General features: G+C 37.5%; 36 protein-coding genes and 1 pseudogene. 16 read left to right on the top strand and 21 right to left on the bottom strand.

The genetic code is table 11. The features are described from left to right. Positions 1–612 precede the first annotated feature (612 nt). Complete coding sequence (locus OCV67_RS01775; protein WP_147642149.1) at positions 613–1,941, top strand: aspartate kinase; 1,329 nt, start codon at positions 613–615, stop codon at positions 1,939–1,941. Positions 1,942–1,974: 33 nt separating this feature from the next. On the opposite strand, the gene pnuC is transcribed toward OCV67_RS01775, so the two are convergent. The 5 genes from pnuC to OCV67_RS01750 form a co-directional block, all read right to left on the bottom strand. After that, positions 1,975–2,679, bottom strand: a complete 705-nt coding sequence (gene pnuC, locus OCV67_RS01770; RefSeq protein WP_147642148.1) for a nicotinamide riboside transporter PnuC — start codon at positions 2,677–2,679, stop codon at positions 1,975–1,977. A gap of 165 nt (positions 2,680–2,844) precedes the next feature. Beyond that, positions 2,845–4,266, bottom strand: coding sequence for a pyruvate kinase (gene pyk, locus OCV67_RS01765; protein WP_147642147.1), 1,422 nt, complete (start codon positions 4,264–4,266; stop codon positions 2,845–2,847). Between the two features lie 54 nt (positions 4,267–4,320). Continuing rightward, complete coding sequence (locus OCV67_RS01760) at positions 4,321–5,874, bottom strand: hypothetical protein (protein WP_147642146.1); 1,554 nt, start codon at positions 5,872–5,874, stop codon at positions 4,321–4,323. 14 nt (positions 5,875–5,888) lie between these two features. After that, a complete protein-coding gene (locus tag OCV67_RS01755) occupies positions 5,889–7,235 on the bottom strand; it encodes a sugar transferase (protein WP_147642145.1) in 1,347 nt (448 codons plus the stop codon). Between the two features lie 159 nt (positions 7,236–7,394). Beyond that, complete coding sequence (locus tag OCV67_RS01750; protein ID WP_147642144.1) at positions 7,395–8,015, bottom strand: MntP/YtaF family protein; 621 nt, start codon at positions 8,013–8,015, stop codon at positions 7,395–7,397. 79 nt (positions 8,016–8,094) lie between these two features. Here OCV67_RS01750 and OCV67_RS01745 point away from each other — a divergent pair, with 79 nt between their 5' ends. The 12 genes from OCV67_RS01745 (at position 8,095) to OCV67_RS01690 (ending at position 24,951) form a co-directional block, all read left to right on the top strand. Then, positions 8,095–9,075: a biotin--[acetyl-CoA-carboxylase] ligase gene (locus tag OCV67_RS01745; RefSeq protein ID WP_147642143.1), complete on the top strand. Its 981-nt coding sequence runs from the start codon at positions 8,095–8,097 to the stop codon at positions 9,073–9,075. A 243-nt stretch (positions 9,076–9,318) separates the two neighbouring features. Then, positions 9,319–10,362: a heat-inducible transcriptional repressor HrcA gene (gene hrcA / locus OCV67_RS01740; RefSeq protein WP_147642142.1), complete on the top strand. Its 1,044-nt coding sequence runs from the start codon at positions 9,319–9,321 to the stop codon at positions 10,360–10,362. After that, on the top strand, positions 10,355–10,900 hold the full coding sequence (gene grpE / locus OCV67_RS01735) for a nucleotide exchange factor GrpE (protein ID WP_262644171.1): 546 nt from the start codon (positions 10,355–10,357) through the stop codon (positions 10,898–10,900). The genes hrcA and grpE overlap by 8 nt, the downstream gene beginning before the upstream one ends. Before the next feature lie 54 nt (positions 10,901–10,954). Next, complete coding sequence (dnaK, locus tag OCV67_RS01730) at positions 10,955–12,799, top strand: molecular chaperone DnaK (protein WP_147642141.1); 1,845 nt, start codon at positions 10,955–10,957, stop codon at positions 12,797–12,799. A 103-nt stretch (positions 12,800–12,902) separates the two neighbouring features. After that, the gene (dnaJ, locus tag OCV67_RS01725) at positions 12,903–14,075 is read left to right on the top strand and encodes a molecular chaperone DnaJ (protein ID WP_147642140.1); all 1,173 of its coding nucleotides are present in this window, start codon (positions 12,903–12,905) and stop codon (positions 14,073–14,075) included. Between the two features lie 184 nt (positions 14,076–14,259). Then, complete coding sequence (locus tag OCV67_RS01720) at positions 14,260–15,678, top strand: efflux RND transporter periplasmic adaptor subunit (RefSeq protein WP_147642139.1); 1,419 nt, start codon at positions 14,260–14,262, stop codon at positions 15,676–15,678. A 12-nt stretch (positions 15,679–15,690) separates the two neighbouring features. Continuing rightward, positions 15,691–16,377, top strand: coding sequence for an ABC transporter ATP-binding protein (locus OCV67_RS01715; protein ID WP_147642138.1), 687 nt, complete (start codon positions 15,691–15,693; stop codon positions 16,375–16,377). Continuing rightward, on the top strand, positions 16,374–17,978 hold the full coding sequence (locus OCV67_RS01710; RefSeq protein WP_147642137.1) for a biotin/lipoyl-binding protein: 1,605 nt from the start codon (positions 16,374–16,376) through the stop codon (positions 17,976–17,978). Before OCV67_RS01715 ends, OCV67_RS01710 begins: the two co-directional genes overlap by 4 nt. 13 nt (positions 17,979–17,991) lie before the next feature. Then, positions 17,992–19,251, top strand: a complete 1,260-nt coding sequence (locus OCV67_RS01705) for an ABC transporter permease (RefSeq protein WP_147642136.1) — start codon at positions 17,992–17,994, stop codon at positions 19,249–19,251. Between the two features lie 78 nt (positions 19,252–19,329). Continuing rightward, entirely contained in the window at positions 19,330–19,935 is a 606-nt protein-coding gene (locus OCV67_RS01700) for a DUF5067 domain-containing protein (protein WP_147642135.1), read from the top strand. A 109-nt stretch (positions 19,936–20,044) separates the two neighbouring features. Then, on the top strand, positions 20,045–21,319 hold the full coding sequence (locus OCV67_RS01695) for a chloride channel protein (RefSeq protein ID WP_262644169.1): 1,275 nt from the start codon (positions 20,045–20,047) through the stop codon (positions 21,317–21,319). Positions 21,320–21,489: 170 nt separating this feature from the next. After that, positions 21,490–24,951, top strand: a complete 3,462-nt coding sequence (locus OCV67_RS01690) for a pectate lyase family protein (protein ID WP_147642134.1) — start codon at positions 21,490–21,492, stop codon at positions 24,949–24,951. Positions 24,952–25,001: 50 nt separating this feature from the next. On the opposite strand, the gene OCV67_RS01685 is transcribed toward OCV67_RS01690, so the two are convergent. The 6 genes from OCV67_RS01685 to OCV67_RS01660 all read right to left on the bottom strand — a co-directional run bounded on the left by OCV67_RS01685 (position 25,002) and on the right by OCV67_RS01660 (position 31,165). Further along, positions 25,002–26,174 carry a 2-hydroxyacyl-CoA dehydratase gene (locus tag OCV67_RS01685; protein WP_147642133.1) on the bottom strand — a complete coding sequence of 391 codons (1,173 nt, stop codon included), beginning with the start codon at positions 26,172–26,174 and terminating at the stop codon, positions 25,002–25,004. Between the two features lies 1 nt (position 26,175). Further along, positions 26,176–28,527 carry a homocysteine S-methyltransferase family protein gene (locus tag OCV67_RS01680; protein ID WP_147642132.1) on the bottom strand — a complete coding sequence of 784 codons (2,352 nt, stop codon included), beginning with the start codon at positions 28,525–28,527 and terminating at the stop codon, positions 26,176–26,178. Then, the gene (locus OCV67_RS01675; protein ID WP_262644168.1) at positions 28,517–29,188 is read right to left on the bottom strand and encodes a methionine synthase; all 672 of its coding nucleotides are present in this window, start codon (positions 29,186–29,188) and stop codon (positions 28,517–28,519) included. Before OCV67_RS01675 ends, OCV67_RS01680 begins: the two co-directional genes overlap by 11 nt. Positions 29,189–29,191: 3 nt before the next feature. After that, on the bottom strand, positions 29,192–30,055 hold the full coding sequence (gene metF, locus OCV67_RS01670; RefSeq protein WP_147642131.1) for a methylenetetrahydrofolate reductase [NAD(P)H]: 864 nt from the start codon (positions 30,053–30,055) through the stop codon (positions 29,192–29,194). A 15-nt stretch (positions 30,056–30,070) separates the two neighbouring features. Next, positions 30,071–30,742 carry a uracil-DNA glycosylase gene (locus OCV67_RS01665; protein ID WP_147642130.1) on the bottom strand — a complete coding sequence of 224 codons (672 nt, stop codon included), beginning with the start codon at positions 30,740–30,742 and terminating at the stop codon, positions 30,071–30,073. A gap of 81 nt (positions 30,743–30,823) precedes the next feature. Continuing rightward, entirely contained in the window at positions 30,824–31,165 is a 342-nt protein-coding gene (locus tag OCV67_RS01660; RefSeq protein ID WP_147642129.1) for a helix-turn-helix domain-containing protein, read from the bottom strand. Between the two features lie 353 nt (positions 31,166–31,518). Here OCV67_RS01660 and tadA point away from each other — a divergent pair, with 353 nt between their 5' ends. After that, positions 31,519–31,992 carry a tRNA adenosine(34) deaminase TadA gene (gene tadA, locus OCV67_RS01655; RefSeq protein ID WP_147642128.1) on the top strand — a complete coding sequence of 158 codons (474 nt, stop codon included), beginning with the start codon at positions 31,519–31,521 and terminating at the stop codon, positions 31,990–31,992. Positions 31,993–32,348: 356 nt separating this feature from the next. Here the strand turns inward: tadA and OCV67_RS01650 are convergent, their stop codons facing one another. Beyond that, positions 32,349–33,257, bottom strand: coding sequence for an AEC family transporter (locus OCV67_RS01650; RefSeq protein WP_147642127.1), 909 nt, complete (start codon positions 33,255–33,257; stop codon positions 32,349–32,351). A gap of 316 nt (positions 33,258–33,573) precedes the next feature. Then, positions 33,574–34,842, bottom strand: coding sequence for a hemolysin family protein (locus tag OCV67_RS01645; protein ID WP_147642126.1), 1,269 nt, complete (start codon positions 34,840–34,842; stop codon positions 33,574–33,576). 235 nt (positions 34,843–35,077) lie between these two features. Between OCV67_RS01645 and OCV67_RS01640 the strand changes: the two genes are divergently transcribed. Next, entirely contained in the window at positions 35,078–35,563 is a 486-nt protein-coding gene (locus OCV67_RS01640; protein ID WP_147642125.1) for a GtrA family protein, read from the top strand. Next, positions 35,560–36,534: a leucine-rich repeat domain-containing protein gene (locus OCV67_RS01635; protein ID WP_147642124.1), complete on the top strand. Its 975-nt coding sequence runs from the start codon at positions 35,560–35,562 to the stop codon at positions 36,532–36,534. Before OCV67_RS01640 ends, OCV67_RS01635 begins: the two co-directional genes overlap by 4 nt. A gap of 107 nt (positions 36,535–36,641) precedes the next feature. Here OCV67_RS01635 and OCV67_RS01630 read toward each other — a convergent pair. The 8 genes and pseudogenes from OCV67_RS01630 to OCV67_RS01595 form a co-directional block, all read right to left on the bottom strand. After that, positions 36,642–36,854 (bottom strand): annotated as a pseudogene (locus OCV67_RS01630) (transposase); the annotation flags it as partial. A gap of 60 nt (positions 36,855–36,914) precedes the next feature. After that, positions 36,915–37,457 (bottom strand): hypothetical protein, encoded by a 543-nt coding sequence (locus tag OCV67_RS01625; protein WP_147642123.1) that lies wholly within the window; start codon positions 37,455–37,457, stop codon positions 36,915–36,917. After that, a complete protein-coding gene (locus OCV67_RS01620; protein ID WP_147642122.1) occupies positions 37,447–38,082 on the bottom strand; it encodes an ATP-binding cassette domain-containing protein in 636 nt (211 codons plus the stop codon). The genes OCV67_RS01625 and OCV67_RS01620 overlap by 11 nt, the downstream gene beginning before the upstream one ends. Next, a complete protein-coding gene (locus tag OCV67_RS01615; protein WP_147642121.1) occupies positions 38,063–38,893 on the bottom strand; it encodes a hypothetical protein in 831 nt (276 codons plus the stop codon). Before OCV67_RS01615 ends, OCV67_RS01620 begins: the two co-directional genes overlap by 20 nt. Beyond that, complete coding sequence (locus OCV67_RS01610; protein WP_147642120.1) at positions 38,880–39,719, bottom strand: hypothetical protein; 840 nt, start codon at positions 39,717–39,719, stop codon at positions 38,880–38,882. The genes OCV67_RS01615 and OCV67_RS01610 overlap by 14 nt, the downstream gene beginning before the upstream one ends. A gap of 65 nt (positions 39,720–39,784) precedes the next feature. Further along, positions 39,785–40,279, bottom strand: a complete 495-nt coding sequence (locus OCV67_RS01605; RefSeq protein WP_147642119.1) for a hypothetical protein — start codon at positions 40,277–40,279, stop codon at positions 39,785–39,787. 742 nt (positions 40,280–41,021) lie between these two features. Next, complete coding sequence (locus OCV67_RS01600) at positions 41,022–41,672, bottom strand: DUF5710 domain-containing protein (protein ID WP_147642118.1); 651 nt, start codon at positions 41,670–41,672, stop codon at positions 41,022–41,024. A 139-nt stretch (positions 41,673–41,811) separates the two neighbouring features. Then, a partial coding sequence (locus OCV67_RS01595) for a hypothetical protein (RefSeq protein ID WP_178084957.1) occupies positions 41,812–42,076 on the bottom strand: 265 nt, incomplete at its 5' end.

The following is a 42,076-nucleotide window of genomic DNA, read 5'->3' as shown; positions in this document are numbered from 1 at the left end:
CGGAGAACACAAGTGGCAAAAACGTCTCAGTACAGTTATGGGAGAGTACCTTGCGTGATAGTTTAAAAGGGCTACGCAGTCGTTACCTTTCTTTGCTTCTTTTACCCCTAGGGCATGGAACAAAGAAAGAAGGGCATTTCTTTTCGTTATTTTCTTTGGGCAATCAAAGAAAATGACAAATGTTTTTTACCTACGCTTTTACAAAGCGTAGAATGTACGAAACAAGAAAGTTAAGAAAAGGAAGTTTTATCAGCTTTTTAAAAAGCTGCTTTGCGAGTCTTTAAAAAGAAAATCAAGTTAATGAAGTACGGCATAAAAATTTTTGCCAAGCTTTTTTCAAAATTTTTATCTTCAATCCTCAGTTTATTAACCTGTCGAGCCTTATGTAAATTATATCATTAAACTAAATACGATATAAAAGTTTTTGCCAAGCTTTTTGAAAAAAGCTTGTTAAAAAAGTAAGTGTCTTTCACAGACGTACAAGCGTATTCGACAAAAGAACACCGATAAACTTACAATATTTTGTAATTAATTACACTTGATTTTTCTTACAAAATACCATATACTATTAAATATGTGATTACGGTAAAAAATCAAGAGGAGAATAACAGTATGAATGTTAAAGTTGTAAAATTCGGTGGAAGCAGTCTGGCTGACGCAAAACAGATCACTAAGGCTGCCGATATTATAAAAAGTGATGAAAAACGCAGATATGTTGTACCGTCTGCACCGGGCAAGCGTTTTTCTGATGATATAAAAGTAACGGATATGCTGTATAACTGCAATAGTCTTGCAATGGAAAATAAAAGTATAGATAATGCGTTCGGCGCAATTGCCGAAAGATACAACGGTATTATCAGCGATCTCGGACTCGATCTTTCAATTGACAATGAATTTGCTGAAATAAAGAAAAATATTTCCGCTAAAGCTGGCAGTGAATATGCCGCAAGCCGAGGAGAGTACTTAAACGGTATTGTTATTGCCGCACTTCTGGGATACGAATTTATTGACGCTGCAACTGTCATTGTATTCAATGAGGACGGTTCTTTCAACAATGAAAAAACACAGCCTAAGCTGAGAGACCGACTGAAAAATGTTGAAAGAGCAGTTATCCCGGGCTTTTACGGTGCTGATGTAAACGGCGTTGTAAGAACATTTTCAAGAGGCGGTTCCGACGTTACCGGTTCAATTATTGCAAGTGCAGTAAAAGCGGACGTTTATGAAAACTGGACTGACGTTTCAGGATTTCTTGTAGCAGATCCTAGAATCGTAGAAAATCCGAAGGCTATAAATGTCATAACATACAAGGAACTGCGTGAGCTTGCATATATGGGCGCTACCGTTCTGCATGAGGACGCTATCTTCCCTGTAAGAGCGGCGGGTATCCCGATAAATATCAAAAACACTAATGTTCCGGAAGATCCGGGTACTATGATTGTTTCCGAAGTCTCTGAAGACGAATTCAATAAGTACACTATAACCGGTATTGCAGGCAAAAAAGGCTTTGCCGCTATAAATATTGAAAAAGCAATGATGAACAGTGAACTTGGTTTCTGCCGAAAGGTTTTGGAAGTACTCGAAAAAAACGGTATATCAATTGAGCATATGCCGTCCGGTATTGATACACTTTCTCTTATCTTCCCTTACGGACAGATCGAAGGCAAGGAAGACGAGGTTATCGCACAAATAAGAAAAGCTGTTGCTCCTGACCATATTGAACTTGAAAAGGGTATTGCTATTCTGGCAGTAGTGGGACGAGGAATGATCCGTACCCGTGGTACTGCCGCAAGAATTTTCGCTTCAATGGCACACGCTAGGATAAACGTTAAAATGATTGATCAGGGATCAAGTGAGTTAAATGTAATCATTGCTATCGGTGAATCAGACTTTGAAGAAGCAATCAGAAAAATTTATGAAATGTTTATTAATTCAGCTGAATAACTAATATAAGCCGGTTTAATCCGGCTTTTTTCTTTATACATTACTGATAAATGTGCTTTCCTGTCTTTGTTTCATTCTTCTCCAATTAACAAATCCGTATAAATCATTGACCAAAAACATTGCAAAGCATATGACCATTGGTAAGTATGAAATGTTTTCAGCAGCGGCAAGAATCCACAAAACTATTAATACAATATCATTCGCAGCATAGCCTATAGCGTAAAACGGACTGCGAAAAAGAGTAAGATAAGACGCAATAAAGCTTGTGGCAACAGATACAGTACTGAAAAGCAAATTTGCATTTCCAAGATATTTCAGTATAAAATAAAAAATAACCGTAACAGCTATAACAGATACAATTAAAATATATATTTGCCTTCGGCTAAGTTTATTTACTTCTACCTCAGAAGACTTCTGAAAAGGATGCCTGATCCATGTAATTATTGAAAAAACTGCTATAGGAGACGTCATGCAAATATATGTTATCATTTCTCCGTAATACTTAAAATAAAACGATATAATACCGTAAAAAACCGCAAAAATTACTGTTAAAATCTGTCCAAAAACATACCCCTTAGCAACGAAAATAAGAGCTGTAACACCAATTAGTGAAGCTATAATCGTTAATATATCAGACGAACCTGACAGTACAAATGAACCTGTAACGACAACCACAGATATGGTCCATAAACACCATTCAAATTTCGTCAAACCAATAAAAGGATTTTTGAATTTCATAGTATAAAACCTCCAAAAAATAAGCATCCGCCAAACGTATCTTCTAAGACCTAACGATACGCCGACGAATGCTTTTTGCATTCTATCTGCCCGGTGGCAGTATTTAATTTTACTTATTATATCATGCGTAGACTGACATGTCAAGCTTAAAACATGCTTCCAGAATCATTTAACCGTATCTACCTTCATAAGATTAGTTGTCCCCGAAATTCCCAGAGGAACACCGGCAGTAATAACTACTCTATCCCCCTGTTCCACATAGCCATACTTCTTAGCTGCGTCCACAGCATGCTCAAACAGCTCATCGGTACTGGTTTCCTCATTGATTATAATCGGAGTAACCCCCCATGACATATTCATCTGACGGCATACTACCTCATCTGTAGTACAGCTTATAATCGGACAAAGCGGACGATACTTAGAAATAAGTCTTGCTGTGCTTCCGCCTTTGGTTACTGTAATGATAGCCTTCACGTCTAAATCGTGAGCAGTTGTAACACATGCGTGAGATATGGCATTTGCAATATTAGGATTGCTGTCAGTACCTCTTTTATGAAACCTTGATTTATAATCAATATTATACTCCGTAGTTTCTGCGATCAGAGCCATAGTACTTACCGCTTCTATAGGATATTCGCCTGCCGCCGTTTCACCTGAAAGCATAATAGCGCTCGTACCGTCATAAATAGCGTTTGCCACATCTGTAATTTCGGCACGTGTAGGACGAGGATTTGAAATCATAGATTCCAGCATCTGAGTTGCAGTTATAACCTGTTTACCGGCATTATAACCCTTATGAATCAGTTCTTTCTGTATAGCAGGGATCTGTTCAAAAGGTATTTCAACACCCATATCTCCTCTTGCTACCATTATACCGTCAGCAGCTTCAAGGATTTCGTCTATATTTTCAACACCCTCAAGATTCTCGATTTTTGCTATGATTCTAACGTCAAACCAACCGAGACTCTGTGTATATTTTCTCAGGTAATTTATATCAGCGGCAGTTCTGACAAAGCTTGCGGCAATAAAATCATACTTCATTTTTGCGGCGAATTCCAGATCGTTCATATCGGCATCGCTGAGATACGGCATAGAAAGCTTTACTCCGGGAACGTTGATACCTTTGTTATTTGAAAGCTTGCCTCCGTGAATTACACGGCATTCGATTTCTGTAGCAGTAACTTTTTCTGCAAGAAGTTCAATAACGCCGTCGTTTATAAGTATTCTTGTGCCCACTGAAACATCGGCAGGCAGCTTTTTAAACGTAATACTGCCTACCTTATCTGTACAGAGACAATCTTCGGTAGTCAGCGTATAAATATCGCCGTTTTTAATTTCTACAGGCTTGTCGTCAACAAATCTGCCCAGTCTTACTTCCGGTCCCTTGGTATCCATCATTGCAGCAACGGGAAGATTCAGTTCAGACGCAACTTTTCTTACCTTTTCAATGCAATCCTTATGGTACTCGTAGCTTCCGTGAGAAAAGTTGAATCTGGCAACATCCATACCATGCTCCATAAGCTTTTTTATCATTTCCTCACTTTGTGTTACCGGACCGATCGTACAAACAATTTTTGTTTTTCTCATTTAAATCCTCCTGAAAAAATCGCATTTTCCTCATAATTCCATTTTCAGCAACGGCTAAACCGTGACGCCGATAATCCATTCCGCAGGACTTTTTCTATATTTAGGCGGGAGCATGTCAAAAATACCTGTTCCTGCCGGAATAAGAAACTTAATTTTAAAACCGTTGTCCTCAAGCTCTGATATAAGCTGTTCTCTAGTCCAGAGCGCTTCATAAACCGGATATTCATTCCAACCGTTAATTGCACGAAGCTTTATTCCGATTACAGAATCAAAACCATTGATAATAAACAGACCATCTGTTTCCAGCATGGTTTTAACACGGGCATATATTTTTTTGCGGTGGCTGTAATCAAGGTGATTCACATAATTCAAGCCGTTGATGACGTCAAATATGCCTTCATGCGTATCGCTTATACGGCATCTGTTTATATTTTTGCCTGAAAAGTAGTAATTTTCTGCTGCATTGACCGCCGTTTTTTCCATTATGCTCAAACAGTTATAAGGATATTCACGGGATCTGAGTAAGGCTTCAGTGCCTGCTGTTTCTTCAGAGACGTCTGTAAATTTCTTTCCGGAAGCTTCAAGAACATGATTTAACTGACTGAAAGTAACCGCACCGGACGGTACTGACGTTTCCATACTCTTTTCAATCGTTCTGACGATTTTTCCGCTCATAAGCTTGTCAGCCGAAATGAGGGATACGCAGCGGAATCCTTTTTGAACAAAACTTCTATAGGTACTGTCTGACAGGGTGATATAGGTATGAAGCCCACAGTCGTTGAGAAACTTAAGATTTTCAAGTTCTTCATCAGATATATTCTCAAACGGTTCGTTGCCTGTTACAATAATTACAGCTGATTTCAGCGCCAGTTTTTTGGGTATCTGAAGGTTTTCGGTACAGATAATGCTGAAATTTCCCTGCGGTTCGCAATTGTCTTCCATACGATTTATTTTATAAATTGAGTTTCTGCTGAGATTACCGTACAATACAGCCGCATATCTGTCTTCCCCGTAAAAATCAATTACAACCTTGTCAAAAGCGCTCATTGCGGAAAATTCACGGCTTAATGCGTTATACAAAAATTTTTCAAGCTCGGTATTTTCGGACAGTCCGACAGAATTTCTTGCCGTTTCTATTTTTTCATAATACCCTATACAGTTGGAAATATCCGCCTCCTTGCAGCCTTTCGGACAATCCGCAAGCCTTGCGCCGGGAGAAATACTCAAGGCGTAATTTTCCAGCTTCTCCGTATATTTTCCCAGACCGCCGTCCATTTTTTCTATCTGATTGGAATTCAGCGTAGACCGCAGGCGCACTGAATCAAGTTCCTTTTTCATTGCAGAAAGAACCGCCGCCGTTTTATGTCGGGCATCGGTTTCTTTTTCCAGACGCTCCTCAAGCTCACGGCAGTATTCCTTCAAATCGGATACTGTCTGAATCAGCTGAAAATTAAGTTCATTCTGTCTTGCTCCAAATTCGCCTAGTGCATTGCCGCCCTTTTTCCTGCTCATTTTCTTTACAAATCCGGAATCGTTTTCCGATTCAGATTCATTATATGCAGGTTCGGCATTAATAAGATTTTCTATGTTGTTCTCCAGTTTCTTCAAATCAATTCACCGCTTTAATATTTTTCTTTATCCGCCTCGGAATTCATTTCTCCGGGAGATATCATTGTTTTTATGGTCATAAGAATTATCCGCAGATCCATAACCATTGAATAGCGTTCAATGTACATAAGATCCATTTTCAGTTTGTCATAAGGAGTCGTATCATAAACGCCGGTTACCTGTGCATATCCTGTAAGTCCCGCCTTTACTTTTAAACGGAATTTGAATTCCGGCATTTCTCTTTCGTATTTTTCAGTAAGCTCCGGACGTTCCGGTCTTGGTCCTACTACGGACATATCCCCTTTGATTATATTGAAAAGCTGCGGAAGCTCGTCCAGCCTGCATTTTCTCAAAAATTTTCCTACTCTTGTGATCCTTGAATCCGAACCGGTCGCCAGCTGAGGCACTCCGTTTTTTTCGGCATTAGGTATCATGCTTCTGAATTTATATACAAAAAATTCCTTTCCGTTAATGGTAAGTCTTTTCTGCTTGTAAATTATACTTCCGCCGTCGTCGATTTTTATTGCAGCTGCAATTATAAGCATAAACGGAGACAGAATAATCAGACCTATTACTGATACCACAATATCAAAAATACGCTTAAAAAGACGCTGTTCAAAGGAAAGTCCACTGTTTCTGCACAGCAGCAGCGGAGAGTCAAAAAGATTTATATCAGTACCTCCCCTGATAATAATATCGGAAATTTTCGGAGAAATATATATTCGCTTTGAATTTTCAAAACAATACTTTATAATATCGTTTCTTGTCTGACCGGTTATATCACAGATAATAGCTCCGTCAAATCTCAGTATTTCACTTTTTATTTTATCCATATCTTCATGAATGTTAATGGATTCACAGATCATATATTTATCTTCACGCCTGCTCATTTTATTGGTAAGCGTTTCCGCATTGCGGCTGCCGTATATTATTATAAGCTTCCTTGGAGGATAAAGCTTTAAGTATATTTTATTGTTGGCAGCTATCCACAGTGCAATAATTATTAAATCGGTAGCCGTCATTATAAACATAGGAAAAACCTTCATAAAGTCACGTCCGATAGCGCTTATCTGAAAATAAGTGATTATATTGACCGCTACCATGGAAATCGCCTGTGAATAGAGCATATCCGTCCGCTTCAGATATCCCATTGTAAGACCGCCGTAAGCCTTGAAAAAAATCATGGTAAGGATTACATAGATAAGAATTACCACCCAGTTTCCGCGTCTGTAAAACGGAAGAACTATCGCATCACTGTAATATTCGTACCATATATACATAAAATCCGCCGCCAAAGCGGCAAGTAAAATCAAACTTGAAAAGAATGATACTATTTTTTTATACTGTTCATTATTCTTCATCAGAAAAACTCACTTTAATATTCAAAGATTATAAGCAAGCAATCAGCTGCACTTACATTTATATCATTATAGCAAAATACGTCCTGATAGTCAATAGACGGAAAACTTTTATACTAAATTTGTAATAATTTATGCTAATACCTTTATAATTTAACAATTTTATCCTATTAACTTATATGCCGCCAACACTATAAGAAATACACCTGAAACCCAGGAAAGATCTGGCCCTTTTTTGCTCAGTCCTTCGCCGAGCTTTCCGCCGGCGGCTACTGCCATTAATCCGAATATAAAGCTTAGTAGACACACTCTTAATATATTTGCACCGGAAAGTCCCGCACCCAGTCCGCCGGATACGGAATCCACTGACAATGCCAGAGCAAGAGCCACGGCTTCTTTGGGAGACAATATTTTAGAACGGTCTGCGTCTGCTTTGGTTTCATCTAAATATACGCTTATGACAAATCCGATATTGAAACAACTAAAGGATACCTTCCCATTTCCCTTATGTTTTCTTAAAATGGATTTAAGACCGTTCTGACAAAAGCCGGTAATGCCTATTATGCCTAAAAGTACCGCCCCTGCGGTACGGCAGAAGCTTTCGGGAATAAACGCTCCGGCAGCAGCTGATATCAGCATTGAAGCCGTAAGAACCGCCGAGCTTATAATACTGATCACAAAGGCGGAAACGGCAGGTATTTTTATTTTTCCGGTACTGTAAGAAAGTGCGGCGAAAAATGCGTCGGTTGACATAGCCAGAACAAGGAGCATATCCTCAGTCACTTTTATTTCCTCCCTTGTTAAAATCGGGTTTATATGTTATTATTTATAATATGAATAAACTTAAGAAAGGGTGACTGAAATGTCCACTAAAGAAAAGGTAATGGAAGAGCTTCTTAATTCAGACGATTATATTTCCGGAGAAACACTTGCGCAAAAACTGGGTGTAGGAAGAAATTCGGTATGGAAAGCGGTTAAACAGCTTCAGGAAGAAGGCTTTGATATACAGGCAATCAACAACAAGGGCTACATTTTAAAAAGCACCGGAGATATTTTAAACCGTGAAATTATAAAAAGCTTTCTGGATAAAACTGATGACAGAGAAATAATCGTACTTGATGAAACAGATTCTACAAACAACTACGCAAAGGATCTAGCAAGAAAAGGAGCAAAAAATGCAACAGCAGTAATTGCAGACTGTCAGACTGCCGGTAAAGGAAGGATGGGAAGAAGTTTTTGTTCTCCTCATGGAACAAGTATTTATCTCAGTATTATTCTACGCCCTGAAACCGATATGGAAACCTGTCAGCTGATAACCTCCTGTGCGGCAGTCGCTGCGGCACAGGCAATCGACAAGGTGTGCGGCACAGACGTAAAAATCAAATGGGTAAACGACCTGTTTTTAAACGGTAAAAAAATCTGCGGTATTTTAACCGAAGCTTCGGTAAACTTTGAAACCGGACAGCCGGAATATGCAGTAGTAGGAATCGGAATCAATGTAAAATCCATTAAAAATATTTTTCCGGAAGAACTTATGAATGTTGCTACATCAATTGAAGACGAAACCGGAAAAGCTCCGTCAAGAGCTGAAATTATTGCTGAAATACTGAAAAATATAGATATACTGACAAAAAATCTTTCAGATACTTCCTTTCTGGAAAATTACCGAAAACGCTCATTTATTATAGGACAAAGAGTGTCAGTTTCCAAGCTCGGCAGTGAAAAAACCGCCCTTGCAATCGGTATAAGCGATAATGCCGGACTAATCGTCCGCTATGACGACGGCACTGAGGAAACTCTCAATTCCGGCGAAGCAAGAATTTTACCTCCCTTACATTTTTGAAAAAAAGTAAAATGTTACATCTAAAATTCACACTCGAGTAATATTGGTGCAGTTATTTGATTCAGGCAAAAATTCCACATTTCAGGTTGGCTTTTACAGCCGATTTTTGTGCATTGTGATGAAAATGCATAAACCCCTTGACAATTGAGCATAATAGTGTTAAATTATATTTAGCACTCCAAGAGGATGAGTGCTAACACTCAAAATCAGGAACTGCCAGCAGAACAAAGGAGGCGCCGGACTGTGAATGACAGAAAATTAAAAATTCTTGCAGCTGTCATAGATGAATATATAATGACCGGCGAACCGGTAGGTTCTAAAGCAATAGCTTCTCTGCCTGAAATAAACGTTTCCGCCGCAACGGTAAGAAACGATATGGCAATGCTTGAACAGCTGGGATACCTTGAACAGCCGCATACCTCTGCGGGACGCGTTCCGACGTTCAGCGGATACAGGCTTTACATTGACAAAATAATGAAAACTCAGACTCTTCCGGATGACGAAGTAAAACGCCTTGACAAAATGCTGGAGGATCAAGGCGCAGTTACCGAAGAACTCGTAATACAAAGCGCCGCTACTGCTCTTGCAGAGCTTACGCAGTGTGCGGTGGTCGCTTCAAACGCCGCTCCGAAATTTTCGGTAATTTCAAAAGTTGAAGTTATCCCTACAGGCAAACGGCTTTATGTGATACTTCTCATTACTTCAAACGGAAGTATAAAAAACAAGGCGTGCAGGCTCGAATTTGACCTCACAAACGAACAGCTTGAATTTTTTACAAATTATATCGAAGAAAATCTTCAGGGAATATCCATATCTGAGCTGTCAGATGAAATGCTTAACAGTCTGGTCGAAGCTCTGGGAACATATATGTTTACCCTTTCTCCTTTGGTTCAGGGAATTTATGAACTTTCAAAAGACCTGAGAAATAAGGAACTGACAGTAAAAGGTGAAAAAAATCTTCTCTCTTGCGATGAACTGGACAAAATGGATATAGTAAAATTCATGGACCGCAAATCCGAAATCGAAGGATTTCTGGACGATTCGTTCAGCGGTATTCATGTAATGTTCAGCGAGGAAAATGACGGATTCGTGATCGGAAATTCCAGCATGATAGTTTCAAATTATCAAAAAGGTGATAAAACAGCCGGTTCACTGGGTATAATAGGTCCTGTAAGACTTGATTACGCAAAAATAATTCCTTATATAGAATACTTTACAAATAAAATTTCGGATCTGATTTCCGAAGATGATGAAGCTACAGACAGAAAGGACAATGACAATGAGTGATGAAGAAAAAATAAAAGAACCTACAGAAACGACCGAAGCTCCCAATAAAAATATGGACATAGATGTTGAAATAAGCGAAGACGGTTCCGGTGAATTACAGGAAAAAATCGACGAGCTTACTTCTCAGCTTGCCGAAGCAAACGACAAATATCTGAGACTCTATGCGGAATATGATAATTACCGCAAGCGTACAACAAAGGAAAAAATGGAAGCCTACGGCGACGCAACTTGCAGATGCATTGCGGAGATTCTTCCGGTAATTGACAGCTTTGAAAGAGCAATTGAGGCGGAATGCACTGACGAATCCTATAAAAGCGGTATGCAGATGATCTACACCAATTTCATTGATGTGCTGAAAAAAATAGGAGTTACTGAAATGGAGGCGTTGGGCAATGAATTTGATCCGAATCTTCATAACGCAATAAAGAAGACGGAAGACGAAAACTTCGGTGAAAACACAATTTGTGAAGTTTTCCAAAAAGGTTATATGTTTAACGACAGAGTGATCCGCCATGCAGTTGTAGCGGTGGCAAATTAATTTTAACGATATCACATAATTTTAAACGGTATATATGAGAAAGGAAGATTTATCATGGGAAAAATCATTGGTATTGACTTAGGTACAACAAATTCATGCGTAGCAGTTATGGAAGGCGGCAGCGCCGTTGTAATCCCTAACTCCGAAGGCGCAAGAACAACTCCTTCAGTTGTTGCTTTTTCTAAAAACGGTGAAAGACTTGTAGGTCAGGTAGCTAAGCGTCAGGCAGTTACAAATCCTGAAAAGACAGTTATTTCAATCAAGCGTCATATGGGTTCTGACTACAAAGTAGATATTGACGGTAAATCATATACTCCTCAGGAAATTTCAGCAATGATCCTGCAAAAGCTTAAATCAGATGCAGAAGCGTATCTTGGAGAAACAGTAACAGAAGCTGTTATTACAGTTCCTGCTTACTTTACAGACGCTCAGAGACAGGCAACTAAAGACGCCGGTCAAATTGCAGGTCTTAATGTAAAGAGAATTATCAACGAACCTACGGCAGCTGCACTATCTTACGGTGTTGACAAGGAAGAAGACCAGAAGATCATGGTTTACGACTTAGGCGGCGGTACATTCGACGTTTCGATCATCGAAATGGGCGACGGCGTTACAGAAGTTCTTGCAACAGCCGGTAACAACCACTTAGGCGGCGATGACTTCGACCAGAGAATTATCGACTGGATGATTGCCGAATTCAAAAAATCCGAAGGCATCGACCTTTCAACAGATAAAATGGCTATGCAGAGACTTAAGGAAGCGGCAGAAAAATCCAAAATCGAACTTTCTTCAACTCCGACTTCACAGATCAATCTTCCGTTTATCACAGCAGACGCTACAGGTCCTAAGCACCTTGACCTTACTCTCACTCAGGCTAAGTTCAATGAGCTTACATCAGATCTCGTACAGTCCACAATGGGTCCTGTAAAGCAGGCTCTCTCAGACAGCGGTCTTTCAGCAAGCGACCTGCACAAGGTTCTTATGGTAGGCGGTTCTTCAAGAATTCCAGCTGTTCAGGAAGCTGTAAAGAGCTTTATGAACAAAGATCCGTTCAAGGGTATCAATCCTGACGAATGCGTAGCTTTGGGTGCTGCATATCAGGGCGGCGTACTCGGCGGTGACGTTAAGGAAGGTTTGCTCCTTCTGGACGTTACTCCTCTTACACTCGGTATTGAAACAGCAGGCGGAGTAAGCACTCCTATGATCCAGAGAAATACTACTATTCCTACAAAGCAGACTCAGGTATTCTCCACTTACGCTGACAATCAGACAGCTGTTGATATCAACGTACTTCAGGGTGAACGTGAATTTGCAAAGGATAACAAGCAGCTCGGTACATTCCGTCTTGACGGTATTGCTCCTGCTCCTAGAGGAATCCCTCAGATCGAAGTTACTTTCGATATAGACGCAAACGGTATCGTTCATGTTTCCGCTAAGGATAAGGGTACAGGCAAGGAACAGAACATTACTATTACTTCTTCAACAAATATGTCCAAGGAAGACATTGACAAGGCTGTCAAGGACGCTGAAATGTTTGCCGAAGAAGACAAAAAGAGAAGAGAAGAAGTTGATACAAAGAACAATGCTGAAAACTTTGTATTCCAGTGCGAAAAGGCTCTTAACGATTTCGGCGACAAGGTAACTGCTGAAGATAAAGCTCCTATCGAAGCTAAGTGCAATGAACTTAAAGAAGCTTTAAAAGGCAATGACATTGCAGATATCAAGGCTAAGCATGATGAACTTCAGAAGGTATTCGGCGAACTGGCAACTAAGGTTTACCAGAATGCAAGTCCTGAAGAACAGGCAGCTGCACAGCAGGCGGCAGCAGAAGCAGCAGGTGCGGCAGGAAATGCGTCAAATGACGACGGCGTTGTAGACGCTGACTACACAGAAGCTTAAAAAATACTAGCTGTGAGGGCGGATAAATTTGTCCGCCCGAAAGCTGTTTATACTCGATTGTAAAATAGTATAAAAGCACAGACAGAAAGAGGTGCGGTCAGTTATGGCTGATGAAAGAGATTATTATGAGGTGCTGGGGGTTCAGAAAGGTGCGTCTGATGACGAAATAAAGAAAGCCTTTAAGAAAATGGCAAGAAAATATCACCCTGACCTTCACCCTAACGATAAAGAATGCGAAGAAAAATTCAAGGAATTAAACAAAGCTTATGAAGTACTTTCCGATCCGGAAAAACGTCAGAGATACGATCAGTTCGGTCATGCGGGAGTTGACCCCAACTTCGGCAGCGGAGGATTTTCCGGAGGCTTCAACGGAGGCGGTTTCGGCGGAGGAGATATTTTTGAAGACCTGTTCAGCGGTATTTTCGGCGGAGGAGGCGGTATGAGATCTTCGGCACGCTCCAATGCCAACGCTCCCAGAAGAGGTCAGGATATCAACGCCAACATAAATATAAGCTTCATGGAAGCCTGTGAAGGCAAAAAACATGACGTTAAAATAAATAAAATGGAAAAGTGCAGCGAGTGCAACGGTACAGGCGCTGCGGCAGGTTCTTCTCCGCAAACATGTCCGGATTGTAACGGTTCAGGTACTGTTAAAGTCACTCAGAGAACTCCATTCGGTATGATCTCCTCTTCAAAAACATGCTCACGCTGCGGAGGAAAAGGAACGATCATTTCAAATCCGTGCAAAAAGTGCGGCGGTACTGCAAGGGTAAGAGTTTCAAAAACTATAAATGTGGATATTCCGGCAGGTATAGACGACGGTCAGATTTTGAGAGTCGGAGGACAGGGCGACAACGGTTTGAACGGCGGCCCGTCCGGCGACCTGAATGTTGTGGTTTCTGTAAGACCGCATCCGCTTTTTGTCAGAAACGGTTCCGATATTCACTGCGAAATCCCTATTACTTATACTCAGGCAGTTCTGGGCGACGAGATTACCGTACCTACTATTGACGGAAATGTTAAATACAATATAGCCGAGGGAACACAAACAGGCACTGTATTCCGTCTAAGAGGAAAAGGCGTTAAAAAACTCAGACGAAGCGACAGAGGCGATCAGTACGTCAAGGTCAATATTGAAGTTCCAAAAAATCTTAACAAAAAGCAAAAGGATCTTCTGCGTGAATATGAAGCATCTATGTCTGAAAGCGAAACAGAAAATCATTATGAAAAAAGAAAATCCTTTTTTGATAAACTTAAAGAAAAATTTAATCAGTAATGTCAAAGCAGACACTTTCGGTGTCTGCTTTTATGCTATAGACAGACTATAAATTTACATGAATACGACAAAGTTTAATGCTGATAATATTACAAAACAGAAACATATCATTATTATTATTGACTTTTATCGTACTATTGTGTATAATACAGTCATTACATAAAGACAAAAAGGGAGCATTTAAATGAATAAAAAAAAGAAAATTATAATTGCCGCCGTGTCGGCAGCGGCAGCAGTTGCCGTTGCAGTATCGGGAATTGCAATTTGGAAATTAAGCTCTGATAACCAATCAGGAGAAAAGGTTTTTGTAAGTCCCGTTGCAGATATAAACACAGTAAATATGATCTCATTAGGCGGGGACTGCTTTTCAGGCGTAATCGAATCGCAGAAAAGCCTTGATGTTAAATACGATACCTCCAAAACAATAAAAGAAATACTTGTTAAGGAAGGCGACGAGGTTTCAGAAGGTACAGAGCTTTTTACCTATGACGTTGAAGCTATGGAACTGGAATTGGAACAGGGCGAGCTTGAAATTGAAAAATTCAATAACGATATAGATTCTATGCAAAAACAGATCACGCAGCTTGAAAGCGACAAAAAAAACGCCTCAAGCGACGATAAATTTTCATATTCCGCTCAGATCCAAACTCTGAAAACCGACATTTCAAAAGCAGAATACGATAAAAAAGTTAAAAATTCAGAGCTTGAAAAACTGAAAAATTCAATAAAAAATTCTACTGTAAAGTCAGAAATGTCAGGAACAGTAAAAAAAGTAAATTCCCCGAATTCCGGTAACAGCAATCCGGAAGATATGTACGGAGAAAATACCGATGCAGACGTTGTAATGACTATTATTGCAAGCGGTGATTTCAGAGTAAAGGGAACTGTCAACGAACAGAATATGATGGCGATAAGTGCCGATATGCCCATGATCATACGTTCAAGGACAGATGAAACGGTAACATGGAACGGAACAGTCACTGAAATAGGCTCAGAACCTATTCAGGACAACAGCGGAGTAATGTACAGCGGAGATTCAGACGAAATGAGCACATCTTCAAAATATCCGTTTTACGTATCGCTGGACAGCAATGAAGGTCTTATGCTGGGTCAGCATGTTATTATTGAACCTGACTACGGACAATCCGGTATGGAAGAAAAAACAGGAGTATGGATTTATGAGGATTATATCGTCACAGACGACGACGGTAAAACCTTTGTCTGGGCTGCCGGAAAAAAGGACAGGCTTGAGAAAAAATACGTTGAAATCGGAGAAAAAGACGAAAATTACGGAGACTGCCAAATAGTTTCCGGTCTTACTGACGACGACAGCATCGCTTATCCTGCCGAAGATTATGAGGAAGGTATGCCGACTACCACCGATCCTGATGAAATAACCCCGGACGATGAAAATCCAGATGAAAATATTGACGGTTCAGACAGTATAGACGGTGAAGACGGCGGATTTTTAGATGAAAACGGCGATATTGTTCCTCAAATAGATGATAACGAAAATTCTGAAGACATTATTGACGGAGAAAACGGTGAACTTCTTCCTGAATCCGAAGATCTCGACGACGCCGGTATTGTTCCGGCTGAATAGGAGGTTTCTTTTATGGTAATTGATTTAAAGGAAATCTGCAAGGATTATATTCAGGGAAAAGAAGCTGTACCGGTACTGAAAAATGTAAACCTTTCTGTTGACAGCGGAGAATACCTTGCTATTATGGGTCCCTCCGGCTCGGGCAAGTCTACGCTTATGAACATAATCGGCTGCCTTGACAGACAGACCTCCGGCAATTTTATATTTGACGGCAGCGATATTTCAGTCTGCAAAGATAAGGAGCTTTCTGAAATAAGAAACAAAAAAATCGGATTCGTTTTTCAGAATTTTAATCTGCTGCCCAGACAATCAGCAGTGGAAAATGTGGAGCTTCCTCTGCTATATGCCGGAGTTCCCAAAAAGGAAAGACGTGAAATGGCAAAAGAAGCGTTGGTAAAAGTCGGACTGGAAGAAAGAATGAATTTTAAGCCCACTCAGCTTTCCGGCGGACAAAAACAGCGTGTTGCAATCGCAAGGGCAATGGTCAATTCCCCCGCTCTTCTCCTTGCAGATGAACCTACAGGAGCTCTGGATACAAAATCCGGCGAACAGGTAATGGAAATCTTTGAGAATTTAAACAGCGAAGGCGTTACAATAGTGATGATAACACACGAAAAGGAAATTGCCGAACATGCCAAGCGGATCATGTATATCCGTGACGGCGAACTATCCGAATCGTCCGGAGGTGATTCTCTGTGAAAAAAATAATTATAGCCGCCGTATGCGCTGCAGTTATACTCGGCGGAACCTTCGGCGCATATAAAATAAACGAATCAAGAAAGTCGAAAAAAGCCGTAGCCAAGGTTACTCCGGTTTCATTAATGACTGATTCCTACTGGGGCGACCAACTGGAGCTTTCCGGCGTGATCACCTCCGGAAACGTTCAGAAGGTTATGCTTGACAATCAAAAGCTTGTTGACGAAGTACTCGTTAAGGAAGGCGATACAGTCAAAAAAGGCGATCCCCTTATGAAATATGACATGACTGCCCTTGAGCTTGACGCCGCACAAAAAGAAAACGCAGTATCAATGGCTGAAGTAAATATAAAAACCGCCAAAAAAGAACTTACAAAACTTAAAAATCTGAAACCCTCCGAATTAATGCCGACAGAACCTGAGCCTACAGATCCTCCGGAACCTGTAATTCCCGAAAAGCCGTCCGTCAACAGGCTTGCTACTGTGGAAAACTCATCTATGGCGGTAACAGGCGACGGCAGTGCACAAAATCCTCTCGTCTTTATCTGCTCCGCTGAAACAGTGGTAAAAAAAGCGTATTTACAGACAATGATGCAGAATCAGACCTACAGCGTATTCAGAGTTTACGATGATTCAAATACGGCTATTTACCAATGGACAGTTTTCGGCGGATATATAAAAGAAACACCCACAGAAGATTGGTGCGTAGGCGAAAGCGTTACCTTAAACAACGACGGAGGTATCTCCCTTGAATTCAACGCTAAAATTTACGGCAGCTTTAAAGTGCTGGCAGAAGAGGCGGCTGAAGATATCTATTATGATAATTATGAAGATTCCGTGTATACAGGATTTCATATAGACCCTAATTCTGACGATTATGCGTATTCAAGGGCAGAGATTGCCAAAATGATCACTGAAAAGGAATCGGAAATAAAATCCCTTGAACTGGAAAAAAAGTCTGCGGAACTGGCTTTCAAAACAGCCCAAGCACAAAAAGAAAGCGGAAGCATAATAAGTACAATGGACGGTCATGTTTCGTCTGTAGGCGATCTTGATAATCTTGAAGCAGGCACGCCTTTTATAGTGGTTGAAGGACAAAGCGGTCTCAGCGTTACAGGCTATGTAGGCGAAATGAATCTTGACAAAGTTGCTGTTGGTTCTTTTATCAATGTTATGTCATGGGAAACAGGTGAATCGGCACAGGCAGAGGTTACGGAAATCAACATGACGCCGGTTTCATACAGTTCCCAGAACTGGAATGAAAATCCAAACAGCAGTACCTATGAATTTACTGCTGAAATAACCGATGACACTTCAATGTCCACAGATATGGGAATAAGCATTACAATTCCGGCGCAAAGCGAAGAGTCCGGAATGTTTATACCCAAGGTTTACGTACGCGAAGAGGACGGAAACTATTATGTTATGAAAGCTGATGAAAATAATCGGCTGAAAAAACAGTATGTAAAAACGGGAAGAATAATATACGGCAGTCAAATAGAAATAAAATCCGGATTAAGTGAAAGCGACAAAATCTGCTTCCCTTACGGTAAAAACATCAAAGAGGGAATAAAAACAAAAGATAGCGACGAAGTTTTATGGTAAGGAGATACGCTGTATGTTTGAAAATATAATTTTATCATTTAAAGGAATCCTCTCGCATAAGGTGCGTTCGTTTCTTACCATGCTGGGTATTATTATCGGTATAGCTGCAATTATAGCAATCGTATCAACTATAAAGGGTACTAACGAACAGATAAAAAACAATCTTATCGGTGCGGGAAACAACACCGTAAAAGTTGCGCTTTATAAGGGCGAAGGGGAAATGGATCTGCAATATGAAAGCGTTCCGGAAGGAGTTCCCGTTATTTCCGATGAAATAAAAAAACAACTGGAAGATTCTAAAAATATAGAATCTGTTTCACTTTATCGTCAGCGGACTTACGTAGATTCCCTTTACTATATGAATACCGCTCTTAACGGCGGAAGCGTTCTGGGTATTGACGAGGATTATTTCAATACCGCAGGATACAGAATAAAATCCGGTAAGGGATTCGGTAAAAGAGAATTTACGGGAAATCATAAAACAGCCGTGATTGATACCACTGCCGCTACGAGTCTGTTCGGCAGCGTTGATCCGGTAGGAAAAATAATTGATATAAGCGGAGAACCGTTTATTATCATCGGCGTCGCTGTGCAAAGCAGTAAGTTTGAACCGGTTATCAACAATTACGAGGATTACCAGCTTTACAATCAGGAAACCTCCAGCGGACAGGTTTTTATACCAATTAATACATGGCCTGTAATTTTTAAATATGACGAGCCTCAGAACTGTATTGTTCAGGCCGCTGATACGGACAGCATGACCAAAGCCGGTAAAGAAGCCACAGATATTTTAAACGATATGCTTTCAGTATCCGAGGACAGCGGTATAAAATACAAAAGCGAAGACCAGCTTGAAAGAGCAAAGTCCTTACAAAAACTCAGTGATTCCACAAATACGCTGGTTATCTGTATTGCAGGTATTTCTCTGCTGGTAGGCGGTATAGGTGTTATGAATATAATGCTCGTATCCGTTACAGAGCGTACAAGAGAGATCGGACTCAAAAAGGCTCTTGGCGCCAGAAAAAAAGTTATACTGGGACAGTTTCTTACAGAAGCCGCCGTATTGACAAGCATAGGCGGACTTATCGGAATAGCAGCGGGAATTATTCTGGCTCAGCTGATATCAAAATTTGCAGACGTTCCGGTTGCAATAAGCGGCATTTCCATTGCTGTTTCAGTAATCTTTTCTATGGCTGTGGGAATCGTTTTCGGTCTGATACCATCCGTTAAGGCTGCGAATCTTGATCCGATTGATGCTCTCAGATATGAATAATTTTATAAAAATTACAATAATACTTGAAAAAAGTGAAAAATAATGCTATAATAAAAACAAAAACCATGGAGAAATAATATGAAAAAGTTAAGAAATATAATTCTGACATTATCAGTACTGTCACTTTCAGTTTCACTATACGGCTGCGCTGACAAAAACGCCGGCTCTTCCGACAGCAAAATAATCTTATACGATGATTCAAATTCTTATGTAAATCCTAATGACAAATTTTCGGAAACTAATACTCCGGCTGAAATTACCGAAGGAAAAATGGGCGTTAAAACTGCATTTAAAGACTGTGAAATAAACCTGACAAAGATTGTATTTATCAACGATATAAATACGGATAGTTCCAGCTGTTATGCGGCTATATTTGAAATTACCAATAAGGGCAGCGAAGAAATGAACGTATCAGCACTGAGTGATTTCACGGTTCAGGCTGATGGGGCAAAAACTTACTATGGTTCTTCTGTTGAAGCTGAAGCAGCAGTGCCGTACGTATTGCCTGACATACAAAGTATTTCAACAACAATTAAAGCGGGAGAAACCGCTGAAGGATACATTTCAATACAAATTCCTTCAAGTTGGAAAAATCTTAAAATATCATATGTACCAAGTCAAGACAACGAAAGCAGAGACGCTGTGGTCTATAATGTAACTACCGATATGGTCACTGAACAATAAGATAAAAACCGGAACTTTTTCAGTTCCGGTTTTTTAGGGTTTTAGATTGACATTTTTTATTTAAAACAGTATCATTATAATTAGATCATATAATAAACGGAGAAGAAAAATGAAAAATTACTTTTTACAGCTTTTTAACAGCATGAAAAAATGGATTCCTCAAATGTTCGGAGGCTTTTTTAAATGGATAATATTATCTCTTATTACAGGTACGGCGGTAGGCTTTATTTCTTCGGCATTTCATATAGGACTGGAAAAATGCGCTGATATAAGAAAGGAACAGCCCTATATTATTCTCCTGCTTCCCGTTGCGGGACTGCTTATCGTAAGTATTTACAAGCTGCTGAAGCTTACTCATGACAAGGGCACAAATATGGTTCTGATAGCGGTCAGGGACGGAAGCGGCATGACCTGGAAAAATACTCTGAGTATCTTTACCGGTTCGATTCTGACGCATCTTACCGGCGGTTCTGCCGGACGTGAAGGAGCTGCTCTCCAGATAGGCGGCAGTGTCGGCTCTCAGCTTGGTATCTGGTTCAAGCTGAATGAACAGGATCACAGACTTATTACTATGTGCGGTATGAGTTCCGGATTTTCTGCTCTTTTCGGAACTCCTGCTGCCGCTGCATTTTTCTCCATGGAGGTTATCAGCGTAGGGATTATGCATTATTCCGCTATTATTCCCTGTTCCGCTGCGGCTCTTATCGGATTTAAAATTTCATCTTACTTCGGTGTATCGCCGTCAGTAATGAACGTTAAAATTGACTCGCTTAATTGGGAGATTTACTTAAAAGCTTCATTTATAGCAATTCTATGCGGACTTCTCAGTATTGTTTTCTGCTTCGTTCTGAAAAACTCCGCAAGAATTTACAGATATTTTATAAGAAACCCATATCTGCGTATTTTTATCGGCGGACTTTTAGTAGTCATTTTAACGTTTATATGCGGTACTTATGATTATAACGGTGCAGGAAGCGAAGTTATAGCAAAAGCATTTGAAACTAGAGCGCCCTTTCAGCAATTTATTTTAAAGCTTTTATTTACTGCTCTTACTCTCGGCGCAGGCTTTAAAGGAGGAGAAATACTGCCGGTATTTTTTGTAGGCTCAACCTTCGGAAGCTTTATTGCTCCATTACTGGATCTGGACTGCTCTCTGGGTGCGGCTATAGGTCTTTCGTGCCTTTTCTGCGGAGTAACAAACTGTCCGGTTACGGCGCTGTTTCTTTGCATTGAACTTTTCGGAGTAAAAACACTTCCGATATGTCTTATCACTTGTGCAATAGCATACATGTTCTCAGGTTATGCCGGTCTTTACAGCGAACAGAAAATTCTTTATTCCAAGCTTGAACCTAAATTTATTGATAAAAAGGTAGGTAAAAAATAAAACCTGACAGTTTCGCCAGAATTTTATGTGCAAAATAACAATACCAATAATGCAAATATGTTTATAATCACAATTGACAAATTTTATCATCGGATATATAATAAATTTATACGATATGATAATTCGTTAAAATTATTTGCCGCAGAAAATGCGGCGGAACGGAGAAGCCTATGATGCTCAAAAAATTTTTTTCCTGCTTTATGGCGGCAGCTATCGCAGCAGCAGGACTGATAACGGGAAATTACTCCTATATCAGTATTGATTCCGCAGCGGCAGATTCATATCTTTCTGCTCCTGCAAGTACTGACGTGTTGAAAGAATCTGCTTACGTTACATGGACTCCGGTAAGCGGTGCAGACGGCTATAATGTATACTGCAAACCCATAGGCGGAAGCTATGTGCAGCTTGATTCCATGCTTATAAGACAGTACAAAGGATATTTCAGAGCGGACGCTGTAGGATTGAAACCGGGCAGCTATGTTATGAAGGTTGTACCGACAGCAGACGGCAAGGAGGATACCTCAAAAGCCGTTGAATCAGACGCTATAACCGTTGGCAACTACGACAGAAGCGGTTTTGCATTTTCAAAAAATTCGCCAAACGGCGGTACAGGCGTCGGCGCTTACAATGACGACGGTACGCTAAAAGACGACGCAATAGTTCTTTATCTTACTGAAGAAACAAAAAAGACAATGAAATTTGATGTTAAAGGTTCAAGCGGCTACGTTTCATGTACCGGACTGGTTGAAATTCTTGACGCTTACAGCGACGGATATGATTCCAGACCGCTGAATATCAGAATTATCGGAAAGGTCACGGCTGACGGTGTTGTCGGCGCAAACAGTGATACTAACAACCTGAACCTCAAAACAAACAATACTAAAAGAATTGTAAAAAACATCACAATAGAAGGTATCGGAGACGATGCTGTTTGCTATGGTTTCGGCATAAGAGGTCTTAAAATACAGAGTGTTGAAATAAGAAACATTGGCATTATGCTTTTCGGCGACGATGGTATTGCATTTGAAACCGCAAACAAAAATATCTGGGTTCACAACAATGATATTTTCTACGGAACAGCCGGCGGTGACGCTGATCAGGCTAAGGGCGACGGTTCTCTTGACCTGAAAAATGACTCTCAGTATTTTACTATTTCATACAACCATTTCTGGGATTCGGGAAAAATGTCCCTATGCGGTATGAAATCCGAAACAGGTGAAAACTGGATTACATATCATCACAACTGGTTCGATCATTCTGACTCAAGACATCCCAGAATCAGAACTATGTCCGTTCATGTTTACAACAATTATTATGACGGAAACGCTAAATACGGCGTAGGCGCAGTCTTAGACGCCGACGCTTTTGTTGAAGCAAACTATTTCAGAAACTGCAAATATCCTATGCTGATTTGCGGACAGGGTTCCGATACGGGTACCTTTGACGACGGTGTGGGCGCTATGATAAAGTCTTACGGAAACTATATTGAAGGCGCTAAAGGATATATTACTCAAAATGAAAGCAGTACAAGCTTTGACGCTTATGAAGTTTCATCAAGAAACGATAAAGTTCCCGACAGCGTTAAGTCATTAGACGGTATGGGATATAACAACTTTGACACCGACAGCAGTATTATGTACAGCTATACGGCTGACGCAGCTGCCGATGTTCCTGCAATTGTTATGTCTGAAGCCGGACGTTTAGGCGGCGGAGATTTTAACTTTGAATTTACTTCCGCTGATGATGAGGACTATGCCGTTAATACCGCTCTTATGGCACAAATAAAATCATATACCTCCCCTGTTATAGCAATCGGCAGCGGATTTACTTCCGGCGAGGTTGATCCTCCCACTACTACTCCGGCTGTAACAACAAAAAGCCCTGAAACAACGCCTAGTCAAATTACAACGGCAAAACAGCAAACAACTAAGGCTACAACAAAAACAACTTCTGAAATTGTAATATCTGCCGACGCAGTTTACTGTTCACCGAACGGTTCTGATTCCGCAAAAGGAACAAAAGACGATCCAATGAGCGTAAATGCCGCTATATCTATGGCAAAAGAAAAACAAAGTATAACAATTTATCTCCTGGGCGGCACATATAAGCTTGACAAAACAATCATGATTGAAGAATCAAACAGCGGTAATTCCGGAAGCTTCAAAACTATCATGGCTTACCCCGGAGATGAAGTTATATGGGATTTCTCGGCTATGGCAATTGCCGATGCAAACAGAGGCGTTGTGCTTGACGGTTCCTACTGGTATTTCAAAGGCTTTGAAATAAAGGGTGCAGGCGATAACGGTATGCTCCTTTCAGGCGACAACAACATTATAGAAATGATGGTATTCAACGATAATCAGGACACAGGTCTTCAGATCTCACGTTACCAATCAGCATATAATACTATTGCACAATGGCCTTCAAATAATCTGATTCTTAACTGTACATCAAAGAATAACTGTGATAACAAATCAATGGAAAATGCGGACGGTTTTGCTGCTAAGCTTACATGCGGCGAAGGAAACGTATTTGACGGCTGTATGGCATACAATAACAGCGATGACGGCTGGGATCTATTTGCAAAGTCTGAAACCGGTCCTATCGGCGTTGTAACACTGCGCAATTGTATTGCATTCAGAAACGGCTATACAGAATTTGGCGAAGGTTACGGCGACTGTGACGGCAACGGCTTTAAGCTGGGCGGAAGCGGCGTTGGAAGTGCGCATATTGTTGAAAACTGCCTTGCTTTTGAAAACTTAAACTGCGGATTTACTGACAACAACAATCCAAAGCTTGAAAGCCTTAAAAACTGCACTGCTTACAACAACAGCGTAGGCGCTAACGGAAAGCCTAATTACTCGGTTTACCGCTGTGTAGACGATGGCTGTGATTTTTCAAATATTATAAGCTATATAAATCAAGACGAACTTACAAAGGCTCTTGCTCCGGGAGTTTCTCTGAAACTGGCTAACGATAAGTTTGTTGGTACTATTGAAAATTCAGTTTATTACAACAGCGGATACTACTATGTTACAGATAAAGTAAACGTTGCAAACGGTGAAAAGGTCGGTACAAAGGGAGCTGCTATCACAGACGACGATTTCATAAGCATTACTGCTCCTGCTATGGGCAGCGACTTCCATAAGCTCTGGAGAAATGCAGACGGTACTTTGAATACAAACGGCTTTATGGAAACAAAATCAACAAGCAAATATGCCGATCTGGGTATTGATTTCCAGAGTATCGAACTGCCTCCTGTTCCTATTATAACTACTCCTGCCGTAACCACTGCATCATCTGTTGAAACTACTGTTACTACAGTCTCCACCTCAGTTTCATCGTCAGAAAGCCAACAGTCTACAGAGGAGGCTACTGTTCCAAGCTATACAGGCGACTTAAGCAAAATTAAGTACGGTGACGTGAACGAAGACGGACTGATTGATTCTACTGATATTGTCATTCTGAATAAATATTTGCTAAACAATGCCGGATATCCTCTTAAGTCAGACACAGCTCTTGAAAATGCAAACTGTGTATACGATTCATCTATCGATACCAAGGACTCTTTAGCAATTATCAATTTTATCCTGCAAACTATTTCAGAAGATGATCTGGGTAAAAAATCATAAAAATAAAATAACGGTGTACAGTTTAAACTGTACACCGTTTTATTATATAATTAAAAATCTATAAGCATTCTTATACGGTTATCCGCATTTACCCCTGCGCTGCCGGAATCATAATCAAAGCTTGATATCATAATACCGTCCAACTGCCGCTGTAGGGAAGAATATATCCCTTTCCCGAATACATGATTCGGCATACACCCGAATGGCTGAACACAAGCAATCTTTCTGATACCTGATTTATACATATTTACAATTTCACCGCCTATAAGCCAGCCGTCAGCAATATTACAGCCAAAACTTACAAATTCAGACGCCTTTTCCTTAAAATTGCTGAATTCGTCAGCACAGACAAATCCATGTCTATGAATACAAGAAATCATTTCTTTCTGAATGTTTTCAAGATAATTCATAACCGCTTTATAAGCCATACCCATTACTGAATTTTCTGCAAGATGAGTATCAAGATAGTATAAAAGGTACCACGAAAACCCGTTGATATAACAGCCGCAGTGCTCCTCCTGCAAAAAACTGCAAAGATTCTGATTGCCCAAATGACAGTACTTTACGTAAAGCTCTCCTGCTATACCCACAAGCGGTTTTCGATTCTTTTTTTGCTTTATTTTCGCAAAATCTGAGGATATTTCTGCAAATTTTCTTTTCATCGCTCTAACGGAAAGTAATTTGCCGCTTATAATTCCATCTCTTAAAATATCCGTCCACTTATCGCAAAGAGCGTCAGTTTCTCCGGGAATTACCTCATACGCCTCTATCTGATTGCGCAGGATCATTAGTATATCCCCGTACATTACTGCCGCCAGACCTCTTCTTATCATACCGATATTTATTTTCAGTCTGTTTTCGTCCTCTAAACCTTTAAAATTAAGGGAAATTACAGGAACATTTCCGAATCCCGCACGCTTCATAGCTTTCCTTATCATAAATATATAATTAGAGCCTCTGCAAGCGTCTCCTGCCTGAGGAATCATAAACGCCGTTTCATTCATGTCGTATTTACCGCTTTTCAACGCAGTAATCATCTGTCCGATAATGAGTATTACAGGATAGCAAAGATCGTTATGAGAGTATCGAAGTCCGATCTCCGCTATATTTTCGCTGTAATCAAGTATTACCGCATTGTAGTTTCCTGAACAAAATGCATATTTCAGAAGCGGAAAATGAAAGTCAAGCATTGCAGGAATCAACAGATTTATTTTTTTCTTCATATTATCCTACTATCTGTTTTGCAATATCTACTGTTTCCTTAGCGTCCTTGGCATAGAAATCTGCGCCTATCTGATCCGCATATTCGGGAGTGAGTACCGCCCCGCCCACTACTACCTTACAGTCAACATTATTTTCCCTGAGAAGCTTTATGGTATCCTCCATAGACTTTAACGTTGTAGTCATAAGTGCAGAAAGTCCCACAAGCTTTACCTTGTGTTCAATTGCTGCTTCAACGACTGATTCGCAGGGAACGTCCTTGCCAAGGTCAATAACGTCGTAACCGTAATTTTCCAGAAGTACTTTTACAATATTTTTTCCAATATCGTGAATATCACCCTTAACCGTTGCAAGCACTACCTTCCCCTTGCTTACGGGAGATGCATTAGCAGCCATCATTTTTTCACGAATTACCCCGAACGCCGCCTGTGCCGCACCGGCAGTGAGAATAAGCTGAGGAAGAAAAATCTTTCCCTTTTCAAAAAGCTCTCCTGCTTTGTCAAGGGCAGGAATAAGAGTCTCATTTACTATCTCCATAGAATCACAGGTTTCCAGCATTTTTGCCGTAGCCTTTGCACTTTCTTCCTTTAAGCCGTTTTCAATTGCATAGGACAATGAAATATCCTTTGAATTGTCCGTTGCCGCCGGTTTGGGTTTTCCTGTATCGTTATATGCGGCGATATATTCTGCTGAATTTTTATCAATATTTGTCAACAGCTTGTATGCCCTTACTGCACCTGTCATAGCGTCCACGTTAGGATTTATAATGGGAAGATCAAGTCCATGAGTTAATGCCATTGTAAGAAAATTCTGATTGATAACAGGCCTGTTGGGCAGTCCGAAAGAAATATTTGAAACGCCCAGTACTGTTCTGAGTCCAAGTTCGTCCTTTACCCGCTTTAACGCTTTAAGCGTTTCCATGACAGCTTCCTGTTCCGCAGAAGCAGTTAAAGTAAGGCAGTCTATATAAACGTCCTCTTTAGGAATTCCATACTCCTGTGCACGTTTTAAGATCCTCTGAGCGATTGCAAATCTTTCTTCTGCTTTTGGCGGAATACCGTTCTGGTCAAGGGTCAAGCCTACTACCGAAGCGCCGTATTTTTTTACAAGAGGCAGTACCGTTTCCATAGATTTCTCTTCGCCGTTTACCGAATTGACAATAGGCTTACCGTTATAAACTCTAAGAGCTGCTTCAAGTACTTCGGGAATTGTAGAATCAATTTGCAGCGGAACGTCTGTAATACCCTGCAATTCCTTGATTGCCCTTACCATCATGTCTTTTTCGTCAATTTCCGGAAGTCCTACATTTACGTCCAATATATCTGCACCTGCATGGGTCTGTTCAATAGCCTGATTGAGAATATAACCCATGTCGTTATTTCGCAGTGCCTCTTTAAATAACTTTTTACCCGTAGGATTTATACGCTCTCCTATAATTCTCGGCTGATCTATTACAACTGTTCTAGAGGGCGAGCATATTGCCGCACGTTTTTCAGCAGTCCTTTTTACAGGCTTTGTTTCGGATAAAGCCTTTTTCAGTTCTCGTATATAATCCGGAGTTGTTCCGCAGCAGCCGCCGAATATTTTTACGCCGTGTTCAGCGGCTGTTTTCATTTGACTTGCAAAATCTTCGGGAAGTACGTCATACTTATTTGTTGCAGGATCGGGAAGTCCGGCATTAGGCTTTAAGATTACCGGAATATCAGTCCAGTTTAAAAGCTCGTCGCAGAGAGGGGCAAGCTGTTCCGGACCAAGTGAACAGTTGATTCCCATAGCGTCCACACCCAGACCGTTTAACGTAAGAGCCATTGATGATATACAGCAGCCTGTAAAGGTTCTCTGATTTTCCTCAAAGGTCATAGTACATAAGATAGGTTTGTCAGAATTTTCCCTTGCCGCCAATACTGCCGCTTTAAGCTCGTAAAGATCCGTCATAGTCTCAAAAACGATCACGTCAGCGTCATGTCCGGCAATTATCTGTTCCTTAAAAATATCATAGGCTTCCTCAAATTTCAGCGTACCTGTAGGCTCTAAAAGCTGACCTATAGGTCCAATATCAAGAGCCGCCAACGCCTTACCGTTACATGCCCTTTTGGCTATTGCAATTCCTGCTCCGATTATTTCATCTACACTGTGGTTCTTTAATTTATAACGGTTCGCACCGAATGTATTTGCATAAACTATATCCGATCCGGCTTCAATATATTTTTTATGGATATTTTCAATCAATTCCGGATCGGTAATATTAAGAAGCTCCGGAATACCGCCCGCTTCAAGACCCGCTGACTGAAGCATAGTACCCATAGCGCCGTCAAGAATAATAAAATCATTTTTTAAAAGCTGTTTAAAATCCACAATGATCACCTCTTTTTCTGTACTGACACACCTCTGCCATATTGCAGCATACGCATCCCCTGCGTTTTTTGGGAACAGGAGTTTGAGAAAGTCCGGCAACAGCGGTTACTGATTTTCTGGGAATCAGTATATTTCCCGAACCCACATTTAGTCCTATACGCTTTTGAGCATTCATAACGTCTAAAAATTCACCTTGTATTTCAATGGGAAAATCCCCGTATCCCGGTGAAAAACGCCAAGTTAAAAAATCTGACGGAAAAGTTTCCTTAATGATCTTATCCGTTTCCGAACATACCTGTTCTATAGCCGCACTTGCCAGTGAATCCATAACAAAAGCCGCAGAAATATCCGAAATTTCAGTAAGCCTTATAAGCTTGTCTGCATCTGCACCTATAGTAGCGCACATTAAAACCGCTTTTGAACAGCCCTCAAGATGATTTTTTATATCATTGCCCTTAAAGGTCAGGGAAGTGTTTAAAACCCTGACACCTTCTTCTGATGTCTCGATATCAAAGCATTTAAAAATATACGCAGGTCGTATGACTTCCAAAAGCTGCTTTTCACATTTGAGTACCAATTCTTTAAGCGTCTGAGGAATTTCACCTCTATGCCCCATATATCTTAACGCTTCGTCCTTGTTAATTTCATTTAAAACAATCAAAATTTAACTCCTGATAATACTTTCAACAGCTTCGCTTATACGCTTTGCAACATAAGGATTGTTCATGGTATAAAGATGTATACCGTCAACGCCGTTTGAAACAAGATCCACGATCTGGTCAATTGCGTAAGCAATTCCGGCGTCACGCAAAGCCTCCGGAGAATGCTCGTATTTTTGGATCATTTTAGAAAATTTAGACGGCAAACTAGCACCGCACATGGAAACCATTCTTTCGATTTGTCCTTTATTGGTTACAGGCATAATTCCGGCTTCAATAGGAACGTCAATTCCGGCGATCTGCGTTCTTTCCAGAAATGAATAGAAATAGCTGTTATCAAAGAAAAGCTGAGAAATCAGATGTTCCGCACCGGCTTCGATCTTTTTCTTCAGATTCAAAACGTCAGTTACAAGATTATCCGTTTCCATATGTCCTTCCGGATAGCATGCGCCTGCAATATCAAAATCACCATGCTGTTTAATAAATGCAATCAAATCGCTTGCATACTTAAAATCACTTTTCGGAGGAATATCGGGATTTATATCCCCTCTTAAAGCGAGAATATTTGAAATACCGTGTTTCTTAAATTCTCCCAGAATTTTTACTATTTCTTCCTTTGTATAATTAATACACGGAAGATGTGCCGCAGATTCTATACCGTATTTTTCCTTTATAGTTTGTGCAATTTCACAAGTAGTATTATTATTTGAGCTTCCTCCCGCACCGAATGTAACACTGATAAAATCAGGTTTAAGGTCTCTCAGCTGTTCAAGGGTATTGTATATTGTATCTATAGAAGAAGTTTTTTTCGGAGGAAAGATCTCAAAGGAAAAAACCGTTCCTTTTTCAAACATCTGTTTTATTTTCATAATATGAACTCCTTTTTAATCAATACTCCAATCGATTTCTTCTATTCCATGAGACTTTAAAAACGCATTTGCTTTTGAAAAATGTCTGCATCCGAAAAATCCGTTATATGCCGAAAGCGGACTGGGGTGAGCACATGTAAGTATAAGATGATTGGGATTCGTAATAATTTTTGTTTTTGCTCTTGCGTTTGCACCCCACAGCAGGAATACCATAGGCTTTTCACGCTCATTAAGAAGCTTTATTACATCGTCTGTAAACTCTTCCCAGCCCATTCCCTTATGACTGTTAGCGCAGCCTTCACGTACAGTCAGTACATTATTAAGCAAAAGAACGCCGTTTTCAGCCCATTTAGTAAGCTCTCCGTGTTTTCCGGTATTGTCGATACCGACATCTTCTTTTATTTCCTTGAAAATATTAACCAGTGACGGCGGAGGAGCAACTCCTTTTTTTACTGAAAAGCAAAGACCGTGAGCCTGTCCGATACCGTGATAAGGGTCCTGACCGATAATAACGGCCTTTACATTGTCATAAGACGTATATTTAAATGCATTGAAAATATCATACATACCCGGAAAAATACGCTGAGTTCTGTATTCATTTATGAGAAACTGACGCAGACGAAGATAATATTCCTTTTTGAATTCGTCCTTTAAAAGTTCGTCCCAGTCATTGTTGAATTCTACCATTTGTAAACTCCTCTCAAATAAGGTAATTTTATTATAACATATTGTTAATTATACCATATTTTATACATGTTTACAAGGTATTTAAAGGCTTTTATATTTATCAATATCCACTATAATTTTATAAATTACTTCTTGTTCAAGTTTTGTTTTTGACAAAATTAATTCATAACACATCAAAGGATAGTAATTATTCTCATCTCCTCTGTTACCGTCAATATTTTCAAAAAGCTGAGACAAAGAAATTTTCAAAGCTTTTGTTATTTTCAGAATACTTTCTATTGTAGCGTTTTTCTCGCCTCGTTCAATCTGACCGATATATGTAGGATGGCATCCGGCAAGTTCAGCAAGCTGTTCCTGATTCAGACCTGACTGAATCCTGTAATTTCTTATTCGTAAACCGATTAATTTTGTCATAGCACTCATGTCAATTCGCTCCTTTTTTATTAATAGTCTAAAAATTTTTACCAAAATTATACAGAGACTATTGATATTTAATTGACATTGTGGTATACTATAAATATTATATCCGCAAAAAAATACATCATAGTAACTTTTTCGGCTATAATTTACAGTCTTTACGGTTTCTGCCGGACATATTTTTTCTACAATTTACAAGTTTTTGTATTTTTATACATAAAACTTATTTGTCTGCTGCTAAAGAAACAACCGTAATAGATTAAACGGCAGAAGCTTTTTTTCTGCCGTATTTTTTTTACTTGACGAAATACAAAATATAATGTAAACTAAAATAAAAAAATTACGGAGAGATTTAAACAATGACAGATGAAGCATATATGCAGATTGCCCTTGAACTTGCCAGACAGGCGTATGAAATAAACGAAGTTCCTGTTGGTGCGATTGTGGTAAAAAAATCGACAGGTAAAATTATCGGCAAAGGGTACAACAGACGTGAAATTGACAAAAATCCTCTGGCGCATGCAGAAATTGCAGCTATAAAACAAGCCGCCGAAACCCTTGGAGGCTGGCGGCTTTTAGACTGTGATATATATGTAACCTTAGAACCATGTCCAATGTGCTGCGGAGCCATAATAAATTCCCGTATTGAAAGGGTTATTTTCGGAGCGTTCGACTCTAAATCGGGTTCAGTAGAGTCGATCATAAACATGTTTGATCTGCCGTTTAATCATAAACCGAAAATCGTTTCCGGTATTATGCAGAAAGAATGTTCGGAAATTCTCTCTGATTTTTTCACAGAACTTAGAAAAAGGCTTAAAAATAAAAAATCCTGACTTTACAAGGTCAGGATTTCGTCTTAATTATTCGGGATTTTTATTAAAGCAGCACTTATATAAAAATTATCTCCATTAATAATTAATAGTAAAAATTTACAAAAAAAGCTATGTACAATATATAAAAATCACTATAAGACCTATGCTTATAAGGCTGCAAATAAGATACTTCCCAGTGGAATTCGGAGCTTTTTTATGATCTGTCTCATCCGCATCCGGGGCAGATTACAGCCTCACTGCTTATTTGATTTTTTCTTTTGGCATAATACATTATAAGCCTCCGTTTAATTTATATTATCTATATAATATTTTACCATAAATTGATAATAATGTCAACAAAAATAATATGTTATAAATTATAATATTTTTTGAGTTATATTCATAATTAACGGAAGTGTGACAATAGATAAAATCGTGGTTACAGCAAACAATTCCGCCGCATAAAGGGAATCCTTTTTATATCTGATTGCAAAAAGCGTGCCTGTTGCGGCGGCAGGACATGCTGAAGCAAGTATATTTGTACCGATAACAACATCGTCCAGCGGCAAAAAGCAAAATACTGCGCATGCCGCCGCAGGAACAAGAATAAGCTTTAAAATACATATATAATATAGTCTGGGATTTTTCAGAGCCTTAAAAATATTTGTCTGCGCAATAGTCGCTCCTGCTGCCAGCATGGCAAGAGGAGTATTCAGATTTTCAAGATAGGTTAAGGTTTTAAGAAGTATGTCGGGAAGTGAAATTTTAAGCATAAAAAGTGCAAAGCCAAGAAAGGTTGCAATCACTGCCGGTGTTTTTACCGCTTGGATAATCATTTTTTTATTTAATTTTTCCTCCATCAGAAACACGCCGTGCGTCCATACAAAAAGATTAAATACCGTTACAAACGCCGTCAGATAAAATACTCCTTCAGAACCGTAAAGAGCGCTGACAAGCGGAATACCCATAAATGCACAGTTTGAATAAATACATGAAAAACGCTCCACAGCTAATCTGCCGCTTTTTTTACGTATAAATACTTTTGAAATTACAATTGAAATAACAGTACTTATCAAAGCAAGCAGAAGCGACCATAAAAGTCCCTTGAGCATACGCTTCTCAAATGGCTGCTGATAGGAAACTAAAATAACAATAGGATTTACTACCATTAAAACCAGTGATGACAGCGACTGCGTAGCCTCTTTTCCTATGATTCCGCACTTATAGCAAATAACGCCCGCTGTAATCAGCAAAGCCATAATAATAATCTGATTTAAAACGATCATAAAAAACATCTCCGTTAAATTTAAAATGTCAATTTACTAATAAACATACAGCTATAAAGTATTTTTCACTGTTTTTTCTTATTTATAACCTTAAACATTCATATTGATCCAATATAATATAACCATACCAAAAAGAAATTAAACAAGAAATCAGAATAAAACATTTTTTCAGGTTCACTGCCTTTCTTCCTGAAATTTTTATTCAAGATAAATTAAAAGGCAGAACAAAAAATTCCACCTTTGGGTGTTAATATATTTCCTTTCATAATAATTTCCCTATTTTACCAAAAAACCGCAGATATCTGCGGTTTTTTGGCTATTCTTTATCTGAAATATTTTCTTCGGTATCCTTAGGAACAATTTCCAGACGGATCTTTAAAATTTTCTGATCCTCCATGGACAGTACGGTCATTTTAAATATATCGCTCTGAACCGTTTCGTTTTCGACTGCCACATGTCCCAGAAGCTCCATGATCCAACCGCCGACAGAATTCCCTGAACATTCAATTTTATCCTCAGGCATATCAAGATTTTCAAGCATGTCGCTGATGCTCAGTTCTCCGGAAACCTCGTATTCATTATCTCCGGTTTTAACAAAATGAGCAATAATCTCATCATTTTCATCATATATCTCTCCGACAAGCTCTTCTATAATATCTTCAAGGGTTATAATACCCTTTGTTCCGCCGTACTGATCCATAACTACAGCCATATGCATTTTACTTTTCTGCATTTCTTTAAGAGCTTCACTGATAAGCTTTAAATCAGATATATGAATTATTTCCTGTATAATATCAGATATGTTTTCCTTATTTTCATTCATAAGACGAAAAAAACTTTTATTGGTTATAACGCCTATAATATTGTCGATATTTTTTTCATACACCGGCAGACGGGAATACATATCCGTAAGAAATTTTTCTTTAATTTCATTAAAAGGAGTATTTTTTTCAATTGCAATCACATTAACTCTCGGAATAAGAATTTCATCTACTGTGATCTCATCAAATTCCAAAGCTGAACGTACAAGATCGCTTTCCTGTTCTTCAAGCACTCCCTGTTCCTCAATCTCATCAATTATGTACTTCAGTTCATCTTCAGTAACGCTTGGCTGCTCGGTTTTAGGCTTAAATAGCTTCTGAATAACCTTAAATACCATAACCACCGGTTTTAAAACAATCATAAACGCTGAAAGCGGCTCTGCAAACATAAGCGCACACTGTTCAGCATGATTTTTTGCAAAGGATTTAGGAGTTATCTCACCGAAAACCAAAACCAATACAGTCATAACAACCGTAGCTGCTCCGACTCCTCCCGGACCTAAAATCTGTGTGAATAAAACAGTACTTATAGATGTGGAAAGAATATTTACTATATTATTGCCAATAAGGATAGCGGTAAGAGCGTCTTCAAATTTGTTTGCAATTTTAAGAGCCTTTTCAGCTCTTTTGTCTCCCTTCGCAGCATAGTTTTTTAATCTTATTTTATTTACGCTGGAAAATGCCGTCTCACAGCTGGAAAACAACGCCGATAAAACAAGCAGCATTATAATTATTACAATATTTGGTATAATAGAACTATCCATATATCCTCCTGTTAATACGTTTAAATATCTGCCGCCGCATGCGCTGGTTACAGATTCTTATATACACATCATAATATTATCATATTGTAATGAAATAATCAATATACAAATTGCAAAATTAACTAAATATTTTTGCTGTAACTCTTGGCATTTTCGTGAAAATATGTTATATTAAATAAGGGAAATAAAATAAAAGGTTCTAAACCACAGTATTACAGAAACGGAGATAATAAAAATGTTTGACAAAATAATAAAAGCCTGCGTGGGTATTTTACCTGAAAAGCTTCAAAAGCTTTATTACAAATATGAGGAACAGCTTATGTACGCTTTTTTCGGTGCGCTTACAACCCTTATATCAATTATAACAAAGCTTCTGGCCTTTTACGCCATTCCCGGAGAGCGTCCATGGGAAAGCACTTTTGCAGTAGCTTTTTCATGGGTATGCGCTGTCACTTTTGCGTTTTTCACTAATAAAAAATATGTGTTTAAAAATGAAACTCAATCTAAAAATGAATTTTGGAAAGTTTTTGTTTCCTTCTACGGCGCAAGAGGCATAACTTTTTTTGCAGAAGAAGCAATTTTTCTTGTATTTTACGATTGGCTTGGATTTAGTAAAGTTATTGTGACATTTGCAAGTCAGGTGATTATTTTTATTGCAAACTATATTTTAAGTAAACTTTTCGTTTTTAAAAAAGAAAGAAAGGAAACGATAAAAAAATGAAAATATATAAAAAAATTTTTTCTGTATTTATTTCAAGCATAATTGCAGCATCCGCTTTCAGTTTTCACATGCAGGCTGAAGAAAATTATACCGTCTCTGCCGACGATCCAAGATTTAAATATATCATGAACGAAAACGGTACCGTTTCAATTGCCGCAAATGAAGCTTCTTCACAGCTTAGCGGAAAAATCAGCATACCCTCCACATTAGACGGTTTGACAGTAACCGGAATATGTAAAAACGGATTTTCCGACAATGAAAAAATTACTTCGGTCAATATTCCAGATACCGTCAAGGAAATAGATTCACTCGCCTTTTCAAACTGTTCATCACTTGCTTCAGTCACATTGCCTGACACCATAACCTCAATGGGTTCTATGCCGTTTTCCTGTTCCATTTATGAGGAAAATATTATTAAATCGGCAGATTCTGGTTTTGTAACAATAAACGATTACATACTTTATATTTATACAGGAAATAATACCGACATATTTATTCCCGGCGGCATAAAAGTCATTGCCGATTCCGCTTTTGCAAATAACGGCTACTACTCCTCTGAAGACTTTGAAATAACATCTGTTACAATTCCTGATACTGTTGAATATATTGGCAACGACGCATTTTTCAACTGTAAAGCTCTTTCCTCCGCAACAATATTAACAGGCGTCAAGGAAATAGGCAGCAACGCATTCACTAATACCTCTGTTACAATATACGGCTACAACGGAACATACGCACAGAAATATTCAAACAGCAATAACATTACATTCGTTTTGCTTATCAGTAATCCGAATGAATTCAAGTATGAAATTGAATGCGACAAAAATTATAAGCGTTACTATTTTTCAACAGATACAAGCTTCAGTCAGGAAGGAATTAGGGTCTATAAACGGTATTATGACGGTTCACGTGATGAAGTTACTTATTGGGATTTTACTTCCTCTCCTGACGTGTTGTATAATAAGTCATGAAATGAATTTATATCCGAGGAATAACAATGAACTGACCCCCAAAAATTAGACAAAGTTTCAAAGAATAAAATATGCAAATCGACTAAGAGAAATCTTGGTCGATTTTGTTATGTGGCAATTAGTCTGTACTCAACAGGAGATAACCCATCAAGTTTAAGTTTGATACGCTTGTTATTGTGCCAGTCTATGTAGTCCGTAAGCTCCGAGATAAAATGTTCAACTGATGTAAACTCCTGTAAATACAGTAATTCCGTCTTTAACAGGCTGAAAAAGTTTTCGGCACAGGCATTGTCAAGACAGTTTCCCTTTCTAGACATACTCATAGTCTTTGCTCTGTGTGGGTATAAACGAGAACCTTTGATAAAATAAAATTAAAAATATCAAATTTTTATTATATTTTTATTCGGATATTTATTAAAAAAACTTAATATAAACTGCTTGTTATAAATATCTTTTATTTCTGATTCATTCGTATAAAAGTATGTAAAAGGTACTACAAGTTTTATTTTAGATCCTGGTTCAAACTGAATAATATATGATTCAATATTATTTATAGAATAAAACGTATAAATACTTATATTTGAATACCATCCTTGTGTTTCCAACAATACTCTTGATAAATCAACAATTTTAGTTTTATTAGTAGTATTACATATTTCCATATCTAATAGAATGTTAACCTGTTTATCTTCATAAATTTCTGCTTCAGGGTATTTATTTAATATTTCCTTGTCATTAAATGTTTGTTTATTTGTAAATGATATATTTATTCCATCAAAATCAACAGTTTGATTTAGATTATATATGTTATATAGATACCCACTATATTTAGAATTTGTATATCGAAAACAAATTACAAATATTATTACCAAAAAAGTTATAGAAAAAAATAGAATTAAGCTTCTTTTCACCTTATATTTCATTTGTTAAACTTCCATCCTTTAAGTATATAAATTTATCACACAACGTTTCTATTTCGTAATTTTCATGAACAGCAATCAATATTATTCTATTATTATCCTTATATTTTAATATCAATTCCTTTAACTTATTTACTGATTCACTATCTAATGCATTAGTTGGTTCATCTAATATAATAATATCAGGATTCTCCATAAATGCACATGCAATTCCTAATTTTTGTTTCATACCTAATGAATATTTTTTGAAATGTCTTTTATCATTTGGGTCTAATCCAATATCTAACATTATATTGTATATTTCTTCTGTTTTTATTTTATCTTTTATCAGACTAATACATTTAAGATTTTTAAGACCGGTTAAATTAGGCATAAATGCCGGATTCTCAATTAGAATACCTATACTTTCAGGAAAATCTATATCCTTATATAAAATTTTATTACTAATTTTAATTTCTCCAGACGTTGGTCTTAATAAACCGCTTATTAGTTTAAGCATCATTGTCTTTCCTGAGCCATTGCTTCCTTTTATGCCATAAATAAATCCTGATTTAAAGTGATAATTTATTTCATTTAAGATAACCGATTTATTTATTGTTTTTGATACATTATTTAAAATAATATCCACTGGTTTTACGTCCTCCTATATCAATTTGTTTTATATAAACCAATCCTAACAGCATAGAAATTATTAATATAAAAAATAAAATTATAAATGCACAATTTGATTTAACATATTCTTCTGTAATACTACCGGTAATCATTGAATTTCTTTGTAACATCATAAAATTTCCAATTAAATAAGGTTTTTCGGTAAATATAGATGCACAAAAAATTGATATAGATGAAATAAAAGAAATTTTATTATTAAATAATAGAAAAATTGTAATTTGTATAAAAGACATAACTAATAAAGAAAAAAACGGTAATATACAAACATTAATAAAAAGATCCCTAATATTTAAATTTTCATTAAAAGATTGTAAAAACAACATAGTATTTTCAGTTGGTTTTAATGATATTTCAGAACATGTAAAAATACAAAAAAGAAATGGTACAAAAATTTTAATAACATATACAAATAATACATTCAAAAAACAAAATATGTATTTGCTTATTAACCATTTTAATTTAGAACTATATTGAACTATAATATTAAGAGGCTCAATATTATTATATGAATTTATAATATATAACATAAATAAATTTATTATTAGCCATTCATACGGTACAATTAAATCTCTTAAAGACTTTTGGTTTGTTATTAAACTTCCTCTATCCAAATAAAATATGTAATCAATAAAATTGGCTTTGTCAGTATATTTAAAAAAAGTAAAGCAAATAAAATTTAAGATTACAAATAACAATATGTATTTTTTGTAATTTAATATTGCACATTTAACAATATCATATTTAATATATTGTCTAATTTTTTTCATCTTTTACCACACTTATTATCATTACTAAAATTGTTAATACTATAAAAATTAATGCTTCCATTAATATTACATTTAAATTTGCATTTTTCATCTGAAACTGTGGTAAAAATGACATCATTTTTCCGGATTTAAATCCTAATGTATTAAATAAATAAGAACTTAACAAATATATTATAAACGGAAAAACAAACACAGTAATTTTATAATCAAAAATAAATGATGCACTTAAAGCTAAAACAGCAAAAATGCCACAATACAACATATCCAATAAAGTATATAACAAAATATATAAATATGGATGCGTTAAATATATATTAAGCCATAACGACCCTTCATATGCTACCGGAAAATATGCTGTAGTTACTTCAGGCATAACTGATGGGATAAACATTGCATTTAAAAATAAACTAAATCCCAATATAATTAAGCAAATTAATCCCCCGCTGAAAAATGATACTATATATTTTGATGCATAGTATTTACATTTTGACGTTCTGGTTAATATTAAATTTATATAACCGCTTTTTCTTTCATCAAAAAATAACATACTAAAAGGCAAAACAGATAATAATGGTAAAATCATATAAAAAATATTTGTTTGTAAAGAACTGTTATTTATACCCAAGTAACTATTAAATACCGAAACCGGATAATATGTATATAAATACTCATCACCATATTTTTGTATAGATTCATTCATGTTATTTTGAATCAATAATGAATTTATAAGATTCCAAACAGAAAGTAAGACGCCTATTATTAAAGATATGTAAAACCCTTTTTCTCTCAGCATCTTATAAATATCAGATTTTATAGCTAATATCATATTAATACCTTTCTCATAATAACATTAATCGTTCCTCATTAAAGGAACGATTAATTTCATTAACTTTATGCTTTTACTATGGTGTAACTGCCTACACTATCAGGACTCCATGCTCCCGTAGCATTACATTCCCATTCACTATTATGACCAAAAACCAATTGAATTTCAGCACATCTATATCCATTATTAGTAAAAATAGGATATCTTTCATAAGCCCAGTTAGTAATTAGATACTGTCCTTTGCCTAATACTGCACATAGCCCACCATTATAACTGTCACTCCTCATAACATTAACCATTGTATAGTGATTAGTTGCAGAATTTCTTGCATCAACTTCAACTTCAATTTTACCATCATTATTATTTACAGAGCTTAATTTTAAATATACATATGAATCATTATACTTATACCTTCTATTAGTTACGTACATATTATATTGATTAAAAGAAAAATTTTGATCTGAAACATCCTGATATGCACTAACAACACTACCGCTTACTGAAACAGCAGCTGCTGCTGCCAATAATATAAGTGTCAATTTTTTTCTTAACTTTTTCATAATACTTTAACTCCTCATTTTTTATTTTATATTATAATCATGATTATATAAATATTATAATATATTTTGCCATATTTTGTCAATATTTTTTTAATTTTTTTTAATACAATTATGCACAAAGTAGGTCACATTGTCATGAAGCATATTCAAAATAATCCTAAATATGAATATGAAGCGGAACGCTTCGCTATTGGCGAATTTTCAAATTTACTCTTGACTTTATATAAAAAAATTGTTATAATAATAAAAAAGGGGCACACTGATAGACGGTCGCTCCCTCACAAAGTTGTTTAATAAACCGCTTAGTTTGGTCGCTAGGGCGGTTTATTTCTTTATGTTCTTGATTACTTCATTTACAGTAACAAGAAGCAGGATAGTGAGAACTAAATATGTAAGTTCCATACCTATCACCTCCCTGCCAGCTTATTTCGCCTGCCCGTTAGGGGACGATCAATTAGCTTATGGCGTAAGGAGGGAACAACCGCCTACCGTTTAGAGTATGCCCATGCATTAAATTATACCATAAATATCAAATATTGTCAATTTAACTATTCTTCTTTGAATCCATAGCATGTAAATCCGCTAATATTTCCTCAACTAAGTGATGAAGAGCAAGAGTTACTTTATAATTACAATAAACTTTCTAACATAAATAAAGAATCCTCGAAATAATGAAAGCACTAACTGAAATTGAAAAGGACAATGATAATAAATAATCACTGTCCTTAATTTTTATATAAAATCAAAAATTATATAATTCAATGCTAGATTTTTTTATATTTGCATATTTTTTAATTAAATAATCAGTACTACAATATCTTATATCAGCATTATTAATTACTAAATCATATTTGAGTGGCATTTTGATGATATTTAATTTAGAGGTATCTAATGGCGACTCAATCCAAAATGGACTGTCTGGTTCATCAAATAAATAAAAATCACCTTGTAATACATCACAATTATCGCAACAATTTGCTAAATATGATTTATCTGCTGATTTTGAGTATTTCAATTTATAATTATATTTATGTTGTATATAATTTAATAGAATTGGTGGTATTGGATATATATGTGGAGCTATATGTATATTATTATCATTAAAGTAATCATATCCATATTCATATTCACTATTAAATTCCATATATTTTTCAATTCCAAAACATATTACTCTTGTTAAATTATTACATTTAAAGCAATAATTAATTCCTTCTATAATATAAATATAATCAAATAATATATAATATGATTTGGAATTAGAAATCCACTTTTTAAATTTCCAGTAATCTTTCTGATATTTAACATACCACTTTTTTAATTCCGGATTCCATAAAGCTCCTAATCTTTTAACCTCATCTTTTTCTGTAAAAGGAACATTCAATAATAATGACATAACAAACTCCCTTTTTAATTTTATTATTTTAATTATTATACAATAAATGTAAAAAAATGTCAACTTATATCCAATTAAAAATGAAGTCCACTAAGGACTTCACTTTACTATTAACTTAAGGATTTTTCAATAACCATTTTCAAAAATCATCTACACTAACTTTACCATTTTCTCCAAAACCATATTCATTAAGTTTTAATGAGACATAATCTCCTCCCCACATAATATACAGCTGATAGTTTCCACCGCCAAGATTTTTCCATGCTACAGTAAGAATAACATTTGATAAGTTTTCTGCATCTCCCTGAGCTTTCCACTCCTCCACCATCATATATAAAGCACAATATGATTCACTCACTAATTCATCAGCTGTAGTTCTAAAACCTGCCGGAAGAATAGGATCT

This window comes from Porcipelethomonas ammoniilytica, assembly GCF_025567485.1.
GTDB classification, from domain to species: Bacteria; Bacillota; Clostridia; order Oscillospirales; family Ruminococcaceae; genus Porcipelethomonas; species Porcipelethomonas ammoniilytica.
This window is presented reverse-complemented; position numbering and strand designations above follow the sequence as displayed.

What these genes read in the sequence shown, in the direction of transcription:
- OCV67_RS01690 (WP_147642134.1), top strand. Translation starts at nt 21,490, where the DNA reads ATGATGCTCAAAAAATTTTTTTCCTGCTTTATGGCGGCAGCTATCGCA.
- tadA (WP_147642128.1), top strand. Translation starts at nt 31,519, where the DNA reads ATGACAGATGAAGCATATATGCAGATTGCCCTTGAACTTGCCAGACAG.
- OCV67_RS01695 (WP_262644169.1), top strand. Translation starts at nt 20,045, where the DNA reads ATGAAAAATTACTTTTTACAGCTTTTTAACAGCATGAAAAAATGGATT.
- dnaJ (WP_147642140.1), top strand. Translation starts at nt 12,903, where the DNA reads ATGGCTGATGAAAGAGATTATTATGAGGTGCTGGGGGTTCAGAAAGGT.
- pnuC (WP_147642148.1), bottom strand. Translation starts at nt 2,679, where the DNA reads ATGAAATTCAAAAATCCTTTTATTGGTTTGACGAAATTTGAATGGTGT.
- pyk (WP_147642147.1), bottom strand. Translation starts at nt 4,266, where the DNA reads ATGAGAAAAACAAAAATTGTTTGTACGATCGGTCCGGTAACACAAAGT.
- OCV67_RS01700 (WP_147642135.1), top strand. Translation starts at nt 19,330, where the DNA reads ATGAAAAAGTTAAGAAATATAATTCTGACATTATCAGTACTGTCACTT.
- OCV67_RS01625 (WP_147642123.1), bottom strand. Translation starts at nt 37,457, where the DNA reads ATGAAATATAAGGTGAAAAGAAGCTTAATTCTATTTTTTTCTATAACT.
- OCV67_RS01720 (WP_147642139.1), top strand. Translation starts at nt 14,260, where the DNA reads ATGAATAAAAAAAAGAAAATTATAATTGCCGCCGTGTCGGCAGCGGCA.
- OCV67_RS01665 (WP_147642130.1), bottom strand. Translation starts at nt 30,742, where the DNA reads ATGGTAGAATTCAACAATGACTGGGACGAACTTTTAAAGGACGAATTC.
- OCV67_RS01645 (WP_147642126.1), bottom strand. Translation starts at nt 34,842, where the DNA reads ATGGATAGTTCTATTATACCAAATATTGTAATAATTATAATGCTGCTT.
- metF (WP_147642131.1), bottom strand. Translation starts at nt 30,055, where the DNA reads ATGAAAATAAAACAGATGTTTGAAAAAGGAACGGTTTTTTCCTTTGAG.
- OCV67_RS01715 (WP_147642138.1), top strand. Translation starts at nt 15,691, where the DNA reads ATGGTAATTGATTTAAAGGAAATCTGCAAGGATTATATTCAGGGAAAA.
- OCV67_RS01600 (WP_147642118.1), bottom strand. Translation starts at nt 41,672, where the DNA reads ATGTCATTATTATTGAATGTTCCTTTTACAGAAAAAGATGAGGTTAAA.
- OCV67_RS01660 (WP_147642129.1), bottom strand. Translation starts at nt 31,165, where the DNA reads ATGAGTGCTATGACAAAATTAATCGGTTTACGAATAAGAAATTACAGG.
- dnaK (WP_147642141.1), top strand. Translation starts at nt 10,955, where the DNA reads ATGGGAAAAATCATTGGTATTGACTTAGGTACAACAAATTCATGCGTA.
- grpE (WP_262644171.1), top strand. Translation starts at nt 10,355, where the DNA reads ATGAGTGATGAAGAAAAAATAAAAGAACCTACAGAAACGACCGAAGCT.
- OCV67_RS01775 (WP_147642149.1), top strand. Translation starts at nt 613, where the DNA reads ATGAATGTTAAAGTTGTAAAATTCGGTGGAAGCAGTCTGGCTGACGCA.
- OCV67_RS01705 (WP_147642136.1), top strand. Translation starts at nt 17,992, where the DNA reads ATGTTTGAAAATATAATTTTATCATTTAAAGGAATCCTCTCGCATAAG.
- OCV67_RS01755 (WP_147642145.1), bottom strand. Translation starts at nt 7,235, where the DNA reads ATGAAGAATAATGAACAGTATAAAAAAATAGTATCATTCTTTTCAAGT.
- OCV67_RS01605 (WP_147642119.1), bottom strand. Translation starts at nt 40,279, where the DNA reads ATGAAAAAGTTAAGAAAAAAATTGACACTTATATTATTGGCAGCAGCA.
- OCV67_RS01685 (WP_147642133.1), bottom strand. Translation starts at nt 26,174, where the DNA reads ATGAAGAAAAAAATAAATCTGTTGATTCCTGCAATGCTTGACTTTCAT.
- OCV67_RS01745 (WP_147642143.1), top strand. Translation starts at nt 8,095, where the DNA reads ATGTCCACTAAAGAAAAGGTAATGGAAGAGCTTCTTAATTCAGACGAT.
- OCV67_RS01640 (WP_147642125.1), top strand. Translation starts at nt 35,078, where the DNA reads ATGTTTGACAAAATAATAAAAGCCTGCGTGGGTATTTTACCTGAAAAG.
- OCV67_RS01650 (WP_147642127.1), bottom strand. Translation starts at nt 33,257, where the DNA reads ATGATCGTTTTAAATCAGATTATTATTATGGCTTTGCTGATTACAGCG.
- OCV67_RS01615 (WP_147642121.1), bottom strand. Translation starts at nt 38,893, where the DNA reads ATGAAAAAAATTAGACAATATATTAAATATGATATTGTTAAATGTGCA.
- OCV67_RS01610 (WP_147642120.1), bottom strand. Translation starts at nt 39,719, where the DNA reads ATGATATTAGCTATAAAATCTGATATTTATAAGATGCTGAGAGAAAAA.
- OCV67_RS01635 (WP_147642124.1), top strand. Translation starts at nt 35,560, where the DNA reads ATGAAAATATATAAAAAAATTTTTTCTGTATTTATTTCAAGCATAATT.